General features: G+C 67.7%; 49 protein-coding genes and 1 pseudogene (2 of these 50 running past the window's edge). 24 read left to right on the top strand and 26 right to left on the bottom strand.

What is annotated here, in order from left to right:
- Both cyoB and cyoA read right to left on the bottom strand, forming a co-directional pair.
- Positions 1-574 carry the beginning of a cytochrome o ubiquinol oxidase subunit I gene (gene cyoB / locus K2Y56_RS00525; RefSeq protein ID WP_292503686.1) on the bottom strand. The gene continues 1,433 nt to the left of window position 1, outside the view, so the window shows 574 of its 2,007 coding nt (coding positions 1-574); its start codon is at positions 572-574; the stop codon falls past the left edge of the window.
- 27 nt (positions 575-601) lie between these two features.
- Positions 602-1,765, bottom strand: a complete 1,164-nt coding sequence (cyoA, locus tag K2Y56_RS00520) for a ubiquinol oxidase subunit II (RefSeq protein ID WP_292503685.1) — start codon at positions 1,763-1,765, stop codon at positions 602-604.
- A gap of 416 nt (positions 1,766-2,181) precedes the next feature.
- Between cyoA and K2Y56_RS00515 the strand changes: the two genes are divergently transcribed.
- Positions 2,182-3,516: an MFS transporter gene (locus tag K2Y56_RS00515; protein WP_292503684.1), complete on the top strand. Its 1,335-nt coding sequence runs from the start codon at positions 2,182-2,184 to the stop codon at positions 3,514-3,516.
- Between the two features lie 7 nt (positions 3,517-3,523).
- On the opposite strand, the gene K2Y56_RS00510 is transcribed toward K2Y56_RS00515, so the two are convergent.
- A complete protein-coding gene (locus tag K2Y56_RS00510; RefSeq protein WP_292503682.1) occupies positions 3,524-4,816 on the bottom strand; it encodes an ArgE/DapE family deacylase in 1,293 nt (430 codons plus the stop codon).
- Positions 4,817-4,986: 170 nt separating this feature from the next.
- On the opposite strand from K2Y56_RS00510, the gene K2Y56_RS00505 reads away from it, so the two are divergent.
- The 9 genes from K2Y56_RS00505 to K2Y56_RS00465 all read left to right on the top strand — a co-directional run bounded on the left by K2Y56_RS00505 (position 4,987) and on the right by K2Y56_RS00465 (position 13,684).
- Positions 4,987-5,289, top strand: a complete 303-nt coding sequence (locus K2Y56_RS00505; RefSeq protein WP_292503680.1) for a hypothetical protein — start codon at positions 4,987-4,989, stop codon at positions 5,287-5,289.
- 72 nt (positions 5,290-5,361) lie between these two features.
- Entirely contained in the window at positions 5,362-5,571 is a 210-nt protein-coding gene (locus K2Y56_RS00500) for a DUF3606 domain-containing protein (RefSeq protein WP_292503678.1), read from the top strand.
- Positions 5,572-5,695: 124 nt separating this feature from the next.
- A complete protein-coding gene (locus K2Y56_RS00495; protein ID WP_292503676.1) occupies positions 5,696-6,127 on the top strand; it encodes a hypothetical protein in 432 nt (143 codons plus the stop codon).
- Between the two features lie 96 nt (positions 6,128-6,223).
- A complete protein-coding gene (locus tag K2Y56_RS00490) occupies positions 6,224-7,927 on the top strand; it encodes an HlyD family efflux transporter periplasmic adaptor subunit (RefSeq protein WP_292503675.1) in 1,704 nt (567 codons plus the stop codon).
- 3 nt (positions 7,928-7,930) lie between these two features.
- The gene (locus K2Y56_RS00485) at positions 7,931-11,056 is read left to right on the top strand and encodes an efflux RND transporter permease subunit (RefSeq protein ID WP_292503672.1); all 3,126 of its coding nucleotides are present in this window, start codon (positions 7,931-7,933) and stop codon (positions 11,054-11,056) included.
- A 29-nt stretch (positions 11,057-11,085) separates the two neighbouring features.
- Positions 11,086-11,457: a hypothetical protein gene (locus tag K2Y56_RS00480; RefSeq protein ID WP_292503670.1), complete on the top strand. Its 372-nt coding sequence runs from the start codon at positions 11,086-11,088 to the stop codon at positions 11,455-11,457.
- Between the two features lie 150 nt (positions 11,458-11,607).
- Entirely contained in the window at positions 11,608-12,000 is a 393-nt protein-coding gene (locus tag K2Y56_RS00475; RefSeq protein ID WP_292503668.1) for a DUF305 domain-containing protein, read from the top strand.
- Between the two features lie 95 nt (positions 12,001-12,095).
- A complete protein-coding gene (locus K2Y56_RS00470) occupies positions 12,096-12,842 on the top strand; it encodes a PIG-L deacetylase family protein (protein WP_292503667.1) in 747 nt (248 codons plus the stop codon).
- Complete coding sequence (locus tag K2Y56_RS00465; protein ID WP_292503664.1) at positions 12,839-13,684, top strand: galactosyltransferase-related protein; 846 nt, start codon at positions 12,839-12,841, stop codon at positions 13,682-13,684. The genes K2Y56_RS00470 and K2Y56_RS00465 overlap by 4 nt, the downstream gene beginning before the upstream one ends.
- Before the next feature lie 6 nt (positions 13,685-13,690).
- Here K2Y56_RS00465 and K2Y56_RS00460 read toward each other — a convergent pair whose 3' ends face one another.
- From K2Y56_RS00460 to K2Y56_RS00450, 3 genes are read right to left on the bottom strand one after another with little or no spacing between them, the layout of a single operon-like run.
- Positions 13,691-14,740 carry a glycosyltransferase gene (locus K2Y56_RS00460; protein WP_292503663.1) on the bottom strand — a complete coding sequence of 350 codons (1,050 nt, stop codon included), beginning with the start codon at positions 14,738-14,740 and terminating at the stop codon, positions 13,691-13,693.
- Entirely contained in the window at positions 14,737-15,843 is a 1,107-nt protein-coding gene (locus tag K2Y56_RS00455; RefSeq protein WP_292503661.1) for a glycosyltransferase family 2 protein, read from the bottom strand. Before K2Y56_RS00455 ends, K2Y56_RS00460 begins: the two co-directional genes overlap by 4 nt.
- Positions 15,836-16,978 (bottom strand): glycosyltransferase family 4 protein, encoded by a 1,143-nt coding sequence (locus K2Y56_RS00450; RefSeq protein ID WP_292503659.1) that lies wholly within the window; start codon positions 16,976-16,978, stop codon positions 15,836-15,838. Before K2Y56_RS00450 ends, K2Y56_RS00455 begins: the two co-directional genes overlap by 8 nt.
- A 1,246-nt stretch (positions 16,979-18,224) precedes the next feature.
- Between K2Y56_RS00450 and K2Y56_RS00445 the strand changes: the two genes are divergently transcribed.
- Genes K2Y56_RS00445 through K2Y56_RS00435 form a run of 3 tightly spaced genes read left to right on the top strand, consistent with a single transcriptional unit; the run spans position 18,225 to position 21,078 of the window.
- On the top strand, positions 18,225-19,724 hold the full coding sequence (locus K2Y56_RS00445) for an HWE histidine kinase domain-containing protein (protein WP_292503731.1): 1,500 nt from the start codon (positions 18,225-18,227) through the stop codon (positions 19,722-19,724).
- Between the two features lie 36 nt (positions 19,725-19,760).
- Positions 19,761-20,366, top strand: a complete 606-nt coding sequence (locus K2Y56_RS00440; RefSeq protein ID WP_292503656.1) for a sulfite oxidase-like oxidoreductase — start codon at positions 19,761-19,763, stop codon at positions 20,364-20,366.
- Positions 20,359-21,078, top strand: coding sequence for an FAD-binding oxidoreductase (locus K2Y56_RS00435; protein WP_292503654.1), 720 nt, complete (start codon positions 20,359-20,361; stop codon positions 21,076-21,078). Before K2Y56_RS00440 ends, K2Y56_RS00435 begins: the two co-directional genes overlap by 8 nt.
- Here K2Y56_RS00435 and K2Y56_RS00430 read toward each other — a convergent pair whose 3' ends face one another.
- Positions 21,079-22,188 (bottom strand): calcium:proton antiporter, encoded by a 1,110-nt coding sequence (locus K2Y56_RS00430; RefSeq protein ID WP_292503652.1) that lies wholly within the window; start codon positions 22,186-22,188, stop codon positions 21,079-21,081.
- Positions 22,189-22,416: 228 nt separating this feature from the next.
- On the opposite strand from K2Y56_RS00430, the gene K2Y56_RS00425 reads away from it, so the two are divergent.
- Positions 22,417-24,219, top strand: coding sequence for a DEAD/DEAH box helicase (locus tag K2Y56_RS00425; protein WP_292503650.1), 1,803 nt, complete (start codon positions 22,417-22,419; stop codon positions 24,217-24,219).
- 59 nt (positions 24,220-24,278) lie between these two features.
- Here the strand turns inward: K2Y56_RS00425 and K2Y56_RS00420 are convergent, their stop codons facing one another.
- The 3 genes from K2Y56_RS00420 to K2Y56_RS00410 form a co-directional block, all read right to left on the bottom strand.
- Positions 24,279-25,016 (bottom strand): hypothetical protein, encoded by a 738-nt coding sequence (locus tag K2Y56_RS00420; protein WP_292503647.1) that lies wholly within the window; start codon positions 25,014-25,016, stop codon positions 24,279-24,281.
- A gap of 288 nt (positions 25,017-25,304) precedes the next feature.
- Positions 25,305-26,156: a hypothetical protein gene (locus tag K2Y56_RS00415; RefSeq protein ID WP_292503646.1), complete on the bottom strand. Its 852-nt coding sequence runs from the start codon at positions 26,154-26,156 to the stop codon at positions 25,305-25,307.
- An 82-nt stretch (positions 26,157-26,238) separates the two neighbouring features.
- Positions 26,239-27,345: an aldo/keto reductase gene (locus tag K2Y56_RS00410; RefSeq protein WP_292503644.1), complete on the bottom strand. Its 1,107-nt coding sequence runs from the start codon at positions 27,343-27,345 to the stop codon at positions 26,239-26,241.
- 79 nt (positions 27,346-27,424) lie between these two features.
- Between K2Y56_RS00410 and K2Y56_RS00405 the strand changes: the two genes are divergently transcribed.
- The 3 genes from K2Y56_RS00405 (at position 27,425) to K2Y56_RS00395 (ending at position 30,253) form a co-directional block, all read left to right on the top strand.
- Positions 27,425-28,039 carry a TetR/AcrR family transcriptional regulator gene (locus K2Y56_RS00405; protein WP_292503642.1) on the top strand — a complete coding sequence of 205 codons (615 nt, stop codon included), beginning with the start codon at positions 27,425-27,427 and terminating at the stop codon, positions 28,037-28,039.
- A 196-nt stretch (positions 28,040-28,235) separates the two neighbouring features.
- A complete protein-coding gene (locus K2Y56_RS00400) occupies positions 28,236-29,600 on the top strand; it encodes an ATP-binding protein (protein WP_292503729.1) in 1,365 nt (454 codons plus the stop codon).
- Entirely contained in the window at positions 29,597-30,253 is a 657-nt protein-coding gene (locus K2Y56_RS00395; protein WP_292503639.1) for a response regulator transcription factor, read from the top strand. The genes K2Y56_RS00400 and K2Y56_RS00395 overlap by 4 nt, the downstream gene beginning before the upstream one ends.
- A 6-nt stretch (positions 30,254-30,259) precedes the next feature.
- Here K2Y56_RS00395 and K2Y56_RS00390 read toward each other — a convergent pair whose 3' ends face one another.
- From K2Y56_RS00390 to tsaD, 5 genes and pseudogenes are all read right to left on the bottom strand, one after another.
- Complete coding sequence (locus K2Y56_RS00390) at positions 30,260-30,676, bottom strand: EVE domain-containing protein (RefSeq protein ID WP_292503636.1); 417 nt, start codon at positions 30,674-30,676, stop codon at positions 30,260-30,262.
- Positions 30,677-30,726: 50 nt separating this feature from the next.
- Complete coding sequence (locus K2Y56_RS00385) at positions 30,727-31,191, bottom strand: opioid growth factor receptor-related protein (RefSeq protein WP_292503633.1); 465 nt, start codon at positions 31,189-31,191, stop codon at positions 30,727-30,729.
- Positions 31,188-32,177, bottom strand: a complete 990-nt coding sequence (locus tag K2Y56_RS00380) for an NAD(P)H-dependent glycerol-3-phosphate dehydrogenase (RefSeq protein ID WP_292503630.1) — start codon at positions 32,175-32,177, stop codon at positions 31,188-31,190. Before K2Y56_RS00380 ends, K2Y56_RS00385 begins: the two co-directional genes overlap by 4 nt.
- A 54-nt stretch (positions 32,178-32,231) precedes the next feature.
- Positions 32,232-32,531, bottom strand: a pseudogene (locus K2Y56_RS00375) (N-acetyltransferase); the annotation flags it as partial.
- Positions 32,528-33,574: a tRNA (adenosine(37)-N6)-threonylcarbamoyltransferase complex transferase subunit TsaD gene (gene tsaD, locus K2Y56_RS00370; protein WP_292503627.1), complete on the bottom strand. Its 1,047-nt coding sequence runs from the start codon at positions 33,572-33,574 to the stop codon at positions 32,528-32,530. The gene tsaD and the pseudogene K2Y56_RS00375, both read right to left, overlap by 4 nt.
- Positions 33,575-33,741: 167 nt before the next feature.
- Here tsaD and K2Y56_RS00365 point away from each other — a divergent pair, with 167 nt between their 5' ends.
- The 4 genes from K2Y56_RS00365 to K2Y56_RS00350 all read left to right on the top strand — a co-directional run bounded on the left by K2Y56_RS00365 (position 33,742) and on the right by K2Y56_RS00350 (position 39,662).
- The gene (locus K2Y56_RS00365; protein ID WP_292503624.1) at positions 33,742-34,479 is read left to right on the top strand and encodes a uroporphyrinogen-III synthase; all 738 of its coding nucleotides are present in this window, start codon (positions 33,742-33,744) and stop codon (positions 34,477-34,479) included.
- Positions 34,480-34,681: 202 nt separating this feature from the next.
- Positions 34,682-36,685, top strand: a complete 2,004-nt coding sequence (locus tag K2Y56_RS00360; RefSeq protein ID WP_292503622.1) for a translation initiation factor 2 — start codon at positions 34,682-34,684, stop codon at positions 36,683-36,685.
- A gap of 150 nt (positions 36,686-36,835) precedes the next feature.
- Positions 36,836-38,389, top strand: a complete 1,554-nt coding sequence (locus tag K2Y56_RS00355; protein WP_292503620.1) for a heme biosynthesis HemY N-terminal domain-containing protein — start codon at positions 36,836-36,838, stop codon at positions 38,387-38,389.
- Between the two features lie 148 nt (positions 38,390-38,537).
- Positions 38,538-39,662: a DUF2336 domain-containing protein gene (locus tag K2Y56_RS00350; protein ID WP_292503617.1), complete on the top strand. Its 1,125-nt coding sequence runs from the start codon at positions 38,538-38,540 to the stop codon at positions 39,660-39,662.
- Between the two features lie 5 nt (positions 39,663-39,667).
- Here the strand turns inward: K2Y56_RS00350 and K2Y56_RS00345 are convergent, their stop codons facing one another.
- The 3 genes from K2Y56_RS00345 to K2Y56_RS00335 form a co-directional block, all read right to left on the bottom strand.
- Entirely contained in the window at positions 39,668-40,009 is a 342-nt protein-coding gene (locus tag K2Y56_RS00345) for a DUF1491 family protein (protein ID WP_292503615.1), read from the bottom strand.
- 62 nt (positions 40,010-40,071) lie between these two features.
- A complete protein-coding gene (locus K2Y56_RS00340; RefSeq protein WP_366847985.1) occupies positions 40,072-40,740 on the bottom strand; it encodes a peptidoglycan-binding domain-containing protein in 669 nt (222 codons plus the stop codon).
- 64 nt (positions 40,741-40,804) lie between these two features.
- Positions 40,805-42,715 carry a cell wall metabolism sensor histidine kinase WalK gene (locus tag K2Y56_RS00335; RefSeq protein WP_292503613.1) on the bottom strand — a complete coding sequence of 637 codons (1,911 nt, stop codon included), beginning with the start codon at positions 42,713-42,715 and terminating at the stop codon, positions 40,805-40,807.
- A 336-nt stretch (positions 42,716-43,051) separates the two neighbouring features.
- On the opposite strand from K2Y56_RS00335, the gene K2Y56_RS00330 reads away from it, so the two are divergent.
- Positions 43,052-43,339: a hypothetical protein gene (locus K2Y56_RS00330; RefSeq protein ID WP_292503610.1), complete on the top strand. Its 288-nt coding sequence runs from the start codon at positions 43,052-43,054 to the stop codon at positions 43,337-43,339.
- 123 nt (positions 43,340-43,462) lie between these two features.
- A complete protein-coding gene (locus K2Y56_RS00325) occupies positions 43,463-44,929 on the top strand; it encodes a L,D-transpeptidase family protein (RefSeq protein WP_292503724.1) in 1,467 nt (488 codons plus the stop codon).
- Positions 44,930-44,960: 31 nt separating this feature from the next.
- Here the strand turns inward: K2Y56_RS00325 and rfbA are convergent, their stop codons facing one another.
- From rfbA to K2Y56_RS00285, 8 genes are all read right to left on the bottom strand, one after another.
- Positions 44,961-45,851 carry a glucose-1-phosphate thymidylyltransferase RfbA gene (gene rfbA / locus K2Y56_RS00320; protein WP_292503607.1) on the bottom strand — a complete coding sequence of 297 codons (891 nt, stop codon included), beginning with the start codon at positions 45,849-45,851 and terminating at the stop codon, positions 44,961-44,963.
- On the bottom strand, positions 45,848-46,750 hold the full coding sequence (rfbD, locus tag K2Y56_RS00315) for a dTDP-4-dehydrorhamnose reductase (protein ID WP_292503604.1): 903 nt from the start codon (positions 46,748-46,750) through the stop codon (positions 45,848-45,850). Before rfbD ends, rfbA begins: the two co-directional genes overlap by 4 nt.
- Positions 46,751-46,754: 4 nt before the next feature.
- Positions 46,755-47,822: a dTDP-glucose 4,6-dehydratase gene (gene rfbB, locus K2Y56_RS00310; RefSeq protein ID WP_292503603.1), complete on the bottom strand. Its 1,068-nt coding sequence runs from the start codon at positions 47,820-47,822 to the stop codon at positions 46,755-46,757.
- A 173-nt stretch (positions 47,823-47,995) separates the two neighbouring features.
- Positions 47,996-51,448 carry an SbcC/MukB-like Walker B domain-containing protein gene (locus tag K2Y56_RS00305; protein ID WP_292503600.1) on the bottom strand — a complete coding sequence of 1,151 codons (3,453 nt, stop codon included), beginning with the start codon at positions 51,446-51,448 and terminating at the stop codon, positions 47,996-47,998.
- 127 nt (positions 51,449-51,575) lie between these two features.
- Positions 51,576-52,421, bottom strand: a complete 846-nt coding sequence (locus K2Y56_RS00300) for a DUF1206 domain-containing protein (protein ID WP_292503722.1) — start codon at positions 52,419-52,421, stop codon at positions 51,576-51,578.
- Between the two features lie 199 nt (positions 52,422-52,620).
- Positions 52,621-53,256, bottom strand: a complete 636-nt coding sequence (locus tag K2Y56_RS00295) for a DUF4194 domain-containing protein (RefSeq protein WP_292503599.1) — start codon at positions 53,254-53,256, stop codon at positions 52,621-52,623.
- 51 nt (positions 53,257-53,307) lie between these two features.
- Positions 53,308-54,939 carry an ABC transporter substrate-binding protein gene (locus K2Y56_RS00290; RefSeq protein WP_292503597.1) on the bottom strand — a complete coding sequence of 544 codons (1,632 nt, stop codon included), beginning with the start codon at positions 54,937-54,939 and terminating at the stop codon, positions 53,308-53,310.
- A gap of 176 nt (positions 54,940-55,115) precedes the next feature.
- Positions 55,116-56,492, bottom strand: coding sequence for a Wadjet anti-phage system protein JetA family protein (locus tag K2Y56_RS00285; protein ID WP_292503720.1), 1,377 nt, complete (start codon positions 56,490-56,492; stop codon positions 55,116-55,118).
- A gap of 173 nt (positions 56,493-56,665) precedes the next feature.
- On the opposite strand from K2Y56_RS00285, the gene K2Y56_RS00280 reads away from it, so the two are divergent.
- A protein-coding gene (locus K2Y56_RS00280) for a glutathione S-transferase family protein (protein WP_292503594.1) crosses the window boundary here: on the top strand, positions 56,666-57,074 show its beginning. Its footprint extends 569 nt past the window's final position; only the first 409 of its 978 coding nucleotides appear in the window; its start codon is at positions 56,666-56,668; the stop codon falls past the right edge of the window.

Below are 57,074 nucleotides of genomic sequence, written 5' to 3'. Positions count from 1 at the left end.
TGTATTCCGCGCCCGAGAGCGGCGGCATGGCGAGCCAGCCGGTGCGGGCGAACTCGCCGACGAACAGCGACACCATGACGGTCGCCGCGCCGCTGACCGTCATCCAGAAGCTGAAATTGTTGAGGAACGGGAAGGCGACGTCGCGCGCGCCGATCTGCAGCGGGACGACGTAGTTCATCAGTCCCGTGACGAGCGGCATCGCCACGAAGAAGATCATGATCACGCCGTGCGCCGTGAAGATCTGGTCATAATGGTGCGGCGGGAGGTAGCCTTCGTTGGCCCCGAACGCGATGGCCTGCTGGCTGCGCATCAGGAGCGCGTCGGAGAAGCCGCGCAGCAGCATCACCAGGGCGAGGATGATGTACATGATGCCGATCTTCTTGTGATCGACGCTCGTGAACCACTCGCGCCAGAGCACGCCCCAGAATCGAAAATACGTGATCGCGCCGAGGAGCGCCGTGCCGCCGAGTACGACGCCGATGAAGGTCACGATCAGGATCGGGTCATGCAGGGGGATGGCGTCCCAGGTCAGGCGCCCGAAGACGAGCTTCTGAAGGTCGGGATTGGAGAACATGCGCTGGGCCAGTTCTTTCTCGTCGGGTCAGTTGTTCAATTGAGCGGGTGCTGACCCGCCATGGTCGTGATGTCCGTGTCCCTTGTGCGGATCGGCCTTGCTCGGCTCCTCGCGCGAGCCGCCGGACTTCACGCCCTCCGGTTTCTCGTCGCTCCTTGATTCGCGCCCCGAAGCCGGGAAGGTCGCACCCGGCGCCTCGTCGCCCTGCTGGCCATGACGGTTGTCGTATTCGAGTCGTGTCCGGTTCGCCTGGCTATTCTTGCCAGCACCTCCCCTGGCGTCGATGTTCATCATCTCGCTCATGCACATCTTGCCCGGGTAGGCGCACATATTGAGGATCGCCTTGTACAGACCGGGATCGACGGTGCCGAAGTAGCGCACCGGCTCAGCTTCGCTCGGCTTCTCGAGGGCGATGTACTCCTCGCGGCCAAGGGGCTTGCCTTCGGACTTGATCTTGCCGACCCACCTGTCGAATTCGCTCCTGTCGGCCAGCCCGTGGAACTTGAAGTTCATCTTCGAGAAGCCCGAGCCGCTGTAGTTTCCCGAGAAGCCGTTGAAGACGCCCGGCTTGTTGATCACGGCGTGAAGCTTCGTCTCCATGCCGGCCATGGTGTAGATCTGGCCGGCCAGCGCCGGGATGAAGAACGTGTTCATGACGCTCGCCGAAGTGAGCTTGAAATTGATCGGCACGTCCACGGGCGCGGCGAGTTCGTTCACGGTGGCGATGCCCTGGTCGGGGTAGAAGAACAGCCACTTCCAATCGAGGGCGACGACCTCGACGGTGATCGGCTTCACGTCGGCGGGGATCGGCCGGTTGCGGTCGAGCCTACCGAGTGGCCTGTACGGATCGAGGAGGTGGGTGCTGATCCAGGTCAGCGCGCCGAGGGCGATCACGATGGCGAGCGGCGCCGCCCAGATCACGACCTCGAGCTGCGTCGAGTGGTGCCAGTCGGGATCGTAGGTCGCCTCGGTATTCGTATGACGGTAGCGCCAGGCGAAGAGCAGCGTCAGCGCGATCACCGGGACGATGATGAGGAGCATCAACCCCGTCGAGGCGAGAATGAGGTCGCGCTGCTGCACCGCGACGTCGCCTGACGGGTTCATCGACACCACGTTGCAGCCTGAAAGCAGACCGCCGAACACAACCGCGAGCGGTGCCAAAATGATCGCGCGGGAGAGGCGGGACGGCATCCGATCTGGAATCATCATCGAAGACAAGGCCGGCATCCGAGCGAGGGCGGGATCGGCTTCTCGCCCTTGCGGGCCTACCGATGCAGATGGCGTTCTCCCGCGCTGCAACAACCTTTTGCGCCGTTTTCGGACCGCGTGTCGCAGCCGGTCACGACGCTCCGGAATGCCCGCGCGACGTCGCTTTACTCCTGCGGGGAAGGCGCCGCGTCAACTGGTCCGGTTACATCCCAACCGTGCAGCCGATGCCGGAGCGGCCATCCGTCGGAAAAGATTTCCCGTACCCGGTCGACCTCCACGCTTCACCCCGCCGCATCGGCCTGCGCTTTGACGCCAGGCCCGGGTTGATCATATCTCACCACCATGGGGTGCGAGGCGGGTGCCCATCACGGATCAGCATGGAGCGACGCGTCTTTCCGATGAGTTCAGATCAGGCGCTCCCCAACTCCCGCGCCCTCGAGCGCGACGCGCATCTCGCGATGAGCGAGCACAAGGTCGCGCCGAGCGAGATCGCCATCGGCGTGGTGATCGGCCGGATGTCGGAATATTTCGACTTCTTCGTCTTCGGCATCGGCTCGGTTCTGGTGTTTCCGAAGGTGTTCTTCCCCTTCCTCGAACCGCTCCAGGCAACGCTTGCCTCCTTCGCCATCTTCGCGCTCGCCTTCGTCGCCCGTCCTCTCGGCACGATCCTGTTCATGGAGATCGGCCGCCGCCACGGCCGCTTTGTCAAGCTGACCATCGCGCTGTTCCTGCTCGGCGGTTCGACGGCGGCGGTGAGCTTCCTTCCGAGCTACGAGACGATCGGCATTGCTTCGATCCTCCTCCTCGCCGCCTTCCGGATCGGCCAGGGTCTGGCGCTCGGCGGCGCCTGGGACGGGCTCGCCTCCCTGCTGGCGCTCAATGCGCCCAAGGAGCATCGCGGCTGGTACGCGATGATCCCGCAGACCGGGGCACCGCTCGGGTTCATGCTGGCGAGCCTCCTGTTCGCGTTCTTCCTCATGAACCTCTCGACGGACGACTTCGTCGATTGGGGCTGGCGCTACCCGTTCTACGTCGCATTCGCGGTGAACGTCGTCGCCCTGTTCGCGCGGCTTCGCCTCATCGCCACCGAGGATTTCACCATGCTCCTCGACCAGAGCGAGCTGCGGCCGGCTCCGATCGCCGAGGTGGTCGGCGTCAACGGGCGGGTCATCCTCATCGGCGCCTTCGTGCCGCTGGCGAGCTTTGCGTTGTTCCACCTCGTCACGGTGTTTCCGATCAGCTGGATCGTGCTCTACACCCAGCGCTCCGCGGGCGAGTTCCTGATGGTCCAGTTCGTCGGCGCGATGGTCTGCCTCGGCGCGATCATCGCCTCCGGGCTGATCGCCGACCAGATTGGACGCCGTCGCCTGCTGGAAGTCGCCGCCGGCCTCGTCGCGTTGTTCGCCCTGGCGAGCATCGTGGCTCCGATCCTGTTCGACGAATCCGCGATCGGACAGACCATCTACGTCATCGTCGGCTTCGCCCTGCTCGGCCTGTCCTACGGTCAGAGCACCGGGGCGGCGACCTCGAACTTCGCGCAGCGCTATCGCTATACCGGTGCGGCGCTGACCTCCGACCTCGCATGGTTGATCGGAGCAGGCTTCGCGCCCCTCGTGGCGCTGAGCCTGTCGAGCAAGTTCGGCCTCGCCTGCGTCGGCGTCTACCTGCTCTCGGGCGCTGCCTGCACCCTCATGGCGGTCCGCTTCAACACGCCGGAGATGCGCCAGGCCTGACTCATGGTCACCGCGTCGGCACCGCCTCGGTGCCGCACCAATCGGCGACGAACAACGCCATGGCGGTGGTCACGCGCTGGAGCGAGGACAGGCTGACGCGCTCGTCGAAGCCGTGGATGTTCTCGGCGATCGGCCCGTAGCACAGGGCCGGCACGCGGTCGTATAGGGCATGCACCCTGGCATCGAGGTAGCAGGGCATGGTCACATCCTGCAGCGCCTCGCCCATCGCGGTTCTGTGTGCCTCGGCGAGGGCCGCCTCTGCCGTCGATCCTTGTTCGAGGACGTAGCCCTCGGAGAAGAACCCGTCGAAGGTCACCTGGGGCGGTGAGTGAGACAGGAATGGGTCCGAGCGCGCGAAGGCGTCGATGCAGGCTTCGACCTCGCGGGCGGCCTCCGCCGCAGCCACGCCCGGATAGATCGCGAGGCGGCAGGCGGCCCGGCACCAGGCCGGCACCGACGAGGTCCAGTCCCCACCCTCGATCCGGCCGACATTGAGGTTGATCGGGTGAGCGAGACCCGCAAAATGCGAATGGGCCCTACGGCGTTCGTTCCAGGCGGTCTCCAGCGCGCGCAGGGCTGAGACGACGCGGTAGACCGCATCGATCGCGTTGGCCCCGTCCCCCATGGCACGGACATGGACCGGCCGCCCCCGAACCTCCACCGTGAACCAGAGCACGCCGGTATTGGCCCGGACCAGCCGCTCGTCCATCGGCTCGGGGATCAGCACGGCGTCGGCGCTGTAGCCCGCGAGATGAGCCATCAGGGCGCCGTTGCCGGTGGATTCTTCCTCGATCACCGATTGGATGGTCACTGGGGCAGCAGGCTGCAGGCCGAGCCGTCTTAAGGCGTCGAGGGCGAAGAGATTGGCAGCATGGCCGGCCTTCATGTCGGCGGCGCCGCGCCCATAGAGCCAATCGCCGTCGATCACAGGCTCGAAGGGCGGACGGGTCCAGAGGTCCGCCGGCCCCGGCGGCACCACGTCGACGTGCCCTTGCAGGATCAGCGACCGCCCAGCGTGGCTTTGAGGCCGATGCAGCCCCACGACAATGGGCGCGTCGGAATGATCCGGAGTGATCGCGCCGCCGCCGGGATGTGCCGCGATCGCGGCGGCATCGATGGCGAACCGCTCCACTGCATAGCCTCGCTCCGCCAGGGTCTCAGCGACGAAATCCTGCACGTCGTGCTCTGCGCCCCTGGTAGAGGCGAACCTAACGAGCGCCTGGGTATGAGCAATCTGTCCGTCGAACCCTTGGGCGACCGAAGCAGCGATCTCGGCGAAAAGCCCCTCATCACGCTTCATAGCGCCACCTTGTCCATCGCCTTCCTCGCCGGGTGCTCAGACGAAGCAACTGCCATCGGTTTCGCAATTTTCGGCCGTTCCGGCGGGTACGATGAGCGTCGTCGGGTTGAACATAAGTAAGTCGGAGGCCGTTGAGACCGGTAGCGAAACGAAAATCCCGGAGGAAACCCATGACGACCAGGACACTCGCCCTCGCAGCCTGCTTTGCTTTGGCCCTGACCGGCGCGGCTCTGGCCCAAACTCCCGCGGGCGGCGGCAGCGCCGAGGGTAACGTGAACAATCCCGGAAGCATCAAGAGCAACAGCGAGAAGGCAATGGAGCGCAGCACCGGATCGGCGACGATGCCGGGCGCGACAACAGGTTCCACGACCGCCAACCCGGCCATGGTGCCGCCCGGTGCCGGACCTGCCGGAACCGGCATGGCGCCCGGCACCGGTGGAACCGCAGGTGGACCGGCCGGCACCAATCGCTGAGGGTCAAGCGAGACGAAGGGGGTCGGGCGTTTGCCCGGTCCCTTTCCTTTTCCAGTTCTGCACGGGGCCGCGATGAGTGACGAGCCTTCCTCCAGCGAAGCGGGCGGCGATCCCACCACGGTAAACATTTCCGAGCCGTGGACGAGGGCCTATTGGGCACGACGGTTCGAGGTGCCGGTCGAGCGCCTGGAAGCCGCCGTAGAAGCGGTCGGCCCGGAACCCGCAAAGGTCGCTGCGGAACTGGGCCTTCCCTGGCCCTTCGAGAAGACGGGCATCGTCTGATACGTTCCCGGGTATCATGAGTCGGGTTGCCGATAGGGATCGTCGTTAACCCGCCCGTGAGGTTGTCTTGGGGGCCATACCGATCCCACTTCCGGGTGCGGCGAACATCGTGTATCGAAACGGCATGGCTACCGAGCGGCACATCTTGCGCCTGCTGCTGGCAGCGATCGTCATGATCGCCGCCTACATGATGCCGTCTGTCGCCAGCGCCCACGAGGGACATGGCGCCAAGGGCCATGGCAGCCACCACTCGCACCAAGTCCATGACCTGAAACCGTCCGGATCGACTGAGGTGGCGACGACATCGGCGATGTCATCGGTGCGACCCGCTGCTGCCGTCATGGCGCCCGAAACGACCGAAGCTTGTTCCCCACGATGCCTCGCCTGTACCGGTTGCAGCGTGATAGGCTGCTGCGGTACGGCGGTCATCCTGGCATTTTCGGGTGGCCTTCCTCTGCGCATCGGCCATGCTGTCGTGTTGATCGCCGCGACCTCACCGACGCCATCGGGGATCGGACCCGAGGCGCTGGCCGAACCGCCGAGATCCCACGCGTAACGACCGCGCATCGCTTGCGATGCGCGCGAGACGGAAGGCATCCACGAAGAAGGGTGAGCTTCCAGTCCTTCGTTGGCGCAGGGATGGTTCCTTATCATGTCGATCCGATTTTCCGTCGCTGTCGCGGCGGCTCTGGTTACGGCCGCTTTGGCGCTGCCCGCCCGCGCTCATGAGGGGCATGATCACGGAGAGAAACCACCGCCTGTCTCGACGTCGCTCGCCCCGCGCGGCGAGGCTGCATCCGAGCATTTCGAGCTCGTCGCCGTCGCGGACGGCAGCCGCCTGATCCTCCATATCGATCGCTTCCGCACAAACGAGCCGGTGCGTGCGGCGAGCCTCGTCGTGGAAACGGTCGACGGACCGGTTACCGCTACGCCGGCCGGGGACGGCAGCTACCATGTCGCCGCGCCCTGGCTCGCGAAGGGCGGGCATCACGACCTGGTCGTCTCGATCACGGACGGAGCCGAAGCGGACATCCTCAGTCTCGACATCGACGTGCCGGCGCCGACGGCCTCTCCGGTGGCGGCAACCGATCGCGTCGCGACCTTCCAGGCCATCGCGTCAGACTTCGGCGCGCGCCTCTCCAGGCTCGACCCCATCATCGTCGCCGCGTCCGGCGGCTTCCTCCTCGGCCTCGTCGCGATGCGGCTCGGGCGCCGAAGCGGTGTGGCCGCAGCGGCCGTGTTGGCTCTCGCCGTGATGATCATGGCCGGTTCGTCGGCCTTCGCCCATGGCGATCATGCCGGCGACGAGAAGCCGATCCAGGGCGCAGCCCTATCCCCGCCGCGCGGCGCGTCAGGCGATCTCGCCCAACGCCTACCGGATGGCGCCGTCTTCGTGCCGAAACCGACGCAGCACCTCCTCGTTCTGCGTACCTCCCTGACGGAGCAGGCCAGTCACCGCCGCACCCTCGAACTGCCGGGGCGGGTCATCCCAGATCCGAATGCCAGCGGCATCGTCCAGAGCTCGGTCGGCGGGCGCCTCGGGCCGCCGGCATCGGGAATCTTCCCGCGTCTCGGGACACCCGTTCGCAAGGGCGACGTCCTCGCGACTGTGACGCCGCCGATCCAGGCGGTGGACATGTCGGACATGCGCCAGACCCAAGGGCAGATCGACCAGCAGCTCGCCATCGTCGCGCGTAGGGTCGAGCGGTTCACCAAGCTCGCCACCACGGGCGCGGTCGCTCAGACGCAGCTCGACGATGCTGTCGCCGAACTCAAGGGCCTGCAGGAGCGACGCGCCTCCCTCGACCTGACGCGCCGTGAGCCGGAAGCGCTGGTGGCACCAGTGGACGGCATCATCGCCCAGGCGGGCGCGGTCGCCGGCCAGATGGCCGCGCCGGGCACCATCCTGTTCCAGGTCGTCGATCCAAAACGCCTCTGGGTCGAGGCCCTGAGCTTCGACACCCTGACGGCGGCGCAGGATGCGAGCGCCCGCCTCGCGGACGGGCGCAGCCTCGCCCTCGCCTATCAGGGCTCCGGCCTCATCGACCGCAACCAGGCGGTGCCGGTGCAGTTCGCTGTCTCGGGCGAGACCGCCGAGGTCAGGGTCGGCCAGTTCGTCACCGTGCTGGCCGCCACCGATACGGCCCGCGATGGCCTCGCTTTGCCGCGCTCTGCTGTGGTGCGCAGCGCCAACGGGCAGGACGTGGTCTACGAGCATGTCTCGGCCGAGCGATTCGTCGCGCGGCCCGTCCGGATAGAGCCCCTCGATGGATCGCGCATCCTCATCGCCGAGGGCATCGGACCGGGAAAACGAATCGTCGTTCAGGGCTCCGAACTCCTCGACCAGGTGCGCTGAGCCATGTTCGCGCTCCTCGTCTCGCAATCCCTGCGCAACCGTCTCCTAGTCCTCGCTATCGCGGCCGTCCTGGTTCTCTACGGCGGCTTTACCGTGACCCGCCTGCCGGTCGATGTCTTTCCCGACCTCAACCGCCCCACCGTCACCATCATGACGGAAGCCGAGGGGCTGGCGCCGCCGGAGGTCGAGCAGCTCGTCACCTACCCGATCGAGACCCGGATGAACGGCCTGCCCGGCGTCACCCGGGTGCGCTCGGTCTCGGGCGTCGGATTGTCGGTGATCTATGTCGAATTCGCCTGGGATACGGACATCTATCGCAACCGCCAGCAGGTCGCCGAGCGCCTCAGCCTCGTGAAGGACCAGCTTCCGCTCGGCGCCTCGCCGCAGATGGGGCCGGTCTCCTCGATCATGGGCCAGATCCTGCTCGTGGCAATGACCTCGGACACGGCGACGCCGATGGCGGTCCGCGAGGCCGCCGACTTCACCCTCCGGCCGCGTCTTCTCACCATTCCGGGCGTGGCCCAGGTGATCCCGATCGGCGGCGAGGTGCGGCAGTTCCGGGTCGCGCCGAACCTTGCCGCCATGCGGGCGCTCGGGGTCACCCTCGCGCAGGTAGAGGCGGCGCTCGCGCAGTTCGGCACCAATGCTGGCGGCGGCTTCACCGACCAGTACGCCCGCGAGTACCTGATCCGGAACATCGGCCGGACCATGAGCCTCGACGATCTGCGCGGCATCGTCGTCGCCACCGTGGCCGGAGCGCCGGTGACCTTGCGGCAGGTCGCCGAGGTCGGCTTCTCCGCCAAGGTGAAGCGCGGCGACGGCGGCTACGGAGGCAAGCCCGCCGTCGTCGTCTCCGTGGAGAAGCAGCCCGATATCGACACGGTGCGGCTCACCCGGGAGATCGAGCAGGCCCTGAAGGAGGTCACCGCGACCCTGCCGGGCATCAGGGCGGATCAGATCCTGTTCCGGCAGGCGGACTTCATCGAGCGCTCCATCGCCAACGTGAAGACCGTGCTCGTCGAAGCGATCGTCGTGGTGGCGATCGTGCTGTTCGCCTTTCTCCTCAACATCCGCACCACGGCGATCTCGCTCACCGCGATCCCCGTATCCATCCTGGCCACCGCGGTGGTGTTCCACTTCGCCGGCCTGTCGATCAACACGATGACGCTCGGCGGCCTCGCCATCGCCATCGGCGAACTCGTCGATGACGCCGTGGTCGATGTCGAGAACATCGTGCGGCGGCTCAGCGAGAACCGGGCCGCGGGCTCGCCGCGCTCGACCTTCGACGTCGTCGTCTCGGCCTCGAACGAAGTCCGCTCCGGGATCGTCTACGCGACGATGATCATCGTCCTCGTCTTCGTGCCGCTCTTTGCCCTGTCGGGGATCGAGAGCCGGCTGTTCGCGCCGCTCGGCCAGGCCTACATCGTCGCCATCCTCGCAAGCCTCGTCGTCTCCGTCACCCTGACGCCGGTGCTGGCCTATTGGCTGCTGCCGGGACTGAAGAGCCTCGACCAGCACGAGAGCGGTCTGATCCGGCATCTCAAGACGGGGAATGCCTCACTCCTCGCCGTCGCTTTGCGCCACCAGCGCCTCGTCGTCATCGGCGTCGGGCTGGCGGTGATCGGGGCCGGGGTCGCGGCGACGGGCCTGCCGCGCGCCTTCCTGCCGCCCTTCAACGAGGGTTCCTTCACCGTCACCGCCACCTTCAATCCCGGCATCTCGCTTGCGGAGAGCAGCCGCGTCGGCGCCATCGCCGAAGGGCTCTTGATGCAGATCCCCGAGGTGAAGGCCGTGGGCCGGCGCACCGGCCGGGCCGAGCTCGACGAGCATGCCGAGGGGGTCCATTCCTCCGACCTCGAAGTGGAGCTGAAGGGCACCGGCCGGGGCAAGGACGCCCTCGTGGCCGAGATCCGCCAGCGCCTCGCCGTGCTGCCGCTCTCGGTCAATGTCGGCCAGCCAATCTCGCACCGGCTCGATCACATGCTCTCAGGCGTCAGGGCAGAACTTGCCCTGAAGGTGTTCGGTGACGACCTCAACACCCTTCGCCGGGTCGCTGAGGACCTTCGTGGACGGATGGCGGGCATTCCAGGCCTTGCCGACCTGCAGGTGGAGAAGCAGGTCCGCATTCCTCAACTCGAGGTCCGGGTCGACTATACCCGCGCCGCCCTCTACGGCGTCCAGCCGGCCGCCATCGTCGAGCAGATGAGCCGCCTATCCAACGGCCGCGTGGTCTCGACCATAGTGGACGGCTACCGCCGCTTCGATGTGGTTCTGCGCCTGCCAGAGGGCCAGCGCACCACCGTCGGGCTCGGCGACCTCCTCATCGAGACGCCGTCGGGCTGGGTCCCGGCCCGGCAGATCGCAGACATCCGCGAGACCGACGGGCCGAACCAGATCCTCCGCGAGAATGCTAGGCGGCGCATCGTCGTCCAGGCCAACACCGACGGGCTGAGCGATACCGCGACGATCGTCGCGGCGATCCGCGCGGCCATCGACGAGGCGAAGCTGCCCGCCGGCATTACGGCGAGGCTCGAAGGCACCTTCCAGGCCCAGGAGGATGCGAGCCGCACCATCGCGCTCCTCTCCTGCCTGTCCCTCGCCCTGGTCTTCGCCCTGCTCTACAGCCGCTATCGCTCCGGAGCCTTGGCGCTGATCATCATGGCCAACGTGCCGCTCGCCCTCATCGGCAGCGTCGCCGCGCTCTGGATTGCCGGACAACCGCTCTCGGTCGCCTCGATGATAGGCTTCATCACGCTCACGGGTATCGTCGCCCGCAACGGCATCCTGAAGGTCAGCCATATCCTCAACCTGGCGCTTCAGGAGGGGATCCCGTTCGGGCGCGATCTCGTCATTCGCGGCAGCCTCGAACGGCTGATTCCAGTGCTGATGACCGCGCTCTCGGCCGGCGTTGCTCTGGTGCCGCTGCTCATCGATGCGGAGGCGCCCGGCAAGGAGATCCTCCATCCCGTCGCCGTGACGATCTTCGGCGGGCTCGTGAGCGCCACCCTCCTCGACATGGTGCTGACGCCGCTCCTCGTCCTGCGGTTCGGCGCCGCCCCCCTCGAACGCCTGCACGCCGCTCGCGACGAGAAGACCTCATTCACCCCGCAGACGGCGGAAGCGGTCTGACAGCCTCGCAGCCGACAAGGAAAGCGCTCATGTTTCTCGCAAAACTGCTCATCGCCTCCAGCCTCTTCGGTGCAGCGCCGGCCCTCGCCCAGCACGCCCACGAACCCGGACCCAATGGCGGCCGGGTCGAGGAAGGCAGCGGATACCATATCGAATTGGTGACGAAGGCCGATCGCCTCGACGTCTACATCACCAACACCGCCTACGAGCCGGTTCCGGCCACAGGCTATAGCGGCAGCGCGATCTTCGTGATCGCCGGCAAGCCGGCCCGCATCGCTCTCGTACCGGCCGAGGGCAACCGCCTCACGGGGCGGAGCGAAGCCCCCGTCGCCAAGGATGCCAAGGGTGCGATCCGCCTGACGAAGCCGGACGGCACCACGGCCAGTATCTCTTTCCACTGAAGGTTATTGGCGCATCGCACCGGTTGTTCGCCCTGTGATCCGATCAAACCCATCATACGGGGCTGCGGAGAAGAACCCGGGAACCATGGCCGACGGGGCGATGAGGTCGGCTGGAAATGATACGTGCTCTGATTGGAAAGGAAGCCGCGAATGAAGGCCAAAATCGCCTCAACGTTCTTGATCGGTACAGCCATCGTCCTGTCTTTTAGCTCCCCCTCATCCATCCTTGCGCAGGGGACGCATCACGGCCACGGCGGCATGCACGACCACGGGCCGAAAGCCGGCGACACTCCCGCGACCAAGGCGTTCAAGGAGGCCGATGCGGCCATGATGCGCGACATGGCGGTGCCCTATACGGGCGACCCGGACGTCGATTTCCGCACCCACATGATCCCCCACCATCTCGGCGCAGTCGCCATGGCGAGGGTGGCGCTCGCGCATGCCAAGGATGCCCAGACCAAGGCGATGGCTCAGAAGATCATCGACGACCAGGAGAGGGAGATCGCCGAGATGAGAGCTTGGCTAAAGGCCAAGGGACGTTAGTCGCCATCTGCATCGGTTCCACCCGCGTTCAGACTGTTCGGCCTATCGCAACTCTCGAACCGATCCCACTTCGCCACACCAAGAGACTCTGACCGATGCAGGCCGCAGCCTTCCTCGCCGCCGCCGCCGCTTTGCCCGTGGCCGACCTCGACGCGATCAGCCGCCGTGGCCTCGTCGTGGTCGCTCCCCATGCCGATGACGAGAGTCTCGGCTGCGGCGGCCTCATCGCCGAGGCAGCGGCCCGGGGCCGTGACGTCCGGGTAGTGATCGTCAGCGACGGCTGCGGTTCGCATACCCATTCCAAGGAATATCCGCCCGTGCGGCTGCGGGCGTTGCGCGAGACCGAAGCTCAGGACGCCGTCGAGATCCTCGGCCTCTCCCGTGGGGCAGTGAGCTTCCTGCGCCTGCCCGATGCCGGGGTGCCGAGTTCGGGACCTGACGCGGAAGCGGCGGCCGAAGTCATCGCTGGGGCGGCGAGGTCCTGCGACGCCGACGCCATCTGCGTAACGTGGGGCCACGACCCCCATTGCGACCACCAAGCTTCCGCCGCCATCACGACCCTGGCGCAGATGCTGGTGCCGGAGGCTTCTCTGTTTGCCTACCCGGTCTGGGGCTGGACGCTGCCGGCGGACATGGAGGTCGGCGAGTCGCCACAGGGCTTCCGGCTCGATGTCGGCGCGCATCGCGAGGCCAAGCGCCGCGCGATCCTGGCGCATCGCTCGCAGACGAGCGGCTTCATCGCCGACGATCCAACCGGATTCCGTTTGGCTCCCGAGATGATCGACCGCTTCGTCGGCTCCGACGAGATCTTCGTGACGATGGCATCGGGGACCAGCCGGTGAGCGCCACCGTCATCACCCTCAACAAAGGACGCGACGACCATCTCGGGCGCCTGCTCGAAGGCCTGTCGCGGGGTGTGCATCCGGCCGAATGTATCGTGGTGGAGATGGGGAGCGCCCCTGCGCCGCTGCTCGACCCCGGCTTTCCCGTCCGCCGGGTCGATCTTGCGAGCGAGGGCCTTCCGCTCGCCCGTGCCCGAAATGCCGGGCGCCATGCAGCGCGGACCGAGAACCTGATTTTCCTCGACGTTGATTGCCTCCCTTCAGCCGACCTCGTCGCCAGCCTCGATTCCGACCTCGACGCCGCCGACGGATTGATCTGCTGCGAGGTGCGCTACCTTCCGGCTGGCGCCGTGACTGAAGGCTGGACCGAAGATGGCCTGAGGAGCGCTGGCCTGACCCATCCCGTTCGGCATTTCCCCAAGAACGGCCTCACACGCACGGACAATCCCGGACTGTTCTGGTCCCTCGCGTTCGGTGTGCGGGCGACGACCTTCGACCGGCTCGGAGGCTTCGACGAAAGCTTCGACGGCTACGGCGCCGAGGATACCGACCTTGCCTTCCGGGCCGACGCTGCCGGCATCCCGATCCTGTTCAGCGCCCGCGGTGGCGCCTATCACCAGTTCCATCAGGCCTACGACCCGCCGCTGCAGCATTTCGCCGACATCGTCCGCAATGCCCGGCGCTTCCACGCCCGCCATGGCATCTGGCCGATGGACGGATGGCTCGATGCCTTCGCCAGGATGGGCCTTTCGACGGAGCGTGGAAAGGATATCGAGGTGCTGCGCCAGCCGACGCCGGAGGAGATCGCGGCGGCCAAGCTGCCGACGGACCGGCCGTTCTGAGCCGCCTCAGCCGCGCGGTGCGGCCAGCAGCCCCGCCAGCGCCTCGATTTCATTCGCGAGGCGCCGGACCGATTCCGGCTCGACCAGGCTCGTGATACGGGCGGGGTTGAGGGCGAGTCCTTCTTGGACGAGAATCGGCCAAGCCTCGGGCTTGGGCCAGGTCTCGCGCATGATCGCCGCACCGAGGGCCTCAAGGCGACGGGCCTTGGCGGTCTGCTCCTCGAAGGGGCGCGCCTCGGGCAGGCACAGGAAGCGCTTGGCTCCCGCGGCTACCGCAGCGACGACGCCGTCGCCGCCGCCCCCGACCACGAGGGAGGCGCGGGCGAGGTAGGGCGCGATGTCCCCGACCCATCCGTGGAGGTGAAGGTTGATCGGGACCTCGCCCTCGCCCCGCACAGGGCCGAGCACGTGCCAGTCGCGATCGGGCACCGCATGGGCCGCAGCGATGAGAGAAGTGAGCGCGCCGCCTCCGCCGCCGCGGCCGTAAATCACGAGGATCGAGCCATCCTCCCCGGAAGGCGATTGCGGTTCGAGGCCGAGGAATCCGGCGTAGAAGGTTTTGGCGCGGACCCAGTCGGGGGTGCCGTCGCTCTCCAGCATTTCAGGGAAGGGTGCGATCAACCGTTCGGCCGAACGGAAGGCTTCGAGATGAGGCGTGTCGGTGCGCGTGCCGGCGAGGCGCACCACCAGCGTCGGCACTGACAGGAGCCGCGCGAACAGAGCAATCTCCACCGAGACGTCGACGATCATCAGAACGGGATCGTGCTCCGCCACGAAGGCGGCGATCCGGGCCATCCGATCCCGGATCGCCGGCACCCGCAGCGGGACATAGTGGAAGGCATCCGGCCGCCCCGCCTCGCCGTCGAGCCCATCGAAGCCGGAGAGGCGGTCGTCGGGAAGATCGAGGCAGGCATGGCGCGAGGCGCCGGTATCGGTGCCGTCGAACGTGCCGATCAGGGTGACGGGCCGTTTCAGAGCGTCGGCCAGAAGATTGGCGCGCTGCCAATGGCCAGCGCCCTGGTGGTGGACATAGTAGCCGACAGGCCGGGTGCTCACGCGGAGAGGGCCCTGGCCGGTGCTTCAAGACCGGCGAGAACCCGGTCGAGACCCTTCAGGGCGATATCGAGGGGCACCGGCGTCATCGGTGGAAGCCCGGCATCGCCGAAACGATCTTCGAGGCGCTCGACGAGAGCGATGTCGTTGGCGCAGGTCTCGAACTCGATCCCGTCGAGATCCTCGACGGAGAGCCCGAGCGCCAGCAAGGCGGCCGTTCCGCTGCGCCATGCCAAGCGCCAGGCACGACGCCGCTCGACCAGGGCGAGCCAATGGCTGGCGGGCGGCAGGCAATAGGCCTCGCCTTCAGTCAGGACGCGGCTGCGGCGCGCCATCTCGGTGGCCATGCCGCCCTCGACCCGGCCGGCACGCCGCGCCGAAACCCGGATGGCGACGTTCGGGCAGTGTCGGACACGGCCGCCAACCCGGCGGACGTTCGAGACGAGGGCGTTGTCCTCGCCGCAGGCGAGAGCCGGCAGGCCGCCGACAGCACGATAGAGATCGACGCGCAAGCCGAGGCTCGCCGCCACGTGGTCGCCGTGACGGGGCGCGGGATCATGCGGCGGCGGATCGATGGAATCCTCGATCCGTCGGACCGAGGCCCAATATCGCTCGATGCGCCCGTGGAGGTCGGCGACGCCCGGAGGCGAGGGCTGCCCGTCCTCGTCGATGAGAAGCCGGCCACCAACGAGCTCGGCCCCTTCGAGGGCGATCACGTTGGCTTTCGCCCAGCCGGCCGGGGCAATGGCATCCGCATCCGTGCTGAGGAGGATTCCGCCCGCGATCCGGTCTTCGTCGAGCCAAGCAGCGCCGGCATCGAGTGCCAAGCGGCGAGCCGTTCCGACATGGGCGATCTCGGGAGCTAGGCTCGCCTCGATCAGACGGATGTCGAGGTTCGGCACATGACCGTCGCTCGCCATCAGGCCGACGCGTGCGACCATGTCGTCCGTGCAGTTGTTGGCGAGGACGAGAACGCGAAGCCGATCGCGAGGGCTCGCGCCATCCTGTCGGTTAAGGGACAGGAGAAGGCGCGGAAGCGCCTCCTGTTCGTTTCGCGCCGGCACGCAGACGACGGTACGCGCCAGAGCAGGATCGAAATCACGCATCGTGCATGAGCTCGATCTTCGAGGAGACCTCGCGAGACGCCACCACCGGCGTCCTCCCGGCATTGCGCTTGGCCTTGCCGAGGACGGCGTCGCCGCGGCCGATCTCTCCCCGGTAGAGGGCCTCGTAGCGATCGATCATCGTGTGGGCGTCGAAGAGGTGCTCGGCACGGCGCCGGCAGGCATGGCGGTCGAGGTCCACGGCGACGCGGATCGCGCGTCCGAGGTCGGCCACATCATCGGCCACTGCCAGGGCGCCGCAGGAGCCGTCGAGGATATCGGGAATGGCGCCGCGGGCGAACGCCGCGACCGGGGTGCCGCAGGCGATCGCCTCGGCGACGACGAGACCGAACGGCTCCTCCCAACGGGGCGTGCAGATCGCCACATGGGCCTCTCCGACCCGCTGGGCCAGTTCGTCATGGGAGAGATGACCGAGATAGGTCACGTCCGGCCCGAGCCGCGGCAGGATTTCATCGGTCCAGTAGGTCGTGTTGCTAACGGGACCAGCGAAAACGAGGGGCAATCCAGCGGCACGGGCGGCGTCGATCGCAAGATGCGGCCCCTTCTCCGGGACGATTCGCCCTGTCCAGATGGCATGGGTCTGGCCCGAAGCCCTGGGCCGGTATGCGAAGGCGTCGAGATCGATACCGTTTCCGATCACGAGCATTTCGCCGAGGACCGGACGCCATTCTTCGGCCAACGACTCCGACACAGCCGCGAAGACCATGTCGTCGGCCCTGGCCCTTACTCCCTGCACGAAGGGTTCGAACGGCGGGGTATGCAGCGCCGTCACCATCGGGATGGACAGTTCGGCGGCGCGGAACAGCGGCAACGGATGAAGGCTGTTGTTGTGGACGAAGTCGAAGCCGCCGGCTGCGATCCTGTCCATGATGCGCTCGTAGGCGGCAAGCTCTTCGGCATCGATGCGCAGGGCGGAGGCGTCGTCGATCGCGGTCCCCGTCGGGCTGCAGACCGCCTCGACCTGACACGTCGCCCGTGAACCCTGCGACGCGAACAGCGTGACGCTGTGTCCACGCGCCTGAAGGGCACAGGCGAGAAAATGCGTGTGCATCTCGAGCCCCCCGGAGAAGGGTTGCGCGATGGGGTATTTAAGATGGGCAACGAGGGCGATCTTCACGGCACACCCAGAATGATGATCCGCATTCCCGATCCATCCCGGCAAGGCAGCCCGATGGGACGACGCGCAAGAACACAGTGCGGGATCGTGCGGGAAAGACAGAGGTTGATCCGGCTGTGAACCGGAGGTGACGCGGGAAGCGGACATCCGTCCCCGGCTCGGCTACGTCTTGGACGCCTCCGCCTTTACCGTGGCTGAACGCCGGTCGGAGTCGGATGTCGGCATGTGTACAACCCAGGCGAACCGAAGAGAGGATCGTGCAACAAGCCCTCGGGTGAACGCGTGCAGATGAATGTGTCCCGACAGGACAACGGGAATAGCGGCCAAGTTTCGGAAAAGTTCCGACGGTTTTAATCCACTCAACCGCAAGAATTCATGTTAACATAGGTTTATTGTAGAAGAGAAAGTGAATCGACAGATCGCTGACGGGTTGATGGAACCAGATCAGACCTTCGCCGTTTCCACCGCAGCCAAAGAAATTTCGGAGGAAACATGTCCAAGTTGATCACGCTCATCGGCGCAGGTGCAGTCGTAATGATGACAGCGACCGCTTCCATGGCCGCTCCCTGCACCACCGGGACTGCTGGACAGAACGCAGCCAACCCAACTCAGGATAAAAGCTCGAGGGTCGAGCCCGGGTCGACGGCGAACGTGACGCCCGGCGCGAAGGCTGAGTCACCGGGCACCGTAGGCGCCATGAACAACGTAGGCGCGAATCGCGCGACGTCAGCTCAGGACGTTTCTCGCCAAGCTGACGGAAAGCCTGTCGCGGGTCAGCAAGACGGCTGCTGATCGATCCAGTTTAGCGGCTAAATAAATGCCCGCCGGACCCGGGTCCGGCGGGCATCTTTGCGACTGAACGTTAGATCTCGCGGCCGGGAGGGTGAACGTCTGCTACATGCCGGGCGGGTTTTTCACCAATCGAATCGAACGATCTCGTAACCTCATGTAAAAATTCGGCGATTTGCCGCAGCAGCGGGCCAACCTTAGGGGAACTCAGCTCTCTGACGTCGTTTGGAATGCCCGCGGCGGTGCGCTAGGAATCAGCGTCGTGTGCCAACCTATTGGTGGTACTCCAAGCCCAGCCAACTCGTGAGCCTGCCTTTGCCGGAGTTATTCCCAACACCCCCGGGGGCATTCAGGGCCAGGTGCGGGAAGTCGACGTGACGAAGGTCAACATCGGCAGCGTAAAACCTAACCGTACGCGGAGGGTGTCCGCTGCACCTCGCAGGCGAGGCAAGTCTTGGTGACCTTTGCGAACGATGAGGCTCGGATCGCCGCGGAGATCGTCGGTGCGCAAGACGGGAGCGACCCCTTCGCTGCGGCCGTACGGGCGACGCGGATGCCAATGGTCATCTCGGATCCGCGCCTGCCTGACAATCCGATCGTCTTCGTGAACGACGCTTTCCTCAAGCTTACGGGCTACGAGCGCGCCGAGATTTTAGGGAGGAACTGCCGCTTCCTCCAGGGTCCGTCGACCGAGAGGGACGCCGTTTCGCAGATCCGGGCGGCGATCGAGAAACGCGAGACGATCGAAATCGACCTCATCAACCATCGCAAGGATGGTAGCGTCTTCTGGAACCGGGCCCTCATTTCTCCCGTCTTCGATGAGAAGGGCGAACTCAGCTATTTCTTCGCCTCTCAATTCGACGTGACTCTGGAGAAAGATCGTCTTGTTCGTCTGGAGCACGATCGCGATACGTTGGAAGAGCAGGTTGCGTTGCGGGCAGCAGAACTGACGCGCAGCGAGGATCGGTTGCGTTTCACCCTGGAGGCGGGTCGCCTCGGCCCATGGAGCATCGATGTTCCCGTGATGCGTCTCGATGCGTCCGACGATTGCAAGATCAATTTCGGCCGCGAGCCGACCGATCCATTCACCTTCGACGACTTCCTGGCGTCTGTTTCCTCCGCCGACCGTGATCGTGTCCAGCGCGCCATCTCCACCGCCGTCGCGGAGGGCACGGACTACGACATCGAATATCGGATCGAGCTCGACGACGGGGAGGTTCGCTGGATCCACGCGCGGGGCCAGACTTTCTACGATGCCGACCGGACACCCGATACGATGTCGGGCATCACCCTCGACATCACGGAGCGCAAGCGCGCCGAGGAACATCGCGCTCTCCTCGCCAACGAGCTGACCCACCGGGTCAAGAACACCCTCGCCACCATCCAGGCGATCGTGAACCAGACCCTGCGCTCGGCATCCTCTCTCGAAGCTGCGCGCCACACCCTCGAATCACGCCTCGTCTCCCTCGCGGCGGCTCATGATGTGCTGACCCAGGAGGCCTGGGAGGGTGCTACCTTGAGCGAGATCATCGCCAAGGCGGTGGCACCCTTTCAGACCGGCAACGCCTCTCGTTTCAGAACGGACGGGCCGGCGATTCGGCTCCCCCCACGGTCCGCCCTCGCAGTCTCCATGGCGCTCCACGAACTGGCCACTAATGCGGTCAAGTACGGGGCGCTCTCGAATGAAGTGGGACACGTGGTCTTGACCTGGACGCTCGTCGAGGAAGACGGGGTCGAGCAGATGGTCCTCCATTGGCAGGAGATCGGAGGGCCACCCGTCACACCTCCGACCCGCAAGGGCTTCGGCTCTCGCATGATCGAGCGGGCGCTTGCTCAGGAGATCGAGGGCCGTGTCGAGATCGCCTATCGTCCCGACGGCGTCGTGTTCACCGCCAAGGCTCCGGTCCCGCGGCCCGGCTGCGAGGGGACAGGGGTGGCGGCTCCTACGAACATCTGACAGACGGGGCAGGGGCGCAGGGCGACGGAGAACGGGATGACGACACGCGGCTTCATGGGGCGGCGGCCAAGCGAGGAGGCGCGCGCTCGACTTCCGCCGGGGCAGTACCTCACCGAGGATTTTCCCGTCCTGCAATTCGGACCGACGCCGCGCATTGACCTCGACACCTGGCGCTTCACGATCCGAGACGGCGCCCGTCCGGTGAAGAGCTGGAGTTGGGCCGAATTCGAGGCTTTGCCGCGCACCACCTGGAGCGGCGACATCCACTGCGTGACGACCTGGTCCAAATTCGACACGGTCTGGGAGGGCGTGAGCTTCGACGATCTTCTCGCGGAGGCGGGAATCACTGCTCCGACTGAATTCCTGCTCGCGGAAGGGTATGACGACTACACCACCAACGTCCCCGTGGCGGACCTCATCGGCGGCAAGGCGATGGTGGCGACGCGGTATGCGGGAGAGCCGATCAGCCCCGACCATGGCGGTCCCGCGCGCCTTCTCGTGCCGCATCTCTATTTCTGGAAGAGCGCCAAGTGGGTCAAGGGCCTGCGATTCACGCAAACCGACACCGCCGGCTTCTGGGAACTTCGTGGCTATCACATGTACGGCGACCCCTGGCGCGAGCAGCGCTTTACCGGTGATTGAGGCCTCGCGTCCCCTCCCCTGGCAGAAGGCACGCATTCTCTGCATCACCTCGGTCGCGAGTCGCGTGAAGGCGTTCCGCCTCGGCGTGAGGTTCGACAGGCCGGCATTTGCCGGGCAGCATGTCGACCTGCGCCTCACCGCGCCCGACGGCTATCAGGCCCGCCGCAGCTACTCCATCGCCTCGGCTCCGGACGAGACCGGGACGATCGAACTCATGATCGAGCATGTCGGTGACGGCGAGGTCTCGGCTTTCTTCGATGCCGTCGCCGAGGTCGGCGATGAGATCGAGCTTCGCGGACCTATCGGCGGATCCTTCGTCTGGCGGCCGGAGGATGGCGGACCGATCCTACTGGCCGGCGGCGGCTCGGGCGTAGTTCCGCTGCTCGCCATGCTGCGCCACCGCGCACGCGCCGCCCCGGAGGTGAAGGCGCTGTTGCTCTATTCGGTCGCCACCGGCGATGCCGTGATCGCCCGCGAGGAGCTTGGGGGCAGAGCACGCGACGAACCAGGCTTCGACCTGATGCTCACCCTGACGCGAGACGGCGGCAGGCGAGTGGATGCCGCACTCGTGGACGACGCGTTGGCGCGGCTCGGACGGCCTTGCCATGCCTACCTCTGCGGTTCCAACGCCTTCGTCGGCACGGTCTCCGACCTCCTCGTCGATGCGGGCGTCGATCCCGCCATCATCCGGACCGAGCGGTTCGGAAGCTGATCACGGGCTGAAGATCAGCGTCAGGTAGACGAAGAACACGACGAGGTGGACCGCGCCCTCCAGCATGGTGGTACGCAAGCCCGAGAAGGTGATGGTGCTGAGAATCAGGGTCACCACCAACAAGGTCATCTCGGTGGGAGCCAGCCCGAGCACCACCGTCTGGCCTGAGACGAGGCCGACGATCAGCACCGCGGGGACAGTCAGGCCCACCGTCGAGGTCGCCGCGCCGAGGCACAGGTTGATCGCCCGCTGCAACTCGTTGCGCGCGATCGCCTTCAGCGCACTGATTCCCTCCGGAGTAAACACGATTCCCGCGATGAGCACGCCGCCGAGGGCCGAGGGTGCGCCGAGCGCCGCGATGCCGTGGTCGAGGATCGCCGCGAGGCTCTTCGAGAGGAGCACGATCGGCAGGATGTTGGCGACGAGAAGGGCGGTGTGGGTGAGGACCGAGCCGCCCGCCGCATGGGCCGGTTTCGGCGGCTCGGTCGGTCCCGAGGCCGACGCCGAGGTCTCGTTCGCGTGGATGAAGAAGCTGCTGTGCCGTCCGGTCTGGATCGCCAGGAAGATCCCGTAGAGGGACACGGTGAAGACCGAGAACGCGATCGATTGCAGCGGCGTCAGTGTGCCGACGCTCGTCGAGGTGGTGAAGTTCGGAATGATCAGCGCGATGGTGGTGAGCGGAATGATCACCGACAGGAAGGCGGAGGCGCCCTTCAGGTTGTAGGATTGCTGATGGTAGCGCAGGCCGCCGATGAGGAGGCCGAGGCCGACGAGGCCGTTCATCACGATCATCAGGACGGCGAACATCGTGTCGCGCCCGAGGGTCGGCGCCGCCTTGGCCGACAGCATCACCGCCGAGACCAGCACCACCTCGATGACGACGATGGAGAGGGTGAGGACCAGCGTCCCGAACGGCTCGCCGAGCCGGTGGGCGAGTTCCTCCGCTTCGTGGACGACGCCGAAGGCCGACCATAGGATGACGGCAAAGAGCCAGAGGAACAGGCCGGTGGCCCAGAGCGGAGAGGCGAGATCGCCGAGCCAGCCGGGCCCGAACACGAAGAAGGCGGCCACGCTAGCCCACGCCACCACGAGCCTCAGGACAGCTGCCATCAACAAGCCTTTTTCTGGGAAGCACCGGGAAACCGGTTGCCATCGGGTGGCGCGGTCGGCCCATGCGCGGCCGCACATAGCGCGCGGCGGCAGTTACGGCTAGAAGCGCAGGAGTTCCGCAACCGTTTGCGTCCGGATATCCGGCCGAATGGACCATGAGGCGCCGGTTTCGGCGCAGGCGTCCGTTTTGCCCGTTCCGGCCTCTTCAGCCCTCAAGGCTTCTGTCCCGTGTCCTTTCCTTCCTTGCCGGCCCCGCTCTCGCGCGCCCTGATCTCGCGCGATTACGAGGAGCCGACCCCCGTCCAAAGCGCCGTCATCGAGGCCGCCGCCGCCGGCCGCGACCTTCTCGTCTCGGCCCAGACCGGCTCGGGCAAAACCGTCGCCTATGGCCTGGCCTTTGCCACCGACCTCCTCGACGAGGCGGAGACCCTCGGGCCGGCGGGCGCCCCGCTCGCCCTCGTCATCGCGCCGACCCGCGAACTCGCCCTGCAGGTCCAGCGCGAGCTGTCCTGGCTCTACGCCGAGGCCGGCGCCCTCGTGATCGCCTGCGTCGGCGGCATGGACCCGCAGCGCGAGCGCCGTGCCCTGCAGGAGGGCGCCCATATCGTCGTCGGAACACCTGGCCGCCTGCGCGACCATCTCGAGCGGCGCAACCTCGCGACGCAGGAGATGCGCGCCGTCGTCCTAGACGAGGCCGACGAGATGCTCGACCTCGGCTTTCGCGAGGACCTGGAATTCATCCTCTCCGTCACGCCGAAGGAGCGGCGCACGCTGCTGTTCTCGGCGACCCTTCCGAAGGCGATTGCGACTCTCGCCGAGCGCTACCAGCGCGACGCGCTGCGCATCGCAGTGAAAGGCCAGGAGCGCGGTCACGCCGACATCGCCTACCGGGCGATCCGGGTGGTGCCGCGCGAGATCGAGCACGTCGTGGTCAACACCCTGCGCTTCGTGGATGCGCCGACCGCGATCGTGTTCTGCAACACCCGAAATGCGGTGCGCCACCTCCAAGCCTGTCTGACCGAGCGCGGGTTCTCGGCGGTGGCCCTCTCGGGCGAACTCGGGCAGGGCGAGCGCAACGCCGCCCTTCAGGCCCTTCGGGATGGCCGCGCCAAGGTCTGCGTCGCCACCGACGTGGCGGCCCGCGGCATCGATTTGCCGACCGTGACACTCGTCATCCACGCCGACCTGCCGAACGATGCCGAGGTGCTTCAGCACCGCTCCGGCCGCACCGGCCGCGCCGGCCGCAAGGGCACCAGCGTCCTCCTCGTTCCAGCCTCGCGGCGGCGGCGGGCCGAGCAGATGCTGGCGATCGCCAAGGTCAACGCCGATTGGGACGCTCCGCCCACCGCCGACGAGATCCGCCGCCTCGACGGCGAGCGGATGTGGCAGGACCCGATCTTCACCGAAGCCGCCAGCGAGGAGGACGTCGCCATGGGCGAGGCGCTCCTCGCCCAGCGCACGCCGCAGGAACTCGCGGCCGCCCTCGCCCGGATCTATCGCTCGCGGCTGCCAGCGCCGGAGGACGTCACCGATCCGGGTGCCGGCCCGGCCCGCCGCTCCGAGCGTCCCGTCTACGATCCGGCCGACGCGGCCCGCATCGAGGCACAGGGTCCCGCCGTCTGGTTCCGCCTCAATCTCGGACGGCGCGACAATGCCGACCCGCGCCGCCTCCTGCCGATGCTGACCCGCCGCGGCGGGATCGGCCGTCAGGAGATCGGGGCGATCCGCATCTTCGAGGGCGAGACCAAGTTCGAGGTCCGCGGCGGCGCGGCTTCGCGCTTTGCCGCGACCTTCGCCAAGAACGGCTCGCCGGAGATCCAGGTCGAGGCGCTCCTCGACGGCGCACCGGCGGCGGAAGTCAAAGGCCCCAAGGGCTTCAAGAGCCCCCGCGCGGCACGCCACGAGCGGGTCGCCGGAAGGGAACACGGAGGCAAGGACCACGCGGGCAAGGACCATGCGGGCAAGGGACTTGGCGCCAAAGGACCTGCCGCGAAGGGCTACGGCACCAAGGCACCGCGCAAGCCGCGCTAAGCTGGTGTCTGGTTGATCGAAACGCTCGCGAGCGGTCGTTTCAGATCGGCATTAAACCCTCAGAACTGCTTCGCCACCGCGTCGCCGAGGGACTGCACGCCCTCGACGAACCGGCGCCCGCTGGCAGCGAGCGAGGGTACCTTGACGCCCAGCACTTCGGTCTCGTCGCTCTCCGCCGGCACCGCTTCGGCCACGGGTACGGCGCCGGGCTGCGCGGCGGGCTTGGTGCGGGCGACAGCCGCGGGTTTACGAACCGGCTTGGCGGCGTTCTCCGGTGGCAGGGCCGCAAGGGTGGTGTCGATGGCGCGGGCGCGGACCGTCTCGGCTGGGCGCGGCGCGATGAGGGCGGCGGACTTGGCGATGCCGACGAGCGGCGCGGTCCGGGTGCCCTCGATCAACGTCGCGGCCTCAATGAGGGGCAGGCTCCGACGGACCGGTGCAGCCGCGGTGATGGGAGGCGCAGTCGAAGAAGGTGGAGTGACTGACGTCGACGGCGCTATCGCGGCCAGCTTGGGTCTCGCCTGTGCGGTTGCCTCCGGACCCGATGCCAGGGCCGGGACACCGTCCTTGAGATCCGGCCAGTCGGCGGCGCGATGGGAAATCGTCACCTTGTGGACCTGCGGGCCCGCGAGCGTTCCGAGCATCGAATAGGCCGCGACCGAGAAGGAGCCGATGCCGAAAAGGCCGAGTGCGGCCAGCGCGGCGGTCTTTGCCACCGGATTCATCCGGCGGGAATGCGCCGTCTCGAGTGCGGATTTCGGGCGGATCTGCGAAGGATCGATCGTCAAAGACATCATCGGATGAAACCTCAGGGACGGCAGCGGCCGCGTTGACCGTTGCCTGCCGATCACAGGAGCGCGTCGGCACGAACGCGCCACCGCACAGACTCGACCATCGATCCCCAAAACGATGTTCAAGCGGGAGGATGAACCCGATAATGGGGCATCAAGATGACAAGAGGCGGTTCCCAATCACGTCCGACAACGAATCTGAATTACGTCCACAGATTTAACGAGATCCCACCAGGGACGACTTGGCACGTCCCACCTTGGGTCGCCGAGACCCTGCGGGTGCGAGTCGGCGCCTTACCATCGGGCAAGACGTTGAGCCGCGACGACCTTGGCGACCATACGGGCATGGCGCCCCACCTCGGTCTCCGGGCGATCGCCTTGCAGCAGCCCGCTCTTGAGGGCGACGAGGTCCGGATGTCCCCAACGTCGGAGAAGCGCTTGGAACGCCTCGTGCCGATCATGCCTGAACGGCGCTCCCGGTTCATCGACCGGATGAGGCGGATACAAATGCGCGATGGGCACGAACCCGCCGGGGATCGGTGCCGTCGCGGCGTGAGTTCGCGACGAGCGAATCAGCTTCTCGTCGAGATGCAGCATCGATCCGCCTGGATCCGCGCCATCCCCGAAGATCTCGATGCGACTGGAACCCGCGAAGATGATCCGGTGGGAGGAAGCCCAGGATCTGCGCAGGTCGTCCGGCTTTCCGGCTTTGCCGCAAGCCGCCCGCCATTCGGCCGCGACTTCCGGGTCGGCACAGCGCAGGCAGAACGCCGCCTGCCGCAGACCTAACCCGCCATCGAAGAGGTATGCCTCTCGGTCGTGGCACCGGACCGCATCGCCATCGCGACCCCGCTCCGTGACGATGGTCGTAGCAGGCGTGAGGTCGGAAGCGGGCAGGCAGAGCGCCACGGCATGGCTCCACGCCGCTCCGAAGGCGGTCTCGTAGGCAATGGGGCGCAGGCCGGCGGGGTCGAAGGCGATGGCCCCGCGCCCGGTGCTCAGCCCGAGGCGGCCGTCATCGAGCCAGGAGACCGGCTCGGATCGAGAGCGGGCGAAGGTGGCGAGCGCCCCGAACCCGCCGAGACTCCAGCTGCAGGCAGGATCGGCGAGAGCGTCTTGGATCAGCGCGGTTACGTCCCGGAGCATCGCGTCCATCGCTTCCGATCTACACCCGTGCGTCAGGGGCGTGATTCACTTGGGAACCCTGAAGTGGTCAAGCGTGTGTCTCCTATCGGCGGTCGGCCACGGCGCTTCCGCCGAATACGAAGCTTTGGCGGGCGCCCTGCGTGAACAGGCCGTAGATCATCGCGCTTTCCGGTTTGCTAGCATCGTCGAGCGCCGCGATCTGTTCTGCCGGCAGGTGGAGCTCGGTGGCGGCGGCATTGTCATGGACTTGCGAGACGCGGCTCACGCCCATCAGGGCCGTATCGACGCCGGGCTTCGACAGAACCCAGGCCAGCGCGACGCGGGCGGGCGTCTCGCCGAGCGTGTCGGCCACGCCGCGCAGGGCGTCTACGATCCGCCAATTGCGCTCAGTGAACAACATGTCGCCGAACGGATTGCTCCCGTCGAGCCGCTTGTCGCCTTCGGGTCGAACCTCGCCCGTCGCGGTCTCGCTTGGCAGGCCGCCGGCGCGCGGCGCGCTCGCCTCCACCGTGGCACGATCGTACTTGCCGGTGAGCAGACCATAGGCGAGGGGGCTCCAGGGCATCATCCCGAGGCTCATGTCGCGGGCGAGGGGCAGGTGCTCGGACTCGACCTCACGGCTGACGAGTGAATAGAAGTACTGGAGCGCGATCGGTCCGGGCAGCGCATGAACGGACGCCAGCGTCGCGATCTTCGCGACATACCAGGCTGGCGCGTTGGAGAGCCCCCAGTAGCGGACTTTCCCTGACCGAACGAGGCCTGCCATCGTCTGCAGCAGCTCCTCTGCCGGAGTCACTGAATCCCACACATGCACCCAGTAGAGGTCGATGTAATCCGTGCCGAGGCGGCGCAAAGACCCTTCCAAAGCGGCGTGGATGTGCTTGGCGCCGTTCCCGCCGGCATGGGGTCCCTTTCCGGTAGCAAAGCCCGCCTTGGTCGCGACGACAAGGCGGTCGCGCAAGCCCCGATCGGCGATGATGGCCCCGAGCATCTCCTCGCTTCGCCCTCCGGCATAGACATCGGCCGTGTCGACGAGATTGCCGCCAGCCTCGACATAGGCGTCGAAGACGGCCTCCGCTTCCGGGCGCTCCATTCCCCATCGCGCGACACCGAACGTCATCGTACCGAGTGACAACGGGCTGACGACCAGCCCGGAGCGGCCGAGAGTGCGATAGGAGGCCATCGACATCGGGTTGTTTCCTAGTGATTACTATGGAACCCCTCTAGGCGGCTTGTCCAAGGCGGTCAAGAATTACATATCGATCGCTATGAAAAACCCCTCGCCTGATCGCCCCCGCCGCTCGGGACGTCCGCTGTCGTTCGATCGGGAGGCGGCTCTCGTCGCCGCCATGCACCTCTTCTGGCAGCATGGCTACGAGGCGACGTCGGTCTCGGACCTGACGCAGGCCATGGGTATCACGCCGCCAAGCCTCTACGCGGCCTTCGGCGACAAGCGGCGCTTGTTTCTGGAGGCGGTCGACCGCTATCTCGGGGGTACGAAGGCGGTCGAGCAGAGCATCGAGAACGCGGCGAGCGCAAAAGACGCCGCTCGGGATCTGCTGGTGGCTGCCGTGCTAGGCGACACGGGGGAGGACACGCCACCCGGTTGCCTCCTCGCCAGCTCTCTCGTCACGAGTTCGCGCGAAGCTGCCGAAGTGCGTGAGGCATTGGCTCGGATTCGACGCGCCATCGAGGCCGCTCTGCGAGCCCGGATCGAGCGGGACATCGGCGAAGGCCGACTTCCGGCCGGAACGGATGACCGAGCGCTTGCCGGCCATGTCTTCGCGGTCGTCCAGGGCATGTCGACCCTCGCCAAGGACGGCGCCGGGCGCGACAAGCTCATGCGGATCGTGGATGCCGCCATGGCAGGCTGGCCGGCTTAGGCTGAAAGCCGCCGGGCCGCGTCCTCGCGAGTCTCGAAGCCGGGTTTCGAACTCCACCACCACCGTAGCGAGTGCGAGCTTTCGCGCGACGCTAACATCGCTACAAGCGGCGGCCATGCCCGACGAGCCCGCCCACCACCCCCCAAGTCTGGACTCGCGCCGCAAGGCGGAACCGGAACGCCGACAGGGCGGCTGGATGTGGCGTCATTGGGCGACGCGGACCCGGATGATCGCCGTGGTCCTTGTCATCGATGCCGTCGCCGCGCTCGTGTCGATGGGGATCGTCGTCCTCAACGCCCGCTCGGCCGTCGTCGTCGAGATGCAGGCCTCGCTCGCGACGGTGGAGCCCCTCGTCGCCGACACGATCGGCGCCGGGCAGGTGGATGCGCCCGACGCCCTGCTCAGGACCCTCGATCTGCGCTTCCAAACCTTGCGCCATGTCCGCGTCACCCTCGTCGACATGAACGGAAAAAGCCCCGAGGTGCCGCAGGTGCGGCGCGAGCGCTACACGGCTCCGGATTGGTTCGTGGCGCTGATCGCGCCGCCCGTGCAGCGTCACGAGATTCCGATTCTCGTCGGCGCCCAGCGCGTCGGTACCGCCCGGATCACGACCGAGCCGCGCGACGAGATCGACGAGATCTGGGGCTACGCCATGTCGCTGTCACTCGCGAGCCTCTGCCTCAACCTCGCGCTTCTTATCGCCCTCTACCTCGCCCTGGGCCGCGTCCTCGCACCGCTCGGGCGCCTCGCCGAGGGTCTCACACAGCTCGAGAAGCAGGATTACGCAGTGCGGCTCGAAGCGTCGGGCTCCCGCGAAGTCGCCGTCATCACCGACCGCTTCAACCGTGTGGCCGAGGCCCTGGGCGAGGTCCGGGCCGCCAATGGCAGACTCAACCGGCAACTTCTCACCGCTCAGGACGACGAGCGCCGCCGAACCGCCCTCGAACTCCACGACGAGTTCGGCCCATGCCTGTTCGCCCTGGAGGCCAATGCCGCCTCGGTGGCGCGCATCGCGGACAGCCCCGAACCCGACCGCTCCCGACTTGCCGCCAGGGCGCAGGACATCAGCGCCATCGTCGGACAGGTCCAGACGCTGAACCGCGACCTCCTCAACCGCCTGCGCCCGCACGGGCTCGGCCAGGTGGCCCTGGCCGCGAGCCTCGACCTCCTCCTGCGCGATTTCTCGCGTCGGCACCCGGAGACCATTTTCACGGGCGCCTTCGAGGCGCTGGCGCAGGGCTATGGCGACCTCGTCGACCTCACGGTCTTCCGCTGCATCCAGGAGAGCATGACCAACGCGGTGCGCCACGGCGGTGCCCGCCGCGTCGAGGCGGAAGCCGCGGAGAAGGACGGGCGGCTCACCATCGTCGTGCGAGACGACGGCGTCGGTATCGCTAGCGACCATCGGATCGGCCTCGGATTGTCGGGGATGCGTGAGCGGGTCGACGCACTCGGCGGCGATTTCCAGCTTGACACGGCGGCAAAGGGGGCCGTTGTGCGGATCTCGATCCCGATCGATACCGACCGGGACGAGGAGACGATCTCGGCCCGCCCACGATGAACGCCATCGCCACGACGCAAGAGTGCGTCCTCGTCATCGACGACCACCCGATCGTGCTGCAAGGCTGCCGCCGCGTGCTCGAAGATGCCGGCATCGAGGCGATCGCCGAAGCGACCGGCGTGCTCGCCGGCTACCGTCTGTTCCACCGGCTGCGGCCTGCGGCCGTGATCTGCGACCTCACCTTCCAGGGTAGCGGGCTTGCCGGGCTCGATCTGATCCGCCGCATGCGCCGGGTCGCTCCGAAGACCCGCATCCTCGTCTTCAGCATGCACAACGATCCGGTCATCGTCGCCCGCGCCCTCGAGGCCGGGGCGCTCGGCTACGTCCTCAAGGACCATGCCTCGGCCGAATTGTTCGAGGCCTTCGCCAGGGTCCGCACAGGTGAGCCTCATCTCGACCGGCGCCTCGCCACCGAGGTGGCGATGCTCAGGATGGACCCTCGCCGGACGCCGGAAACGCAACTCACACCGCGCGAGCGCGAGATTCTGGCGCGGCTCGCACAGGGCAAATCCTACGGCGCCATCGCGAGCGACCTCTCGGTGAGCTACAAGACCATCACCAATGCCTGCTCGCAGATGCGCCAGAAGCTCGGGGTCAGGACGCTGGCGGAGCTCATCCACGTCGCCGTTACTCAGGCGCAGCGGCAGGGATGAGGGTCGCTACTGCAGCCCGCCCATTTCGCGCACCAAGGTCCATTCCGCCTCGGTCACAGGCTGCACCGACAGGCGGCTGTTGTTGACGAGGACCATCTCGGCGAGCCGCGGCTCGGCCTTGATCGCCTGCAGCGTCACGGGTTTCGACAGCGGCTCGACGGCTTTGACATCGACCATCCCGAAACGTCCGGTCTCGTCGCTATCGTCCGGATAATACGGGCGGATCACCTCAACGATGCCGACTACGGCCTTGCCGTCGTTCGAATGGTAGAAGAAGCCGCGGTCGCCCACCTGCATCGCCTGGAGATGCAGCTTGGCGACGTGGTTGCGCACGCCGTTCCAATGCGTCCCGGCCTCGCCGGCCGCCACCTGCTGCTCCCAGGACCAGGTCGCGGGCTCGGACTTGTAGAGCCAGTACGCCATCGTGTTTCCTCCGCCGGTGACGCCCCTCCTAGCGGAAGCAAGCGTGGCCGTCAGGCCCCGTCGAGGGCGGCGCGCCAGTAGCGCAGGCTCTCGGGATTGATCGGGGATCCGACCTCCGCGTTGCGGGCAAGGACGAAGGCGTGGAAAGCCCGAGCCTCCTCATTCCCGACGAGGTCGCGGATCGCCGCGATGATGCGGCTGATGCGCAGGTGGTTGTGGTCGTAAGGGCGCAGCCAGCCGGTCGTATCGCCGTAGAACCCCCTCATCCGATCGACCGCAGCGAGCAGGCCGGCCTGCGCCTCTTCGTCGACTCGGATCGCCCCGGCTTCGGTGGCGCCGAGAACCGGCGCACCAGGTACCGCGCGGCTAGCCTCCGGCAGCGGGAAGCACCATTGAATGAAATCGTGGACGCCCTCGATATGGGCGTCGTCGAAGGCGAGGATGTCGGCGATGAGGCGCCCTGCCCCGTCGCGTCCTCGGCCAGAAAGGAAGTTGTGGATGCGCCCCGCGCTCATTCGGCCTCGCCCCTGAGGGGCCTCGCCAGCAAGGCGGCGATCACCGCCTCGATGCTGACCTGTCCCGAAACGACCGCCGCCACGGCCTCGGCCACGGGCATCTCGACGCCGCTGCGGCGGGCGAGGGCCACCAGGGCCGCGGCGGTGAAGGCCCCCTCCGCGAGTTTACCGCCGGACGCCTGTTCCGGCGACGCGCCTCGGCCGAGGCGTTCGCCGAAGGCAAAGTTGCGCGATTGCGGGGATGAGGCGGTGAGGACGAGATCGCCGAGTCCCGAGAGGCCCATCAGGGTCTCGGGCCGGCCGCCGAGGCTGCGGGCGAAACGCATGAGTTCGGCGAAGGCCCTGGCGATCAGGGCGGCGCGGGCGCTCTCGCCGAGGCCGCGCCCGGCGACGATACCGGAGGCGATGGCGAGCACGTTCTTGCCCGCTCCCCCGATCTCGACGCCGCGGACGTCGTCGGTGTGGTAGAGGCGAAGAGCCGGCCCCGACAGCGAGGCGGCGAGACGCGCGGCGAGGGCGGCATCGCCGGCTGCGAGGGTCACGGCGGTGGGCAATCCGCGGGCGACGTCGGCGGCGAAGCTCGGCCCCGAAAGGACGGCTACCGCCGTATCCGGCCCGAGGATGTCGGCCGCTACCGCGCTCATGAATGCGTCGCTCCCGCGCTCGATCCCTTTGGCGCAGAGGACAATCGAAGCCTCCGGGGAGAGGGATGGGCGGAGATCGCTGAGGACGCCTCGCAGGGTCTGAGCCGGGGTGACCATCAGGACGATGCCGGCGCGCGACAGAGCCGTCGCGTCGGCGGTGGCGCGGATGCGCTCGTTCAGCTTCACGCCTGGAAGATATCGGGCGTTCTCACGGGTCTGCTGCAGTCGCGCAGCCGCCTCGGCATCGCGCAGCCACAATGTAACCGGCCGGCCCGCTGAACCTGCCGCGTTGGCGAGCGCAGTGCCCCAGGCACCGCCTCCGATGACAGCAACGTCGTTCATCTTGCGTCAGGCTCCCAGATCACGCGAAGCGTCCGGCGGTGAGGTCCGGACGCGCTTGCCTCGCATGCGGAGGGAGCGGCGATTGAGGAAGGCGAGGTCGGCCCGGTCCGTCAACACCGCTTCGGCGAGGGCGACCGCGTCGGCGAGGCGGTCCGTCGGCATCGTGGCCCAGGCCGGCGGCGCGACGACCTCGCGCCAGGGCCGTCCGCAGGCGTTGTCGAGGAAGATGCGGGCAAAGCAATGGTCGAGGCGCACCGGCCAGTCCGGCCGCGAGGCCGCGGCTTCCGGCAGGCGCCGCCCGACGAGATCGCGCCAGACGCGGCGGATTTCCGCATCGTCCGAAACGACGCTCACGCCATGGCCGCCGCCGGCTCGGCGAAGGACCAGCGGGCGCGGGCCGGGGCGGTGAGGTCGTCGATGAGGCCGAGGCGCAGGCGCTCGATCCCCGCCCAGGCGATCATCGCGCCATTGTCCCCGCAGAGCGCCAGGGGCGGCGCCACGAAGGCGAGGCCGGCCTGGCCGGCTTCGGCCGCGAGGGCCCGCCGGATGGCGCCGTTGGCGGCGACGCCGCCGGCCGCGACGAGTGCGGTGGGATGGCCGGCGATACCGGCAAAATCGCGCATGGCCACCCGCAATCGGTCGACGACAACATCGACCACGGCCGCCTGGAAGCTGGCGCAAAGGTCGGCGATGTCGGCTTGAGTCAGGGGCGCAATCCGCTCTGCCTCGATTCTGAGCGCAGTCTTGAGGCCGGACAGGGAGAAGTTGGCCTCGCGCCGCCCCAGCATCGGGCGAGGCAGGGCGAAGCGCTCCGGATCGCCGGTTTCGGCCACGCGCTCGACCTCGGGTCCCCCGGGATAGCCAAGTCCGAGGAGCTTGGCGACCTTGTCGAAAGCCTCGCCGATGGCGTCGTCGATGGTGGTGCCGAGACGGACGTAATCGCCCACACCCTTCACCGCGACGAGCTGAGTATGCCCGCCGGAGGCGAGCAGCAGCAGGTATGGGAAAGCGACGCCATCGGTGAGCCGCGCAGTGAGCGCATGGGCTTCGAGGTGGTTCACGGCGAGGAGCGGCTTGCGGGTGACGAGGGAGAGGGTCTTGGCGGTCACGAGGCCGATGAGCACCCCTCCGATCAACCCCGGCCCCGCGGCCACCGCAATACCGTCCATTTGGGTCAGGGTGAGGCCGGCACGGTCGAGGGCACGGGCGATCAGCCGGTCGAGCACCTCGACATGGGCGCGTGCCGCGATTTCCGGAACGACGCCGCCATAGGCGGCATGTTCGGCGATCTGGCTCAGGATTTCGTTGGCGAGGATCCGGCCGCCGCCCTCCTCGCCGGGGGTGACGATGGCGACGGCGGTCTCGTCGCAGGTGGTCTCGATGCCGAGGACGATCATGGTCGCGCAGAGTCCCGTCCGGCTCGCTTTGGCCGGGCTTCCTTCTATCGCCCGAGGCGGCCCAAGGGCAACGCGGACCCGATGGTCCATGCGCGCTTGCCATCGCGCTTGCCATCGGCGAATCGGTTGAGCAGGCTCGCTCGCGTCAGAGATCGGTCGAGGACGGAATGAGGATCTGGATCGCGCGACCAGAGCCAGGCGCGACACGCACGGCCAAGCGGATCGCGGGTCTCGGCCATACGCCGATCGTGGGATCGATCTTTTCGCTGGTGCCGAGCGGAGACGTCCGTCCGGACGGACCATTCGACGGGCTGCTGCTGACGAGCGCAAATGCCGCAAACGGCGGAATAGGACCCGTCGATGCAGATCTCCCGACCTATTGCGTCGGGCAGAGCACGGCGCAGGCCGCGAAGGCGGCAGGATACAGGCGGGTGCTCGATGCCGATGGCGACGCCCTCGCTCTCGCCCGTCTCGTCCGAGACCGACTACCGCCCGGAAGCCGGCTCCTCCACTTCGCGGGCGCCGAACACAAACCTGAGCCTGCCGCCTCGCTCGCCGCGGCGGGTTACATCGTGACCGTCCATACGGCCTATGCGATGCAGCCGATTTCGGCGATCCCCGCTAGCGTGGCCGAGGCTTTCGATGCCCGGAGCCTCGCCGGCGCCCTCCACTATTCCCGCCGCGGCGCTGAGACGGCCTTGGCCTTGGCCGAAGCGGCAGGATATGGCGGAGCTTTCCGCGTGCTCACGCATTACTGCCTGTCTGATGATGTGGCAGCGCCCCTGGTCGCTGCCGGGTGCGTCAACCATGTGAAGGCGGATCGGCCGAGCGAGGATAGCCTCCTTCAGCTATTGCCGGCCGCAGATCGAGATACGGTCTCGCTCCTGCGTGGTTCGGGGTGCTAGGACGGCGAAAGAATCAGGACCGCACCCACTTGGCTGCCGTGCATATCGCGTCGGCGGGCAAGCCAGGAAAGCGGATGGCGGAAAGGGAGGAGAGTTCGTGAAACCACCCAGCAACGAGCCGAGCCGACCGGCATCCGGTGCCTCCACGCCGCAACCGACAAACGCAACTTCTGCGGCGCCCGATGGCAGCAAGGTTGAAGGCGTGAAGACTGAAAGCGACAAGGCCGCGTCTCCCGTCGCCCCCGCGAAGCCAGGTTCCGATCAGGTCAGGGCAGAAGCGGCTAAGCCCGAATCCGCAAAGTCTGAAGCTGCCGGTACGTCCGGTGCCGGGCCGACGGCGAAGCCGTCATCTACCAGCCCCGGCACGACGACCGGACCGACCAGCGCTCCTGCGGCGAAGCCGGATGCGTCGTCGCAGCCCACATCGAAGCCGGACCTCGCGAAACCGGACCTCGCAAAGTCCGGCGCGGCGGACGCATCGAAGGCGTCTGCCTCATCGACGGGCCGCACCGACGCTCCGAAGGTCGACCCATCGAAGGCAGAGACGCCCCGGTCGGCGGCGTTCGGTGCGTCGCCTTCCGGCACGCGCGGCGGCGAGGCGGCGACGGACGGCCCGATCATCGATCTCAAGGCGCGCCGGATGCCCGACAGCCCGGACAAGACGGCAACAGCTTCTTCTCCGACCGGTCCCAAAACCGGTGAGACCAAGCCGGGTGAATCCAGAAATACGGCGGCTACAGCGACGGCTTCCGGAGCCGGGACGACGAGCGCGAAGCCCGTCGAGACCGTTCCGACGGCATCTCAAAAGAATGGTGCCGGCTTCGGCTCGATTGCGGCGGCGGGCCTGCTCGGCGGCGTGATCGGTGCCGGCCTCCTCTTCGGCATCGAGCGCGCCGGCGTCCTCCCGAACCCGGCGGGCGATGTAGCGGGCCGGTTGGCGGCCCTCGACCAGAAGGTCGGCACGTTGCCGAACCGCGAGGAGCTGGCAAGCCTCGAAACCAGAATCAGCGGCAACGAGGCGGCTCTTAAACCGCTGCCCGAGGCGGTCCGTGCCGCCGACGCCGCGGCCCGCGACGCCCTGCAGAAGGCGGGTGCGGCACCGGCCAGCGGCGGAGCACCGGGAGAAGCCGCACCTGCGGCAGCCATTCCGGCAGATCTCGTGGCGCGGCTCGACAGCCTCGACCAGCGGGTATCCGCTCTGCAGGAGGAGCCTGGCCGCGACCAGAACGTGGATGCGAAGGCTCCCCTGTTTCAGGGAAATGGCGGCTCGCCAGATCAGGTCGCGAACCTCGACACTCGCCTCAAGGCCGTCGAGGTCAAGCTCGACGGCGCTGCTGCGCCCGCTGCACAGCCCGATCTCGGCCCGAAGCTGACTGCGCTCCAGGGCGAGGTCGAGAGTCGCACCAAGGCGAATGCCGACGCGGCGCAGTCTCTCAGCCAGAAGCTCGCGGCGCTTCAGGCGAATCTCGACGAGCGGGTTAAATCTGCGACCGAGGCGGTTCAGACCGCCACGGAAGCGAGTCGCCAAGCCGTCGATGCCAACAAGGCCCAGGCCGAGGAGACCGCGAGAGCGGTCGCGCGCCAGATCCAGGCGCAGGCGGACAAGATCGCGAGCCTCGACAAGGCGGTGTCGGAGCGGGCCGAAACCGGGACGGTGGAGGCGGCCCTGCGCGTCGTATCCGCCGATCGGATCACGACGGCCCTTTCCACTGGCGTGCCCTATGCCGACGCCCTGAACTCCCTGCGCAACCTTGAGCCGGGCGACCCGGCGCGCCTCAACGCCGTCGCTGCCTTCGCCGACAAGGGCTCACCGACGGCTCGCAGCCTCGCGACCGAGTTCCGGGCAATCTCCGAACGGATCGCGGCGAGCCGCAAGGCCGCCGAGGCACGTTCCCTTGCCGAGACGGGCAATGTCGGCCAGCGGCTGATGAGCATGGCGGAGTCCATCGTGCAGGTCCGCAAGGTCGATACCCCCGCGGCGGCGAAGGCCGAAGGGCCCGATCCGCTCGTCGAGGTCCAGGCAGCCCTCGACCGCGGCGCCATCGCCGAGGCCGCCAAGGCTTTCGCGGCTCTGCCCGATAACCTCAGGAGCGAGGCTGGGGATTTCGGCACCAAGCTGCAGTCGCGGGCAGTGGCCGGGGAGGCGGCGCAGGCGCTGCTCTCCGACGCGTTCAAAGGCCTCTCGGTGCCGGCACGAAGCCGTTGACCGACATTCACTCACGTCGATCTCCTGCAGAATCCTCCGATCGGAGGCTCTGCGGCGGGTGGCTCGTCCTGTCGGGGCTGCGTGCATCCCCATCTTCCGATACAAGCGTCGTCCGCGTCAGCGGCACCGCATCCAGGAGTTCTTGATCCCATGTGGCGCGCCCTCGCCTTCCTGGCCCTTCTTGCGCTCGCTGCCTTCGGCGCGGTGTGGATCGCAGACCGTCCCGGCTCGGTCACCATCGTCTGGAACGGCTACGAGGTCGCGACGAGCCTCGCCATCGCGCTGATCGGCGTTCTGATCGCCGCCATCCTCATCGGCTTCGTCTGGGCGATCGTGCGCGGGCTCATCACGCTGCCCGACAACCTCGTCCGCGGCTCGCGTGAACGGCGCCGGGCCAAGGGCTACTCGGCCCTCTCGCGCGGCATGGTCGCGGTGGGCTCGGGCGATCCGCTCGCGGCGAAACGCCATGCCGGCGACGCCGAGCGGCTGCTGGGGGCCGAGCCCCTGGCTCTCCTTCTGAAGGCGCAGGCGGCGCAGATCTCGGGGGACCGCGACGCCGCGGAGCAGGCCTTCCAGCGCATGGTGGATGACCCCGAGACGCGCGTGCTCGGCCTGCGTGGGCTCTTCGTTGAAGCACGCCGCCGATCCGACGAGACGGCGGCCCGCGCCTACGCCATGGAGGCCGCCCGGCTCGCTCCCAGCGTGACCTGGGCCAACGAGGCTGTGCTCGAGGCCCAGTGCGCCGACGGCGACTGGAGTGCAGCCACAGAAACTGTCGAGCGACGCGCCGCCCTCGGCCTCGTCGACAAGTCGACCTCGCGGCGCCAGCGCGCGGTGCTGCTCACCGCAGCGGCCCAGACGCGCGAAGCGGGCGAGCCGGATGCGGCGACCGAGCGGGTGCTGCGCGCCGTGAAGCTTGCCCCGGAACTGGTGCCGGCGGCAGCTCTGGCGGGACGACTTCTGGCGCGTCGCGGCGACCTCAAGAAGGCCGCCAAGATCGTCGAGGCGGCTTGGCGGGCAAACCCGCACCCGGACCTTGCCAAAACCTATCTCAACCTGCGCACTGGCGATTCGGTACGTGACCGGATGGCACGCGCCGAGACGCTGGCACGGATCTCGTCATGGAACCCGGAGGCTCGCCTCGCCGTGTCCCAGGCCGCCTTCGACGCGAAGGACTTCGCCAAGGCCCGCGAAGCACTCAGCCCCCTCCTGGCAGACCAGCCGACGGTGCGCGCCTGCCTCGCCATGGCGCGGATCGAGGAAGCGGAACACGGTGCGTCATCCGGCCGTGCCCGAGAGTGGCTGTCGCGGGCGACGCGCGCACGACGCGATCCACTCTGGATCGCCGACGGGATCGCCTCCGAGACGTGGAGCCCGGTCTCGCCGGTGACGGGCCGCCTCGACGCCTTTGTCTGGAAGACCCCGACCGACGTCATTGCTCCACCGAGCCAGTCCGACGAAGAGCATTCGGCGGAAGCCGAGCCTGAGGCGCCGGTTCAGATCGCTGCTGCGCCACTCCCCGTACAGAACCCAGTCCCAGCTCAGCCCGTGCCTGCCCAGAAAAGTGATGGCGTGAATTCGCATATCACGGGACCGATGGTGGCCGGCGCCGTGACGCCAGTCGTCATGCCTTTGCCGGCGACCTCCAACCAGGGCGGGATCAGCAAGGCCAGCGATATGCCGAAGACGACGACGGCCGCCTGACCGCGACGATCGTTCAATCACCCTCGGCCCGCCTTCAAGCCGTTCGGGTTGATGCAGGGCGGGACGGCACATCCAGGAGGTGCTTAAAGGTCGATTCACGTTACCGGTCTACGAAAGAAGACTGTGAGTTCTGCGTGATCGAAGTGCCATGCCGCCATCCCTCGACGATGCGCCCGATCTCTCCGGGTTGATCGAACTGTCGCGGGTCGAACATCTCGACCTGAAGCCGGTGATCCTCCGAGTCCAGACCGACCTCTTCGTCTCGTCGAAGGTTCGCGACCTACGCACCGTCGAGGCGTTCGAAGCCCTGGCAGGCGGCCTGATTCCGATCGTCGACGAACCCACCGCCGAGGCTGTCGCCCGCAAGCTCGCTTCATTCCCTGAGACCCCGCCCTCGATCCTGGCACGGCTTGCGGCACGCGGCGGTGCGAGCCGGGACATCGTGATCGCCGCGGCACCGGTGCTGACGGCCGAGATCATAGAACTGGCTCTGGCCGACGGCTGCGATATCGGCCCCGCCATCGCCGCGCGTTCAGATCTGACCCGGCACGTGCTCGCTGACCTCTCCAGCCGCGGCCTTCCGGAGATCGACCGGGCGCTCGCCGCCAATCCGCGGGCCCACTTGGCCGGCGACGTCCTGCGCAACCTGATCGCCCGCGCCCGTCTCGACCCGGACCTCGCAGCCCGTCTCCTAGGCCGTGACGATGTGGCGCCAGCCGATCTGGCGCCGCTGTTCCTGTTCGCCTCCGAGGCTCAGCGTGAAGCCATCACGGCTGCGGTTTCGGCCACGGCGGCCCTCCGCCCCTGTCCACCGCCGCCCCGCGAGGCTGGAACGATCCTCACCGGCCTGTCCGGCCGACGCGACGTCGCAGGCTTCGTTGGAGCGCTCGGGGACCTCGTCGGCCTCCCCCAAGGCTTCCTCGGCACCGTGCAGGACCCATCCAGACGCTACGAGCTCCTCACTCTGGCTCTGCGCGCGGCCGGCCTGCACGAAGAGGAAGCCGTCTACATCTTCCTGACCCTCAACGAGACGGTCGCCCGCTCGGTCGATCGGGTCTTCGATCTCGTGAGATTGTTCCGGACGACCACCCGCCCGGCAGCGCGCGATCTCATCGCCTCGATCATCAACCGCCCGTTGCCGGAACGGAATGCCGCGGGCGAGGCCCACCAGGCCTACCAGGCGCCCGATGCGACCTTGCGCTCACGACCTGGCATGGCCGAGCGCCCGCCTCTCCGACCCGCTCTACCGGCAGCGGCGCGCCGGCAATCCTGACAGCCTCACACGGCGAGGTCGAGCCGGTGGCGACCCTCGCGGTCGTCGATCTCGATGATCCAGAGGTCGGAATCGAACCGGATCTCGCTGGCGATCCGTGCTTCTACGTCCGGCGGCGAGGCGGCGGTGAGGAGCGCGGAGAAGCGTCGTTCACCGGCAGATTCAGCATCGATGAGCGATTGCGGGGCCGGGCCATAGAGGTCGGCCGTTCCGTCGAGGCGATCGACCTTGACGAAAATCGAACCCGCCTCCGGGGAGCCCCGCCGGCGCTGGACGGCGGCGATCCCTTCGACGCCGAGGCGGCGCAGGTGGGCTGAGACCCAAAAATCGGAGCGCAGGCGTGCCATCGTCGCCCCTATAGCATCTCCGGCCGGCCTATGACGCCCGCGGCCGGCGACCTCATCGCTGCCTATCCGCGCGGCATCGCGGCGCGGGCGGCGAGTTCGCTCATGGTGCGACCGGTCGGCTCACCCTTCACCGGGAGCTTGCGGTCGCGCTCGAACTTGGCGATCGCCGCGCGGGTGCCCGCGCCGAGCACGCCATCGGTCTTCAGCGGGCCGTAGCCGAGCTTCACCAGGGCGCGCTGCGCCTTTGCAACCACCTCGTCGGCGCTCGGGGACTTCGGTGTCACGGAAGCCGTAGTGTCTCCCGGGCGGGCCGGCTCGGCGGCCTTGATGAGTTCGCCGATGGCGTCCTTGGAGGCAGGACGCGGAGTCTCGGTCCTCGCGGACTTCGTCTCTACCGACGCGGGCTCCGCGTTAGCCGCCTTACGCGGCAGCGTCACAGGCGCAGGGCGAGGGTTCAGGTTGGCGAGGATGGGCGCGGGGTGACGCCCCTTCTGCGAGCCGAGCGCGTTGATCGACACCGCCCCGGCCGCGCTGACGGCAACGAGGATCGCGAGGATCTCGCCCGGACGGCGCCGGCACAAAGCCGCCCCGGCGCTTGCCACGGCGAGGCCCGCGCTCCAGACGCCACGATCGGCGACGCCCGAGGCGGGACGACCCCGTCTCGACGGCCGGGCGTCCGACGGGATGGTGATCTCGCGCTGATCGCGCCTCGCGGCCGGCTCGCGCATCATGATGTCGTCCTGAATGGTCGCTTGGGAGAAGGGCTGCCGAGGTCCTGGTGGCGGCGCGGATTTCTCATGCGCTCAGCCGCGCCGGAACGTAGCTCTCACGGACTGGCTCGGAGACCGCATCGAACAGGCCCACGGGCCGCCACATGGCCACCGTCGCCACCTTTGCGGGCGGGACGGCGCTGCTCCCGGACCTGGAGCGGCGGGGCCCGGTACGGATCGGGGTCGGGGCGCCCTCGTTGCGTGAGCGGCGGCAATCGAGCGGCAGGGTCACGGTCACGGTGGTCCCGCTGCCGACGGTGCTCTCGATGGTGATGTCGCCGCCGTGAAGCCCGACGAGCCCCTGCACGACGGAGAGGCCAAGGCCTGTTCCCTCATGGGCACGGCGATATCCGTCGCCGGCCTGGAAGAACGGATCGACGACGCGCGGCAGATCGTCCGCGGCGATCCCGATGCCGCTATCGGCGACGACGAGGTGGAAGCTATCTCGCGAGCGGTAGGCGGCAACTTCGACGCGGCCGCCCGCTTGCGTGAACTTCACGGCGTTCGAAAGCAGGTTGATCAGCACCTGACGGCAAGCGCGAGGATCGGCAGTGATCTCGAGGGACGCGGGCACACCCTCGCGGGCAAGGACCACTCCGGCTTCGTCTGCTTTGAGCTGCATCAGGTCGCAGCAGGTCTGGATCATGGCGCCGATGTCGAGGCTCTCCGGAGCATAGTCGAAATGGCCGCTCTGGATGCGCGACATGTCGAGAAGCGTATTCACCACCTCGAGGAGGTGCTGGCCGGAATCCCCGATGATCGTCGCGTATTCCCGGCTGCGCTCGGGATCGAGGGCGACGGCGCCCTCTCCTGCCAGGACCTGCGAGAACCCGATGATGGCATTGAGCGGCGTGCGCAACTCGTGGCTCACCGTGGCGAGGAAGCGGCTCTTGACCTCGTCGGCCCGCTCGGCCTCGGCGCGGGCGCGTTCGAGCTCGGCCGCGTGGCGGCTCTGCTCGGTGACATCGCGGGTGACCGCCACGACCGTGGACCCCTCGACCCCACTGCTGCGACTCTCGATCCGATGCGCACGCATCTCGGCGACGATCACACCGGGCGAGCCCTCCGCGCGGATGGCGGCGCTGTCGAGATGCAGGCGGAACCGGACGGTGGTCGGGACTCCGTGCGCCGCCACGTCGCTGAGCGTCTGGAGCAAGGCAGGCCGGTCGCCGACATGGACGCGTTCGAGAAGGCCATGGCCGCGCAGGCGGACCGCGTCGGCGCCGACGAACTTGGAGGCCGAGGCGCTCGCTTCAAGGACGCGGCCGTTGAGGTCGTGCCATGTCACGAGGTCGTCTATCGCGGAGAGCAGCATGCGATCGCGCAGTTCGTTGTCCCTTGCCTTCGCACGCCACCGGTTCTCCTGGCGGATGTGATCGATGACCTGAGCGGCGATGTGCCCGATCGCGGTAATGACGAACACCGGCATCGCGAGCTTGCTCGACCATTCGATGACCGGTGAGCTCAAGGTCCAGGCCGGTGCCAGGGCAATGATGAGCGCGCTGACGGCCGCAATCACCGCTGCGGCGAACGTTGCCCGGCGTGAGCCGGACACGACGGCTTCGAGCGGGATCGCCACGAGCCAGATCGCGGCTGCAGACGTGGCCCCTCCGGTCATCAGGGCAATGCAGACGACGAGACCGGCGAGACCCGCCGAAGAGATCGCGTGTGCGATCCAGAGAATGCCGGTCCGGGACAGCAAGGCTGCGGCGCAGACCGGGAGCAGCAGGCTCGCGATCGCCATCGCCTCGATCCCGCTGGGCACACCGCGCCAGAGCAGGAATGGCGGCAAGGCCACCATCATCACCGCGCCGGTGGCGAGCCGTGAGACCAGGAAACGCTCGTGCCGAAACCGAACGCTGGCATCGTCATACACCGACTCGTGCACGAGGCCGACAAGACGCGCATCGATCTGAGATGCCAGGGCACTGTACATACGCAATACCGACACGCACAGCGCGAAGACACCTTACGGCAGCTCCGACGCCCCTTTGTTCGCCTCGAACTCGACTGGCTCCAACCGTCGCAGACCGGACTTAAGCGAGTCTTGCCACACCACCAGGCGATGTTCCGGGATGCTTTCCAGAGAATGACCAAGCCTTTGAATAGGCAGGTTTCGTTTCGGGGCAAACTTTTACGACATGAGCGAACGACGCATGAGATTTACCATCTCGCAGTATTTTCTGCGGGGACTCAGCCTGCTTTAGGGATGTCGGGGGACATTGCAGCGCGAGCCAGCACAACCGCAGGGCAGAGCGTTTCGGACCGGGCCATGTCGTTTCTCGTTCGTGCGGCGCTGGTGATCGGCGCGCTCTCCTACTTCGCGTCAACCCGCGACCAGCCCGGCGCCAGTCTGCGCCCGACCGACGGGGGGCCGATGGCGGCCCTGCCCGCAATCTGGGATGCGCTGCCCTCGGACATCCGCGCTCGCGCGATCAGCGAGGCGACGTCGCAGGCCGGACGGCAGATCGCGGATATGTCGATGCTTCCGGCCTCCGGCGACACTCTGGCCGAGTCCGATCGCAAGCCTGGCTGGCGCGGCTCGAACTCTCGCCGATAGATCGGCCGGCACCGGGCACGATCGCGGGATAAGGGCTGGCCTGCAGCAGATTGGTAACCATCGCTGCGCATCCTCCGGCGGGTTCGATCATCGAGGGCTGCTCCCGTGTCGTCGCGTCGCTTCATGTTCCTTGGCCGCCGCCGACGTCGGTCGCTTGCGATCTCCGCACCGCTCTCGCTCCTTCTCGGCCTGACCGGGGCGGCCGCCGCGCAGGACGTGGCATCGCCACCGCCGAAGGCGATTGTGCCGGCGGCGACCGCAACGACCACCGTGCCTACGACCGCCGCTCCGGAGATGCCGGCCTCAGAGACGGCATCGATGCCGGCGGTGAAGAAATCGCGCGAGCTGCCACCCCTCGTCATCGCCAAGGTCTCGGACGACCCGGTGCCGACGCTCTCGGCCTCGACCTTCCTCGACACGCTGAAGATGGCCGAGCGCTACCAGGGCATCGTCGATGCGGGCGGCTGGGCGTCGCTTCCAGCCGGCCTCGTCGTCAAGCCAGGTGGCCGAGATCCTTTAATCCTGGTTCTTCGCCGGCATCTCATGCTCGTGGGAGACCTTCCCGCCGATGCGCCGGTTTCGGACCAGCTCGACTCCGCTTTGGTGGCGGCGGTGAAGTCCTTCCAGGCCCGCCACGGCCTTCCCGAGACCGGCCTCGTCGGTCGGCAGACCGTAGCGGCGCTCAACGTTCCCGCGGCCACTCGCCAGCGCCAGCTCGCGGCATCCGCGGCTCGGCAGCTCGGCTCCACCTTCGCGTTCAGTGACCGCTACGTCGTGGTGAACATTCCCTCCGCAACGGTTGAGGCGGTGGAGCGGGGCAGCGTGGTTCGCCGCTACGTCGCGGTGGTCGGAAAGCCCGACAAAGCGACGCCGCGGATCGAGGCGCGGATCACCGACGTGAACCTCAACCCGACCTGGACTGTCCCGGTCTCCATCATCAAGAAGGAGATCATCCCGCGGATGCGCAAGGACCCGGGCTATCTCGCGCGCGAGCGCATCCGCATCCTCGGACCGGGCGGCGTCGAGGTCGAGCCGACGGCGATCGACTGGGCGAGCGAGAAGGCGGCGACCTATACGCTGCGCCAGGATTCAGGCCTCGACAACTCGCTCGGCCAAGTACGCATCGACATGCCGAACCGTCAGGCGGTCTACATGCACGACACGCCGTCGAAATCGCTGTTTGCCCGCGACGTGCGGTTCCATTCCCATGGCTGCGTGCGGGTGGCTCAGGTGAAGGAGCTCGCCGGCTGGCTCCTGGAAGGAGCCCAGGGTCCGAACGGTCCGGGATCGAGCTGGGGACCGATCGAGATCGAGACCAGCATCGCGACGAACGAGCGCGTGGACATCAAGCTGCCCAAGCAGGTCCCGGTCACCTTCGTCTACCTGACGGGCTACGCCACCCCCGACGGCCGCGCCCACTTTCGCGACGACATCTACGGGATCGACAGCCCGAGCAGCGCGACGTCATCGGCAGATGTGGCGGCCACCGGCTCGGTGACGACGCGGCCCAAGACCGTCGCGCCGGTGACGCCCCCAGTGAAACCGGCGCCTGCCGTCAAGGCCGTGCCTGCCCCGGCGCCGGCGCTATGATCCTCACCCCTCGGCCGAGGGAGCATCCGCCTCAGTACCCGGCGTCCTTCGGATGCTCCTCCCGTGCGAGCCTCAGGAGGTTCTGTCCGTAGGCGGTCTTCTTGTAGAGCTCGCCATGGGCCACGAGCTGCGCCTTGTCGATAAAGCCCTGCAGGTAGGCGATCTCTTCGAGACAGGCGACCTGCAGCCCCTGGCGGTTCTGGAGCGTGCGGACGAACTCGGAGGCTTCGAGCAGGCTGTCATGGGTGCCGGTGTCGAGCCAAGCATAGCCGCGGGACATCTTCTCGACATGGAGCTGGCCCCGATCAAGATAGGCCTGGTTGACGCTGGTGATCTCGAGCTCCCCCCGCGCAGAGGGCGTCACCGCGGCAGCGATGTCGAGGACCTGGTTGTCGTAGAAGTACAAGCCCGTCACCGCCCAGGGGCTCTCGGGCTCGGGCGGCTTCTCGACGAGGCGGACCGGGCGGCCCTCCTTGTCCAGGGTGACCACGCCATAGGCCTGCGGATTCTCGACATGATAAGCGAAGACCGTGGCGCCGGTGCCGCGGGTCCGCGCCTTCTTCAACAGATTGGTCATGCCGGAACCGAAGAACAGGTTGTCGCCGAGCACGAGAGCGACGTCGTCGGTCCCGATGAAGTCGCGGCCGATGATGAAGGCCTGGGCCAGACCCTCCGGGCGCGGCTGCAGCGCATACGAGAACGAGAGCCCGAACTGCTCGCCGGTGCCGAACAGGCGCTTGTAGTTGTCGAGGTGCTCAGGTGACGAGATGATCAGGATCTCGCGGATGCCCGCCAGCATCAGCACCGAGACCGGGTAGTAGATCATCGGCTTGTCGTAGACCGGCAGGAGCTGCTTGTTGATCGACAGGGTCGCCGGGTGCAGGCGCGTGCCCGAGCCGCCGGCCAGTACGATGCCCTTCATGGCGTGTCTCCCTGTCTGACCGGCCCGACGAGCCGATCGAGGATGTCGTCGAGGGCCGCCTCCCACGGGCGGGGCCTGATGCCGTAGGAATCCGTCAGGCTCTGCGTCGAGAGCCGCGAATTGGCCGGGCGCCGGGCCGGGGTCGGGTAGGCGCTGGTCGGGATGCCGGTAACGGGAACCAGACGCCCTCCCCTCGCGGCCGAGCCGGCCACGATGGCCCTGGCAAAGCCGCACCAGGTGGTGGCGCCACCGTTGACGCAGTGGAACGTGCCCGTCGGCGCCGTCTCGTCGCCAGCGAGGCGAAGCGCGATAGTCGCGAGCGTCGAAGCCAAATCGGCGGCGCTGGTCGGGCAGCCGTGCTGGTCGTCGACCACGGTGAGCGCCTCGCGCTCGGCGGAGAGCCGCAGCATCGTCTTGACGAAGTTGCCCCGGTGCGGGCTCACCACCCAGGCGGTGCGGACAATGGCGTGGCGCGGGTTGGCGGTGCGGACGGCCATCTCGCCGGCCGCCTTGCTGGCGCCGTAGACGCTCCTCGGGGCGATCGCAGCGTCAGGCTCGTAGGCGTCGTCCGCCATGCCGTCGAAGACGTAGTCCGTCGAGACATGGACAAGGGGAATGCCCCGCTTGGCGGTCTCGGCGGCGAGGTAGGCGGGCGCCAGGGCGTTGAGGCGCCAGGCCGCCGCGACCTCGCTCTCGGCCTTGTCGACGGCAGTGTAGGCAGCCGCGTTGATCACCGCGGACCAGGGCCGCTCCCCGACCATGCTGGCAACAGACGCCTCGTCGGTGATGTCGAGGGCGTGACGGTCCGGCGTGTGCAAGGCGGTGCCCGCGGGCCAGAGACTCGCGACCTGCAGCTCCCTGCCGACCTGTCCGGCCCCGCCGAGGATCAGGATGTCCATGCGCTCAAGGTGCCTCCGCCGAGGCAGAACCGAGCCCGAGGCGCTCGCCCGAGTAGCGGCCCTCGCGGATCGGGCGCCACCAGGCCTCGTTGTCGAGGTACCACCGCACCGTCTCTTCCAGCGCCTCCTCGAAGACCTTGGTCGGAACCCAGCCGACCTCCGCCTCCGCCTTCGAGGGGTCGATGGCGTAGCGCCTGTCGTGGCCGGGACGGTCGGTGACGTAGGTGATCAGCCGCTCGTGCGGAGCATGACCCGGCCGAAGCCGATCGAAGGCGGCGCACAGGCCCTTCACCACGGCGAGGTTGCTGCGAACCGAGCGCCCGCCGAGGAGGTAGGTCTGCCCAAGCCGCCCGCGCTCCAAGACGGCGACGAGGCCGCGTGCGTGATCCTCGACATGGATCCAGTCGCGCTCGTTCAGGCCGTCGCCGTAGACTGGCAGGTCCTTGCCCTCGAGCGCGTTGAGGATCATCAGCGGGATCAGCTTCTCGGGGAAGTGGCGCGGCCCGTAATTGTTCGAGCAGTTGGTGATCAACACCGGCAGGCCGTATGTCTCGTGCCAGGCCCGCGCCAGATGGTCGGACGCCGCCTTCGAGGCCGAATAGGGCGAGCGCGGATCGTAGCGGCTCTCCTCGGTGAAGAACCCGTCCGGCGGCAGCGAGCCGTAGACCTCGTCGGTGGAGACGTGGAGGAAGCGGAACGCCTCGCGCTCAGGCCCGATCAGCCCTTCGTAATGGCCCCGCGCCGCATCGAGCATGACCTGGGTGCCGATGACGTTCGTGCGGATGAAGGCGCCCGGATCGGTGATCGAGCGGTCGACATGGCTCTCGGCGGCCAGATGCATCACCGCCTGCGGCCGGAACTCGGCGAAGGCCGCGCGCACGGCCGGCGCATCGCAGATGTCGGCCTCGACGAGGCGGTGGCGCGGGTTGTCGCCAAGCCCGGCGAGCGAAATCGGGTTGGCCGCATAGGTCAGCGCATCGAGGGTGAGCACCTCATGGCCGAGATCCTCGACGAAATGCAGCACGAGGGCAGAGCCGATGAAGCCGCAGCCGCCCGTCACCAGAATGCGCATGGCTCAACCTCCTTATCGGTCCCGTCGCGGCGGCACCCGCTTCAACGAACCATCAGGGCGAGCCTCGAAGAGACACCGCCGACGCGCCTCGCCTCTAGAGTGGACCACACATCGAGGCAACCTAGATGGAACCCTGGCACCCGCTGTGCCGCCGACGATGGCAGCGCTTACGGTCATTCCGCGGCGTCACTCGCCTCGAACCCCGCGATCCCGATACGCTCTGGGTTGATCGCCGCCAGCGCCCGCTTGGCCGCCTCGAGGGGATGCTCTGACTCGATCCTGACCGAGGCGAGATCCGGGCTTTTATAGACGGTCACGATGGTGTCCATCACCTCCGTCAGCGTGGTGCGCTTGTCTTCGGGAGCAGCGATAAGGAGCTGCAGGCCCCAAGCCTGGTAAAGGTCGACCAGCGCCTGGGAGTTGCGCACGTCGAGCTTGGAAAATGCCTCGTCGAGGAGGCAGAGGCCGAGCCCCGGATTCTCGTCGCCAGGCCGGTCGCCGGGATAGTAGGCCGAGGCTAGGGACGCCGCGATGGCGACGTAGAACGGGGCCTGCGCCTCGCCGCCGGAGCCGCGCAAGGCCCGGTTCGACATGGTGGTGCGGTTGCCGGCCCTATCCTTCATCCCGATCTCGTAGACGAAGTAGTTGCGGTAATCGGCGAGCCGCGCCGCGCTCTCCTCACCCGCGATCAGCGCAGAGATCTCACCGATCGCAGCCGAAAGCGGTCCGTCGGCTGCGGCGCCGGCTTCCGGCAGGATCGCCTGGGCCGCGTCGGGAGAGCGGGCGACCTCGGTGGCGAGGGCATGGACGGCGGCGTAGCGCCGGTCGACCGCTGCCTCGAAGGCGTAGGTCTGTCCTGTGAAAGTCTGGGTCGAGAGCCGTTCGTTGAGGGCGTCGAGGCGGGAGCGGACCCGCTCGAACTTGTCGGCGAGCCGGGTCAGCAGGTCCTCGATCATCAGCCGGCGCATCTCGCCTTCGGCCCGCACGGCCTGATCGCGATAGCGGCGCAGCTCATGGCCGGCGACCTCATCATGGGCACGGGCGACCCAGGAATAGCCGAAGGAGGCCGGGACGTCACCGCGCCCGAGCGGATTCTCGACCCGCCACTGCGCGCAATATTCGGCGAGATCGCGCTCGGCGGCACGGCCCTGCTGGCGGGCCGTCTCCATCGCCTCGCGAGCGGCGTTGCGGGCGGCATTGGCGAGGGCGCCGAGATCCTTCGCGTCGAGCCCGGCGGCATCGGCCCGGGCCTTGGCGACGGCTGACGGATCGAAACCCTCGGGCTTGACCAGGCGGATGCGCACGGAATCGCCGCCGGTCCAGCGGGCATGGGCGCTGCGCCTCGCCGAGAGTGCCGCGCGAGCGGCCTCCCGGGCCGTGGCGACCTTGGCCTTCAGCCCCGCCTCCTCGCCGAGCAGCGCGTCGCGCTTGGGCTCGAGCACCTGTACCAACTCGGTGAGATAGGCCGAGCGCTCCTTCTGCAACTCCTTGATCTCGGCATCGAGAGCGCCGGTATCGGCCTTCTCGACCGCCTCGCGCTCGGTTGTGAGGCTGCGGCGGCGGCCCTCGATGGCGTCGGCTTCCTCGCGCAGGGCAGCGATGTCGAGGCCGGTCTCGGCGAGACGCACGCGCAGCAAGGCCGCGCTGCGGGCGGCCTCTCGCAGCACCAGCGCCTCCGACCGCAGCCGGCGTGCCTCGGCGACGGCGTGTTCCAGGTTCTGCCGCCCCTCGGCGGTGGGGCCGCGGCTGCCGCGCGTCATCATCAGCTGGACCGGGCGAACCACGGAGTAAGCCATGCCGGAGGTCGAGCGGCCGCTCGGCGCCACGGCGCGGCTCATATGGCCGAGAGCGGCATCGTTGGGTGCGAGGTCGAAGCCGCCGAGCCGAGCCGCGAGGAAGGCCTCGGCATGGGGGTCGCTGGTCTCGATCAGCGAGAGAGGCCCGTCGTCGAAACGCCCGCCGCGGCGCCTTGCGGTGTCGGTCGTCTTGACGAGGAGGCAGCGGTAGAACTGGCTCTTGCGGGCTTCGAGATGGCCGAAGGCCTGGTTGAGCCGATCGGGCTGGACGACGAGAGCCTCGCGGGCGCCGCCAAGGAGGCCCTCCAGGGCCGGGCCCCATTTCGGATCGACGATCTCGGCGAGCTCGCAGATAGGCACCGCCTCGATCCCGAGCCGGGCGAGCTCGTCGCGAAAACCCGCGGTGTCGGACGACAGGCGCCCGGTCTGGGATCGGCCCCCGGCAAAATCGGCCGAGAGGGCCTGAGCCTCCTTCTCCTGAGCTCTGGCACGCAGGGCCATGTCCTCGGCCGCGGTGTCGAGGGGCGTGGCTAGGTCGGGCAGACCCGCGAGGGCCGAGACGAGGCGCGCGAGGGGGCCGTCGGAGCGCAGGCTCTCGTCGGGAGGCGCGTCCCGGCGCAGGCCGGAACGGGCACAGGCCTCGACGAGGCGCGCCGCTTCCGGATCGACCCGCCTGACCTCGCCGATCACCGCCGAGAGTTTCCCGGTCTCCAGCACGAGCCCGACGAGATCGGCGACGCGGGCGGCGAGGTCGCGCCGCTCGCGCGACAGCATGGCCAGGCCGGCATCGGAGGCGGCGAGCCGCCCGCCCCCGGCGCCTGCGACGACGATCGCCTTCTTGGTGGCGATCTCGCCGTCGATCTCCCGAACGAAGCCCTGACTGGTGGCGACGCTGTCGCGGGCGATGCGCAGGCGCTCGCTTACCTCGGCGAGCTTGGTCCGGGCGCTCGACCATTCGAGGATACGCCGGCGCAGGTCGGCACCGGCCGCGCGCAGCTCGTCCAGGGCGGCCGACAGGCTTGCCTCGGCCCATGTCTCGTACCGGTTGAGGATACGGCGCAGGTGCGAGAGCCGCCGCTCCAGTTCCTCGATGGTCTCGAGAAGGCGGCGCCAGTTCTCCACCGATTGGCGGATGCGCGCGACGTCGAGGGGCTCGGGCTCGAGCACGAAGGACCGCACGAAGGCGGAAGAATCGAAGATCGGCTTGAAGGCGACGGCATTGGAGAAGGTGCGCAGAAAGTGGCGCGGTTCCGGTGCCGGCGCGCCTTCGCGCAGAAGCGCCAGCACCTCGGCGGTGAAGCGCTCGCCCGAGGAGCGAAACTCCTCGAACCGGTCGGATGCGAGCCGCAGGTCCTTGGCGATCTCGGGCCAGGGCGCGACGAAGCTGCCCTCCGGCGTCTCGCGGACATAGTCGCCGATTTCGAAGCGGTGTCCCTCGGTGATGAAGCGCGACAGGGTGGTCTCGCGGCTGTCCTCGGCGCGGGCGGCGAGCGCCAGCCCCACCGAGATGGTGCGGCCCGAGGCCTCGTTCTCGAAGACGAGGACGATCAGCGTCTCGCAGGCCTCGCGGGTCGGGCGGCCACCCTCGGCGGGGTCGCTGATCCAGCCGAGGCAGTAGTCGCGCACCGTGCGTGCGCTGCGGCCCGAGGCGGAGGCGTTGAGCGCGAGCCGGCTGGCATTGTTGCCGGCGAGCACAGTCCCGACCGCATCGAAGATCGTCGACTTGCCCGCTCCCGTCGGCCCGACCAAGGCGGTCGCCCCCCGGATCCGGATCTGCTCGCGCCGGATCAGGTACCAGTTGGACAGGGCGATATCGGTGAGGCGGTACACTCCGAAGGTCCGGCGGTCCTGGTGGATAGCCGGCCAGTTGCATCGACTCGGGTGGCCGGCGCAAGCCGGATCGAAGCAACGGACGGGGACAAGGCTGCTTGGCGGTTGGGCCGGCTGACCGGCTTTCTCACCGTCCCGGCAACGAGGCCGCCGCGCTTTTCAGGGCAGCCTTTCCATCGGCCATGTCGGGAGCGTCGATATGGCGATAGCGGGCCTGGACGAAGCTGAAGAGGCCGAATGCGAACAGGCCTGCCGCAGTCAGCGCCAGCAGCACCCAGCCGAACGGTTGGCTGCGGATGAAGACGAGAGATTCGCCCAGACCTTTCACATCCGAAGACCGGCTGTGGATCGCCGCCACGACGAGGAAGGCGCCGATCAAAGCAAACACGACGCCGCGCGCCGCGAAGCCAAGGCGACCCAGTGGAACGGCCCAGGATGCGGCTCCGCCAGGAAGGACGAGGTGCTTGACGACGTCGCCCGACCAACCCTTGCGGAGGAAGCCCAGGCCGATCCCGATCAGGACGAGTCCGACGAGGCCGGTGAGCCATTGCCCGAACGGCTGGCCGAGCAGCCAAGCGGTCCAATCCTGTGCGGCCCTATCGTCCCCGCTCGATCGGCCGATGCCCAGGGCAAGTTGCCCGGCACTGAGCGCCAGCGCCGCATTGACGACCCCGCTGATCGCATGCGCCGCCCGGACGGCCAGCCCCTTGGCGGAGCGGCCATGGCGATCGGCATCGGTGGCAGCCTCGATGATCCGCCAGACGGCGAAGCAGAGGAGACCTACCGCGATGAGCCCGAGCCAGATCCGCCCGAAGGGTTGCGTGAGAAGGGTCGTCAGTGCCGACTTGCTGCCCGCCGTCTGACCGCCGCTGCCGATGGCGGCAAGAACCGCGAGCCCGCCGACGAGGCAATAGACTGCTCCCCGCGCGCCGTAGCCGAGTCGGGCGATGTGTTCGAGCGTCGGCGAATTCATGCGAAGCAAAGGAGGTCTCCCGGAACACGCGCGGGCCCGAAGCGATCGCTCCGAGCTGGCCGGGAATGCCCGCGAACGTCAGCGCTTTTGTCCAACCGCCTCAGACAGGGCACGGCGCACTGCGAGACGAAGCACCGATCTCCGCAGGAGCCCGGGCGGTTGAAACGGATGCAGGCGCGGGGGCGTTCCCGGCTGCCGGTCAGCCCTCGTCCTCGCCCCTCGCAGCTGCCCAGGCGCGGACCTGCTCCATCCAGGCGTCGGGCGAGAGCACGGCTATGCCCGGCAGGATCATCAGTGGCGTGATCTTGTCGAGTTTGTCACGCTCGCCGAGCCGCACGGCGCCCTTGCGGGCGAACAGCCGCAGGATCTCGGTGAGCCGCGTTTCCTCGGGCGGGTCGCTTCGGGCGGCGGTACGGATCGAGTCGGCGACGTCGTCGGTGGTGCATTCGACGACCCCGTCCGTGGTCACGCGGTGGTCGCGAAGCCCCTCCTCGTAAGCGAGGCGCAGGGCGAGCAGCACAAGTGTCTCGTCCTTGCGCAGGCGCTCGGTCTGGCTGTCGTGGCGCACGCCCTCGGGCGGAACCCGGAGGAACACCATCTGGTCGCGGTGCGAGACCTCGAAACCGTAGCCGAGACAGGCGAAATAGGCCTGGAAGAACGGAGCGTAATGCCGGGCGATCTCGTAGGACCGGCCGATACCGGGCGTGCCGGCATAGACGCACTGGCTCTTCAGAAGCACTTGCAGGGCGCGGGTGAGTTCATCCTCCCCGGGCGCGCGTGCGCCGGGAGGAGGAGGTTCCTCGCCGTCGACGATGGCGCGGAAGGATTCGAGCATGACGGCCGGTCGGTTCGCCTCTGACCGGCCCCTATCGCACGAGCCGAGACGTCACGACAGCGTGGTCAGGTCCTGGAACCAATGCTGCGCCTGGGTGTAGCCCTTCACTTTCGGCGACATCGCGCGGGAATTGGTGTCGTGCACCACCCAGACCTGGACGGCGTCATCGACCACGATCTCGTGGATGCGGGCGAGCATCGCGTCCTGTTCCTTTGAGTCGAGGCTCTGCTTGATCTTGTCGCAGAGCGCGTCGACCTCCGGATTGCGGTAGTGGCTCCAGTTCACGCCGTTCGGGGCGATCTGCTTCGAATCGTAGAAGCGCAGGAACGCATAGAACGGATCGGAGGTGACGTAGGCGATGTTGGCGCCGGTGACCCCCTTCAGGCTCGGGTCGGCAGCGCCCTGGCGCCAGGCCGTGTAGGCGACCTCCTGCTCGACGGTGCGGAAATCGACGGCGATGCCGATTTCGGCCCAGCTCTGCTGGATGAACTCGTTGATGGGCAGAGACAGCATCTGACCGGTGCCGCCGGTCGGAATGATGAAAGTCGTCTTGAGAGGGTTCTGCTGCGAATAGCCGGCATCCTTCACGAGCTTGCGCGCGGCGTCGATATCGTAGCCGAGCTTGAAAGTCGGCTTGCCGAACCACGGGCTCGAGGGCTGTATCTGACCCTGGGCCGGGGTCGCGAGACCGCCCATCAGGGTCGCGACGCCCTCGCGGTCGATGGCGAGGTTGGCGGCCTTGCGCAGGCGCAGGTCGCGCCACGGGCTGCCTTCCAGCATCGAGAGGTGGTAGTTCCAGACATGCGGCGTGTCGTTGCCGCTCACCCTCATGCCGGCGGCCTTGAGGCGCGGCACGGAATCGGGGGCCGGCAGCTCGATCAGGTCGACGCTGCCGCTGAGGAGCGAGTTCACCCGCGACAGGTCTTCTGGCAGGCAGCTCAGGATCAGCTTCGAGAGCTTCGGCGCGCGCTTCGGGTTCCAGTACGCCTCGTTGGGCACGAGCTCGGCACGAACGCGAGGCGTCAGTCCCGCGAGCTTGTAGGGGCCCGTACCCGACGGTTCGAAAGCGAACTTCGCCCAGTCGCGCCCGACCTTCTCGAACTGTGCGGGGGACGAGATCAGGAACCACAGCATCTGATAGGGAAAGAGGGAATCGACCGACTTCGTCGTGACCTGCACGGTCATGCCGTCGAGCTTCTTGTACGAGGCCACCGAAGGCAGGCGCGGGCGCACCTGGGCTGCCTGGCGCTGGTCGAAATGCGCGGCTTCCTTGTTGAGGACCTTGTCGAAGTTCCAGATCACCGCGTCGGCGTCGAGCATCGAGCCGTCGTGGAATTTCACGCCGTCGCGAAGCTTGAAGATCCAGTTCTTGCGGTCGGCGGGGTCGCTCTCCCAGGATGTGGCAAGGCCGGGCACGAGTTTGCCGGGGCGGTCGGCGACGTCCATCTCCCAGGCGACCAGCGGATCGTAGAGCGTGAAGCCGGTGAACTGGTATCCGCCGGCGCCGCGATCGGGCTGACCGGTGGTGAGCGGCAAATCGCTCATTGAGATGCCGTAGTTCAGGGTGCCGGCTGGCCGACCGGCCTGAGCCCGAGCGTCCGTGGAACGGAACGACGGACCGAGAGTAGCCAGGGCCGCGCCGCCCCCGAGCATGGCACGGCGGGTCAGGGACACATGATCCATCGGCGGTTTACCCCATCCGGTTTGAAAGCGAAGCTGTATGCACTTTCACTGCGGAGAAAGTCGTTTTCTGTAAAGTGGAAACAATGGGCGCCGTAGAGCACCGATTAGGCAGAATGCTCGGTCTCTCGGCACCCGGGGGAAAACCGGTCGAATGTGGTCATCGCTCGCCGCTCGATTTAGCGGGGCGCGCGCTCGACGAGAAAGTCCGGGCAGTCGAGCCAGCCGTTCGAGACGCGGCTTCCGAGCTGCGACAGACGGTAGCGACCGGCCAGCGCCCCATCGAACAGCACGTCGATCTCGCGCAGGCGCTGGTAGACGATGAAATCGTCCACATCCTCGACGGAAATCTGCGAGCCGCGGATCGCGTCGGCGCGGCCGAGCCGGTCCTCGACGAAAGCGACGATTCGCTCCGGCGTCACCGCCACGCGCTGGCGAAACGCATCCTTCGCCGCGATGAACGCCTCGATCGCCGGATCGAGGGCGATCTCCGGCAGCGGCTCTGACAGGATCGGGCGACGGCCGAGGCGCGGCGCGTAGAAATGCGGCTCGCCGATCGGCGGGCGCAGCAGCGAGACCTGCGGGGCGGGGGCGTCGTCCAACCCCTCGACGGCGCCGAATGCGCGCAAGGCCGCGGCCGTCCGCTCGATACGGTCTGAGTCGCGATGGTCCATGTATCGGAGCGCTGCCGCGATCCTGCGTTCCAGCCGGGCGACGATGTCGGCGACCGCATCGAGATGACGGTCGAGCCCTTCGAAGACGCTGAGGATTTCGGCAAGATCTCCACGAACGGCCCGCTCGGCGGAAGCGAGGTCGAGGGCCCGTCCCTCGCGCAGGCCGGCCTCCGCCAGCGCCCGGATCGTCAGGGCATCGCGCAACGCCTGGCCGGCCTCGCGGACGATGCCGGAGCGGAAGCGGAACGGGTTCAGCCTCGTGTGAAGGGTGCGGTAGTCGCTGACGAGATGGCGGGCGACGAACTCGTCGAAATAGAGCCGGAAGGCCGCGCGCTGGTCATCCTCGCGAAGGATCCGCTCCTCGACCTTGCGCATGGAGCCGGCGAGACTGCGAAGATGACTCATGAAGGCGCGCGAGGCCTTGGCGGCATTGACGAGGGCCTCTGAGCGGTCGGCGGGGTTCGCGATAGCGCTCTCGAGGCTACCGAGCACCTCCAGAACCGCACCGCCATAGGAGCGGGTCTCCCCGCGGTCGAGGCGCGCCAGTTCCTCGATGAGGATGCGCGCCTCGGGATCGAACTCGACCACCGGGACGTAGCGCTCGCGCCGCTCGACGAGCCAGCCCGCATCGAGGAGGCGCCGGTAGATCGCGGACCGGCGCTCGACCGGATCGACGGGCGTGGTCTCGTCGTCGGCGATATCGATCTGGCTGAAGGTCGAAGCGAAGTCGCCGATCTCCGCGATAAGCTCACCCTTTCGCAAGGGCTCGGCGACATCGGCGAAGACGCGCGCGTGGAGATGCAGCAGAAGGGCCGCGTTGAAGGCCCGGCTCGGCGAGGCGAGCGGCCGGAACAGGTCGTCGGAGAGGCGGGTGAACAGCATTCCGCGGGCAGGACAGCCCGCGCTGAGCGCCAAGTCAACGGGTCTGATCCCGCGGCCTGGTCGGCCGGCCGCTTTTGCTGGACCGGCCCTCGCTCTGCATCACCCCTTGCCCTTTCCGCCGGCAGTTCACGGACCATCTTTGACTCGACGGATCGACGGCGAAGGGGATGGCCATGGGACTGCTCGTTGACGGCGTCTGGCAGGACAAATGGTATGACACCGCCTCCACCGGCGGCCGCTTCAAGCGAGCCGATGCCAAATTCCGGAACTGGGTGACGGCGGAAGGCAGCCCCGGCCCGTCAGGCGAGGGTGGTTTCCCAGCGGAAGCGGGCCGCTACCATCTCTATGTCTCCCTCGCCTGCCCGTGGGCTCATCGCACCCTGATCGTGAGGGCACTGAAGGGCCTGGAAGATGCGATCTCGGTCTCGGTCGTCGATCCGCATATGGGCGACGAGGGCTGGGTTTTTGACAATTCGCCTGGCGCAACGCCCGACGCCGTCAATGGCGCGAGCCGGCTCTACGAGGTCTACCTGAAGGCCGATCCGGGCTTCTCGGGGCGGGTCACGGTACCGGTCCTCTGGG

The sequence above is a fragment of the Methylobacterium sp. genome, assembly GCF_019745455.1.
GTDB lineage: Bacteria > Pseudomonadota > Alphaproteobacteria > Rhizobiales > Beijerinckiaceae > Methylobacterium.
This window is presented reverse-complemented; position numbering and strand designations above follow the sequence as displayed.

Excerpts from the sequence above, each read along its gene's own strand:
- K2Y56_RS00350 (WP_292503617.1), top strand. The coding sequence starts at position 38,538 with ATGCCGCCATCCCTCGACGATGCGCCCGATCTCTCCGGGTTGATCGAA.
- K2Y56_RS00505 (WP_292503680.1), top strand. The coding sequence starts at position 4,987 with ATGACGACCAGGACACTCGCCCTCGCAGCCTGCTTTGCTTTGGCCCTG.
- K2Y56_RS00495 (WP_292503676.1), top strand. The coding sequence starts at position 5,696 with ATGGCTACCGAGCGGCACATCTTGCGCCTGCTGCTGGCAGCGATCGTC.
- cyoA (WP_292503685.1), bottom strand. The coding sequence starts at position 1,765 with ATGCCGTCCCGCCTCTCCCGCGCGATCATTTTGGCACCGCTCGCGGTT.
- K2Y56_RS00415 (WP_292503646.1), bottom strand. The coding sequence starts at position 26,156 with ATGCTCCGGGACGTAACCGCGCTGATCCAAGACGCTCTCGCCGATCCT.
- K2Y56_RS00385 (WP_292503633.1), bottom strand. The coding sequence starts at position 31,191 with ATGAGCGCGGGGCGCATCCACAACTTCCTTTCTGGCCGAGGACGCGAC.
- K2Y56_RS00300 (WP_292503722.1), bottom strand. The coding sequence starts at position 52,421 with ATGAATTCGCCGACGCTCGAACACATCGCCCGACTCGGCTACGGCGCG.
- K2Y56_RS00290 (WP_292503597.1), bottom strand. The coding sequence starts at position 54,939 with ATGGATCATGTGTCCCTGACCCGCCGTGCCATGCTCGGGGGCGGCGCG.
- K2Y56_RS00410 (WP_292503644.1), bottom strand. The coding sequence starts at position 27,345 with ATGTCGATGGCCTCCTATCGCACTCTCGGCCGCTCCGGGCTGGTCGTC.
- K2Y56_RS00400 (WP_292503729.1), top strand. The coding sequence starts at position 28,236 with ATGTGGCGTCATTGGGCGACGCGGACCCGGATGATCGCCGTGGTCCTT.
- K2Y56_RS00335 (WP_292503613.1), bottom strand. The coding sequence starts at position 42,715 with ATGTACAGTGCCCTGGCATCTCAGATCGATGCGCGTCTTGTCGGCCTC.
- K2Y56_RS00485 (WP_292503672.1), top strand. The coding sequence starts at position 7,931 with ATGTTCGCGCTCCTCGTCTCGCAATCCCTGCGCAACCGTCTCCTAGTC.
- K2Y56_RS00510 (WP_292503682.1), bottom strand. The coding sequence starts at position 4,816 with ATGAAGCGTGATGAGGGGCTTTTCGCCGAGATCGCTGCTTCGGTCGCC.
- K2Y56_RS00405 (WP_292503642.1), top strand. The coding sequence starts at position 27,425 with ATGAAAAACCCCTCGCCTGATCGCCCCCGCCGCTCGGGACGTCCGCTG.
- K2Y56_RS00515 (WP_292503684.1), top strand. The coding sequence starts at position 2,182 with ATGAGTTCAGATCAGGCGCTCCCCAACTCCCGCGCCCTCGAGCGCGAC.
- K2Y56_RS00500 (WP_292503678.1), top strand. The coding sequence starts at position 5,362 with ATGAGTGACGAGCCTTCCTCCAGCGAAGCGGGCGGCGATCCCACCACG.
- K2Y56_RS00440 (WP_292503656.1), top strand. The coding sequence starts at position 19,761 with ATGACGACACGCGGCTTCATGGGGCGGCGGCCAAGCGAGGAGGCGCGC.
- K2Y56_RS00330 (WP_292503610.1), top strand. The coding sequence starts at position 43,052 with ATGTCGTTTCTCGTTCGTGCGGCGCTGGTGATCGGCGCGCTCTCCTAC.
- K2Y56_RS00480 (WP_292503670.1), top strand. The coding sequence starts at position 11,086 with ATGTTTCTCGCAAAACTGCTCATCGCCTCCAGCCTCTTCGGTGCAGCG.
- K2Y56_RS00390 (WP_292503636.1), bottom strand. The coding sequence starts at position 30,676 with ATGGCGTACTGGCTCTACAAGTCCGAGCCCGCGACCTGGTCCTGGGAG.
- K2Y56_RS00365 (WP_292503624.1), top strand. The coding sequence starts at position 33,742 with ATGAGGATCTGGATCGCGCGACCAGAGCCAGGCGCGACACGCACGGCC.
- K2Y56_RS00295 (WP_292503599.1), bottom strand. The coding sequence starts at position 53,256 with ATGCTCGAATCCTTCCGCGCCATCGTCGACGGCGAGGAACCTCCTCCT.
- rfbD (WP_292503604.1), bottom strand. The coding sequence starts at position 46,750 with ATGGACATCCTGATCCTCGGCGGGGCCGGACAGGTCGGCAGGGAGCTG.
- K2Y56_RS00345 (WP_292503615.1), bottom strand. The coding sequence starts at position 40,009 with ATGGCACGCCTGCGCTCCGATTTTTGGGTCTCAGCCCACCTGCGCCGC.
- K2Y56_RS00475 (WP_292503668.1), top strand. The coding sequence starts at position 11,608 with ATGAAGGCCAAAATCGCCTCAACGTTCTTGATCGGTACAGCCATCGTC.
- K2Y56_RS00395 (WP_292503639.1), top strand. The coding sequence starts at position 29,597 with ATGAACGCCATCGCCACGACGCAAGAGTGCGTCCTCGTCATCGACGAC.
- K2Y56_RS00380 (WP_292503630.1), bottom strand. The coding sequence starts at position 32,177 with ATGAACGACGTTGCTGTCATCGGAGGCGGTGCCTGGGGCACTGCGCTC.
- rfbB (WP_292503603.1), bottom strand. The coding sequence starts at position 47,822 with ATGCGCATTCTGGTGACGGGCGGCTGCGGCTTCATCGGCTCTGCCCTC.
- tsaD (WP_292503627.1), bottom strand. The coding sequence starts at position 33,574 with ATGATCGTCCTCGGCATCGAGACCACCTGCGACGAGACCGCCGTCGCC.
- K2Y56_RS00430 (WP_292503652.1), bottom strand. The coding sequence starts at position 22,188 with ATGGCAGCTGTCCTGAGGCTCGTGGTGGCGTGGGCTAGCGTGGCCGCC.
- K2Y56_RS00355 (WP_292503620.1), top strand. The coding sequence starts at position 36,836 with ATGTGGCGCGCCCTCGCCTTCCTGGCCCTTCTTGCGCTCGCTGCCTTC.
- K2Y56_RS00420 (WP_292503647.1), bottom strand. The coding sequence starts at position 25,016 with ATGATGTCTTTGACGATCGATCCTTCGCAGATCCGCCCGAAATCCGCA.
- K2Y56_RS00340 (WP_366847985.1), bottom strand. The coding sequence starts at position 40,740 with ATGATGCGCGAGCCGGCCGCGAGGCGCGATCAGCGCGAGATCACCATC.
- K2Y56_RS00325 (WP_292503724.1), top strand. The coding sequence starts at position 43,463 with ATGTTCCTTGGCCGCCGCCGACGTCGGTCGCTTGCGATCTCCGCACCG.
- K2Y56_RS00285 (WP_292503720.1), bottom strand. The coding sequence starts at position 56,492 with ATGCTGTTCACCCGCCTCTCCGACGACCTGTTCCGGCCGCTCGCCTCG.
- rfbA (WP_292503607.1), bottom strand. The coding sequence starts at position 45,851 with ATGAAGGGCATCGTACTGGCCGGCGGCTCGGGCACGCGCCTGCACCCG.
- K2Y56_RS00490 (WP_292503675.1), top strand. The coding sequence starts at position 6,224 with ATGTCGATCCGATTTTCCGTCGCTGTCGCGGCGGCTCTGGTTACGGCC.
- K2Y56_RS00455 (WP_292503661.1), bottom strand. The coding sequence starts at position 15,843 with ATGCGTGATTTCGATCCTGCTCTGGCGCGTACCGTCGTCTGCGTGCCG.
- K2Y56_RS00470 (WP_292503667.1), top strand. The coding sequence starts at position 12,096 with ATGCAGGCCGCAGCCTTCCTCGCCGCCGCCGCCGCTTTGCCCGTGGCC.